Below are 56,916 nucleotides of genomic sequence, written 5' to 3' on the forward strand. Positions count from 1 at the left end.
GTTCAGCGCGGACCGGGCCGGCTCCGGCACGCCGAACGCACGCTCGGCCGTCGTCGTCACCCATACCGGGAGCTGCTCCACCGCCAGCGGAGGCGAGGCGGGGTAGTCCGGGGTCACCGACCCCTTCGGGAAGAACGCCACCCCGCACCGTCGGCACAGCCAGGCCGCCAGCCAAACCCGGTGGCGCCGCTCCCAGAGCGCGTGCAGCGCCTTGGCACCCTCCTCGGCCGCCCGGACCCGCCGCCGCTTCGTCGCCAGCTGCACGACCAAGCCGATCAGCGCCAGGGGCGCGGAGAAGACCAGCGGGCCCATGACGAAGCCCAAGCGGTAGGCAGGATCGGCGTCCTTCACGTCCGGGAGGCTGTGGGCCACGTTGATCAGCCCGAAGACGGTGATCACGCACGCCAGCACGTAGAGCGCGGTGGCCGGCGTACTGCGCCCGACCGCCGGCGGCGCCGGCGCCGGTGGCGGCAGGAGCGGGCCGTGCTCCGGCGCCCCGAGCGGGTGGCCGGTATCGGTCAAGGCGTGCGGCACGCTCACCGTCCGGTCGGACTCGGTGCATCGGGGGCATTCAGCGTTCATCGGCCGGTACTGCTCCCGGTTCTGAGACTGCACTCGAAGGTTGTGCGTGGACGGTGTGACAGCGCATTGGAGCACAGGTGTCCGACCGGCCGTCAGCTGATTTCGGCACGCGGACCCGGCCGGGGCGCCGGCCCCCACCCTGCTCCGCCCTCCGCGGCAGAACGAGCTGGTCCGAGGCGGCCGGACCGCGCTCGTGGTGCAGTCCCTGGCGGCCAAGCGCAGTGCCTGCTCCGTCTGAGGCCTCCGGCCTGCGTCCCGGTCATCGTCTTCCCAGGGGTGCCCATCACTGCCTGTGCGGGGTGGAAGGCTTGGTGTCCGCGCCGGCCCGAGGCAAGCAGGCCTTACGCGCACAGCACCCCGCGACGAGGGCCGCAACAGCCTCGCAGCTGACGGTGCGGCAGACACCCCCCCAGGGGCCGGCACAGCAGGACGCCTGAGGACCGCCACCACGAACCGGCCCACCGGTAGCAGCCATCGAGGGCACACCCCCGGCCCCCTCGACGAGGCCCGACGGTGCGGCGGCGGTCAGGCGCCGGTCCGGGCGAGGAGGACCGCCGGGCGGGACGAGGGAGCACCGCGCCGTCCCCGGCCAGGAACCCGGGCCAGACGGCGACGGGTGACGGCGAGGGCGATCACCGGTGTCGCAAGTGCCTCGCGCAGGTGCTCCCGCCGCTGAACGTCCGCCGGCTTCTCCTGACCGCCCTTCGGCGCCGACGGCCTGGAAACCGGTGGCGGCAACCCTCCAGAGTCTGGTTACCCGGCGTCAGATCCGGAGCTGCCGCTGCTCCTCGATCAGCCTCGCGGCCCCTGGCTGCGTGTCCAGGCCCGCACGATAGCGGCAGCATTCGTGGCCGGCGGTGCCGTCCTGCCCCGTCCCGGCCTCCAATCTGCGGGGGGGGGAGGCCGGGACGGGCTGCCTGACCTGGTAGTTTGCGCCACCATGCGCACTGTTAAATGGCCTGTGAAGGCCGTCGTTTTTTTCGGGTCCTTCGCCCTGCTCCGCTTCGCGATCGCCAACATGGGCGGTTCCGGGCCCGCCGAGGGCCCCGGGGCGTTCGTCTCCCCGCCGGCTTCGGCTGTCGGCGCCGCCCTGTCGGCGTCACTGGCTGCCGAGGCCGGTGCGGGGTGGGCGTCCGTCCAGGCAGGGGTGGTCGCCCGGCTGGACATCGAGCGACGCGGCGGGCAGCCGTCCGCGGAGGCATGCGCCAAGGAGTGGAGCGCACTGTCCCAGGGCAAGCGGGACGCACTCGACGAGGCAGCCTTCGGCACCGGCTGCGACCTCACCCCCACTCCCCTGCCCTGACCGGGCCACACACCAGCGCCGGGGTGCCGGGCGGGGGCACTGCCCACGGGCGAAGACCGGCGGCTCGACCGCATACCAGCTGGGCTGCTCAGCCTGGCGGCCCCGCCGAGGCAGTCGGACCCGCGCATGACGGGCGGTGGCTCCACAAGGGTCCGGCCGGTCACCGCGCGCCCCCGGCCGGACCGTGAGCGCTACATCATGTCACTCGGGGTGAGCCCTGGTAGCAGCCAGCTCTGGAACGGGGCCAGTACGGCGAGCACCAGGAACGCCACTCCGGCGACCCGGGCCAGCAGCGGTCCGCGCAGCCACAGCTTCTCCAGGAAGATCACCACCGCGATCGCCGCCATCGCCGCCACGTTCATCACTCCGAGCGGCACCAGCACCACCATCAGCGCCCAGCAGCAGCCCAGGCAGTACCCGCCGTGGTGCAGCCCGACCCGCAGGTCACGCAGTGGCGGCCGGTAGCCCGCGTAGTGCATCAGCTGCGCCATCGGGCTGCGGCAGTGCCGCAGGCACACGTACTTCAGCGGCCCCAGCTGGTACAGCCCGGCCAGGGCGAACGCCGCTGCGCCGATCCACTTCCCGGCGTCCGGATCGCGCTCGACCAGGTGGCCGGTGAGCGCCAGGCCGCCGTACGCGAGCAGTCCGAAGGCGGCCCACACCAGCAGGTAGCCGCCGAGGAACTCCGTCGTGCGTACCGCCCGCTCGGCGCCGCCCGACTGCCGGCCGATGGAGCGGGCCCAGGTCACCGCCACCGGAGCCACCGAGGGCAGCATCATCGCGGCCATCATCGCCAGCCACAGCACCAGGAACAGCGGCAGCGCCATCCCCATCGTGCCGGGCTCGATCCCCATGCCCCGGGCCTGCCCGACCGTGAAAAGCCAGGCCAGGGCCGCGATCACCATGATCAGGCCCCAGGCGAGGGCCAGATCCCTGGCAGGCATCAGCACCCCGGTGCGCAGCGGCTGCTTCTCCACGGTGACGGTACGCATGCTGCTCTCCTGCCTGGTCCTTCCAGGACAGCACACGTGCGGCGACGGCAAAACCCGGCGGCGGTGCCCGGTGGTGCACGCCTGCCTCTTGCACGATCCTCGCCTCGGCCGAGCCTCGGCCACGGGCGGCGGGCCGCACAGGGGTGCCGCGTGCCGCCGAATTGGCGCACCATGGAGATGAGGCCGCTCCGCCGACGTGGCCTGCGGGCCTTCGTGCGGACAGCCCCGTCACTCCTGGAACCATGCGACTGGAACCATGCGACAGCGGGGGGTGAGGAGGTCGGAGAGATGACCGAGGCAACCACCAGCCCGGCCTGGCACCTGGTCGGCGACTGGTTCGACACCTGCAAGTGCGCCATACCCTGCCCCTGCACCTTCGCCCAGCCCCCGACCGAGGGCGACTGCGAGGGCGTGCTCGTCTGGCACATCCGCGAGGGGCGGTACGGGGACGTCCCGCTCGACGGGTTGAACTTCGTGATGCTCGGGTCCTTCACGGGCAACATCTGGGCGGGTGCCGCCACGGACTCGCGTGCCGCCTTCTTCATCGACGAGCGCGCCGACGAGCGGCAGCGCACCGCCCTCGGCACGATCTTCAGCGGCCAGGTGGGCGGGTGGCCGAAGCAGTTCGGTGAGCTCACCACCACCGAGGTGCTCGGCATGGATGCCGCCCCCATCACCGTTGAGATCGGTGACGACCTCGGGGCTTGGAGCGTCGAGATCCCCGGCCGGGTCACCGCCCGCGCCGAAGCCCTCACCGGCCCCACTGCCCCCGCGGGAGGACGTGTGCAGCTCCACAACGCCCCCGGCGCCGAGGTAGGACCGGGCCAGATCGCCACCTGGGGCCGCGCCACCACCGATCACGCCGACGCCTTCGGCTTCAGCTGGAACCGCAGCGGCAAATCCAGCAAGCACTTCCCGTTCGACTGGAGCGGGCCGGACTGACGCCGGCGGTGACGGGCATCGGCGACAACGCGCACCTGGACGGCGGCAGGAGCGCATGCCCGGCATCGCCGCCGCCCCCACGGCCTCACAGTCCTCCCGTAACCCGGCCCGGGCGCACTGACGTCACCGGTCGAGTGACCTTCGGTCGGACCTCTCGTTGGGCTGCCTGTGACCCTTGCCTGCCTCTGCCCCGCACCGGACCATGACCGACTGCCCTGCCCCGACGGGCCCGACGCGATCGACGTGCCCGAAGTGCCCGCCCGGGCCGGCAACGGTCAGGACGGCCTGGAACGCGTGATCGCACTGCCTGCCGCCGCCACGATGGGAACGACGCAGCACCTCGACGGGGCGCAGTGGATCTCCCGGCTGGGCGAGGGCAGGGTGTTCATGATGGGCGACAACCCGGCGCTACCGCCGATGCCGGCCAGGCCGACGCTGGCGGACTTCTTCAGGTTACGGCTGGCGCAGGATCCTTTCACCGCCCTGCATCTGATCCACAGTGCCCGCCGGGCCCGCGAGCTCGGCCTCGGCGACGAGGTGGTGGTGGCCTGCCTGCTGCACGACATCGCGGTCGGCGGCCTGCTGCGCAGTCACCATGGTCACTGGGGTGCCCAACTGGTGGCCCCGTACGTCAGCGAGAGCGTGGCGTGGGCGATCCGGCAGCACGAGATCCTGCGGTTCTTCCCGGACCAGTCGGTGGGCTACGACTACCCGCAGGCGTACGGGACGTTCTTCGGGCCCGACTACCGGCCGCCGGAGCACATCCATCGCGCGTACCGCGAGGCGCGCGCCCACCGCTGGTACATGACCGCCCGGCTGATCACCATCAACGACGTCTACACGTTCGCCTTCGATCCGGACGAGGCGATCGACATCAGCGAGTTCGAGGACGAACTCGGCCGCTGCTTCCGCCAGCCCCGCGAGGGGCTCGGCTTCGACGGCTCACCGGTCGCGCACATGTGGCGGACCATGATCTGGCCCAACAACTTCCTGTAGCGAGCCGCTCCGGCGTCGGCATCCGGCGCCGGCAACCGAGCCGGGCCGTGCGGCCGGTTCGCACCGCCTCCTGAAGGGACGGCCGGGGCCGCGGCTCGGGCGTCAGCGTGTCGCGGTGGCGCGGGATGCCGGCTGGTCGGTGTCGCCGTGCCAGGTGGGCCAGCCGAGCAGGCGGGGGCGTTCGGTGACCCAGGCCCGGGTGTCGCTGCCGATCTCGGCGTCGATGAGCTGTTCCAGCCGCGTGCTGCAGCGGGCGACGAGGTCGTCGTTGGCGGGGTCGGCGGCCAGGTTCCGCGTTTCGGCGGGGTCGACCACGCGGTCGTAGAGGACGACGTCGTTGTCGGAACGGAGTTCGGCGAGAGTGGCGGGCCGGTTCGGTCGGAGGGGCGCGAAGTAGCGTCCGAAGGTGTAGCGGTGGTCGGTGTATGCGCGCAGGAAGCCGCGCTTGGACCAGTCGGGGCGCAGCTCGCCGGCGGCGATGCGCTTGGGGGCGTCGGGGTCGGCGAACTCGAACCAGAACGCGGCGTCCAGCATCATGATCGACTCGATCGCGTGCAGGACGCCGTCGCGTACCGACCCGCCGTGCAGCGCGGGCGCCAGGGAACGGCCCTTGAGGAGGGGGTGGCGGGTCGTGACCTCGGCCTGGTCGAGTCCCGCGAAGGCCAGCAGGGTGGGCGCGAGGTCGACGGCGGAGGCGAGGGCGTCCGTGTGCGTGCCGCCGGGGATGTCGGGGTGGGCGATGACGAGCGGGACGTGGAGGTTCTCGTCGTAGACGAGGCTGCCCTTCTGGCGCAGGCCGTGGGAACCGGCCATCTCCCCGTGGTCGGCGGTGAGGACCACGACGGTGTTGTCGGCCTGTCCGGAGGCCTCCAGCGCGTCCAGGACGTGTTCGATGCTGCGGTCGACGTCGCGCAGGGCGTTGAGGTAGAAGTTCAGGCCGTCGTACCAGTGCTGGTCGGAGGCGACGGGACCGAAGACGGTGTCGAGCATCCGCTTGTACTCGGTGATCGCGGGAGCGGCACCGGACAGGTCGTCGTGCAGGCTGGCGGGCAGGTCGAAGTCCCACCTGCGCCGGTAGAGCGGGATGTCGGCGGCGGGCTTCATCCGCACGGCGTGGGCGAGCAGGGGCGGGAGCTGGACCTGGGGCCGGCTGCCGTAGTCGAAGCTCATGATGTCGTGCGGGTTGACGAAGTTGACCGCCATGAACCAGGGCTGGTCGTCGGCGACCACCGGCGCCCGGTCGCGCAGCCAGCGCACGGCCTGGCCGGCGATGACCGGGTCGAGCTTGAGACCGGCCCAGGCGCCGCCGTCGATGTCGCCCCAGTCGTTGAACTCGCTGAACCCGTACGGCTCCAGGGCGTCGGTGGTGGGGGCCGGGTTCTGCGGGGAGACGTAGGCGTTGGAAAGGTGCCACTTGCCCTGGTAGGTGCAGTAGTAGCCGGCGGTGCGCAGCATCGTGCCCAGGGTGCCCAGGGTCGGGTCGAGCGGGCGGATGTAGGGCATGTTGTCGTTGTCGTAGATCTCGGTCAACGGCAGGTGCTGCCCGGTGTAGATGACCGAGCGCGCGGAGCTGCACTGAGCGGAGGCCGTGTAGTAGCGGTCGAAGGTGGTGCCGCGGGCGGCGATCCGCTCCCGGGCCGGCAGCGAGTACCCCTGCGGACGGGGAAGGACGGCGCGTTCCTCATCGGTGACGATCAGCAGGATGTTGGGACGACGCGTCATGGCTACCTGTCCTCAGCTTGGTCCGCTCGCGCGAGTGGGCGACCTGCCTCGATATGCGCCTTTCGACTCTAGGTGCGGGGTCGATGCGGTGCTGTTCCGGACGCGGCCGACGGGGACCGTCCGGGTGAGGGTGAGAGTGAGGGTGAGCAGCCGTCGGTCTGCGCCTGTCGCCGCCGCAACCTGGCTAGCCGAGGAGGGTCAGGTGCCGTTGGACGGCAGCGGTGACCCTGGGCCCGTCGTCCGTGGCGAGCAGGTCGAGCAGGGACCCGCGCAGGACGGCCAGCGTCAGGGTGCGGCGGGTGGCGCCGTCCGCGCTGTCGCGTTCCGGCTGCGGCTGGCAGTGGGCCAGGAGGTCGAGCCAGTCGTGCACGGTGGTGCGGGCGAACCCGGCCCAGGGGCCCTCGGGTTCGACGAGGGAGCGGGCGTAGGCCTCGGCCCACAGGCGGAGCAGGGGGCGGTGTTCGTCGGCGGCCAGCCAGGTCCACACCTGGCCGGCTGCCGCAGCCAGGCCGGCGGGGTGCTCGCTCTGCCGGAACCGCGCCAGGAGTGCCAGCTCGTCGGTGCGGGCCCGCTCCAGCAGTGCCCGCAGGAGTCCGTCCTTGTTGCCGAAGAGGAACATCAGCACCCGGGTGCTGGAGCCGACGGCGTCGGCCAGCGGGCGCAGCGACAGGTCGGTCAGGCCGTGGGCGAGCGCGTACCGGTAGGCGGCTTCGAGCAGCTCGGTCTGCCGTGCGGACGGGTTTGCGGTCTTCGGGGACATGGACCTAGCCTAAAGCTACCGACACACTCGTGTCAGTAGCTCATGGTCATCGAACGTCGCGGAGAGTGTGTACATGTCGAGCGGAGCCAGTCTGCGCCAGGTCGAGATCCGCCGTGCCGACCGTCCTGGCGACCTGGGCTGGGTGGTGATGGCCCACGGCGAGCTGTACGACCGGCAGTTCGGCTGGAACACCGACTTCGAGGCCCTGGTAGCCAAGATCGTCGCCAACTTCGCGACCGATCGGGACCCGGCCGGGGAGGCCGCCTGGATCGCCGAGGTCGACGGCGAACGCGCCGGCTGCGTGCTGCTGGTCGCCGGAGACCGGCCGGAGGACGCCAAGCTGCGCGTCCTCCTCGTCACTCCGGCCGCCCGGGGCCTCGGGCTCGGCACCCGTCTCGTCGAGGAGGCCCTCGGATTCGCCCGCGTGGCCGGCTACCGGCGCGTGACCCTGTGGACCAACGACAACCTGGTCTCCGCCCGCAGGATCTACGAGCACTTCGGTTTCGTCCTCACCGAGGAGGAGCCCCATCACAGTTTCGGCCACGACCTCGTCGGCCAGACCTGGGCCCTCGGCCTCGACGGCGGCCCGACGGAGGAATGAACGCGGCGCTCCGCGCCCGACGACGTCCCTCCGCGCCGGACGACGTGCCTCCGCACCGGACGCGCCCGCCGGGTCTGCTCATCCGAGGGCGGCCGCTGCTCTCCGCGCCCGAAACCTAGCCGGGGCCGGCATGGTGCCGGCGCACCGGCGGCGACGCCAGACGGGCAACCGCCCGGCGAGCGGCCTCCCGGTGGTCCGGCCGGGGCGCCGGCACGCGAGGGCCGGCCAGGTCGCGGTGGGTGAGCGAACTGGCTCCGACTGTGGTCCAGTCGCCGCGGTGCAGCACGGCGACGTGCCCCTCCACGTGGGCCTTGCTGTCCTTGTAGTCGTCGGGCGGTGCCATCAGCACACGGAGTTCGTGGTGGTTCAGCCACTCCAGTCCGATGACATGGCGGCCGAGGTGGTGCGCGATGAGTGACAGGACAGTGCCGGTGTCCAGGTCGACGAGCAGGAGCTCCCCCTCGAAGTGGTAGCCGCCGTCGTACTCCCCGGATCCGACGGCGAGCAGCGGGAGCGTCGGATGGAAGGCCATCGCGTTCACGGGGTGTCGCGAACTCAGGAGCCGGCGGCGGCGGGGGCGGTCGGTGATGTGGAAGACACCGACCGTCCGGGCCTCGCCGTCCTCGTGCGCGCCGGCCACTGCGGCCAGGCCCCGCTGCTTGGCGGCGACGAACAGGACGGGGTCGCCGATCCCGTCGAAGGGATCGTCGGAACCGTCACGGCCGACGGGAATCGGGATCATGCAGAGGATCCTCGCAAGGGACCCGGACAGGGTTGTCAGTGGGTGCTCGGTCCGTGGACCGGGTTCAGACCCAGCCGAGAAGGTCCTTGAACAGGCGCCAGGCCTTCTGGCCGGGCGAGGCGGCGGCACGCCAGCGCTTCTCGGCGTCGATGCCGGCGCGGGATACGGCGAGCTGGCCGGGGGTGGTGGTGCGTACGGCGTCGAGCCGACGGTTGGCCACCGACCAGCCCACCCGGACCAGGCCTGTGCCCAGCTGGGCAGCGGCGTCCTCCTGGGTCGTCCACGCGCTTTCGGCCGGCAGAGCACGGTAGGCGAAGGGTATCTGCGGGAGGCGGTCGGCCCAGCTCTTCAACGAGAAACAGCCTTTCGAGGCGGCGCGAACGGGGAGACGGCGGTGCTTCGGCCCGGTGACGTGCTGAGGTCAGCCGACGGAGTGCTACGGGATCAGGCTGTCCGGTCCAGCAGGGGAACCCCCGGTGGCGCATCCCCCTTGCGAGCTACCGAAGCTGTCCCTGTGCGGGTGATCCGTGGGCGCCGGCGAATTCATAGCGTGGTCGTCAGGTCGGCGCGGGTCCGACCACGACACGGGAGAGCACCATGGATACGACGTCCGCCACACCGCACGACACCGACACCGTCCTGGACGAGGAGCGCGGCGGAGACGAGGACCGCGGTGGCCGGGGCGGCCGGTTCGGGCGGTTCGCGCGCCATCCGCTCGGCTGGATGCTGACGGGGATGGTGGCCGTCGGCCTGGTTTCGGGCCTGACGGCGACCGGGCCCGGTCCGGTGCCGGTGCTGGGTGCGGCCGCGGCGGTGGCCGTGTACCGGTTGGTCATGCACCGTGCGGCCCGGCGCTCCACGCCGGAGACCGGCCGGCCCGGGGCCGGGCGGGCGGCGCTTCTCGGCGGCGGAACAGGCCTGGCCTTCGTCCTCGTCTCCACCCTCCTGATCACGGCGTTCGGGAGCTACTCGTTCTCCTGGGCGGGCGGCGACGTGCTGCCGATCGTCCGGACCGCGGTCATGGTGCAGATCGGCGCCGCGGTCACCGAGGAACTGCTCTTCCGCGCCCTTGCCCTGCAGGCCCTGGAACAGCTGTGGGGCAGCCGGGCCGCCCTCGTGATCACCTCGCTGTTCTTCGGTGTCGCCCACCTGGGCGCCCCGGGTGCGAACCCGTGGAGCGGGGTGGCGATCGCCCTGGAGGCGGGGGTCCTGCTCGGGGCCGCGTTCCTGTGGCGGCGTAACATCTGGTTCGTCGCCGGTCTGCACTTCACCTGGAACACCGCGGAACAACTGCTCGGCATCCCGGTCTCCGGACACGCCCCCGAGGGCCTGTTCACCGTCCAGACCCACGGTTCCGCCCTCCTGACCGGCGGCAGCTTCGGCCTGGAGGCGTCGGTGGTGCCCGTCCTCATGGCCTTGGCGCTCGCCGTGCCGATGCTCGTCCTCGCCCACCGCAACGGTGGGATGAAGGGCCGCCGACGCGCGGGCCGCTGAGACAGACCCACTGGACAAGACAGAAGTGAGGGAACAGAAGTGATGTCCCGTCCGGCACCCTGGAGCCTGCCGTTGCTCCGGGCGCCGCTCGGCCGGTGGCGGGAGCGCGATGTCCTCCTCAAGGACGGCGTCGTCGCCCTGGTACTGACCCTGGCGGCCTTCGTACCGACCCTGTCCGGCCTCGGTGCGCAGATCGGCGATCTGCCCGAGCGGCCGGCGAGCGCGCTGAGTGCCGTTCTGGTCCTGGCCCACACCCTGCCGCTGACGGTTCGCCGCAGGTGGCCGGCGGCCTGCCTGGCCGTCGTCGCGGGCGCGTTCGCCGTGTACCAGGCGATGGGCCTCGCGCCGACGTTCGTGAGTGTGGGGCTGTACGTGGCCCTGTACTCCGCCGGGGCCCATCAGGTCCGCTACCGCCGCGGCCTGGCCACCGCGGCGGGAGCGGGTTACGCCGTGCTGGCCGTCGCCCTGGACCGCCTGGGTTCGCCGCAGTCCGTACCGGACTACCTCGCGTTCTTCCTGGTCCTGGCGGCGGTCTGGCTGCTGGGGAGCGCGGTGCGCAGGCGGCGGACGGAGGAGGCCGAGCGGCGGCGGCTGGTCGCCGAGGCGGCCACCGCCGCCGAGCGGGCGCGGATCGCCCGCGAACTGCACGACGTGGTCACCCACCACGTGACCGCCATGGTGATCCAGGCCGACGCGGCGCAGTTCCTGCTCACGTCCGTGCCCGAACGCGCCGCAGCGGGGCTGACGGCCGTCAGCGACACCGGACGCCAGGCACTGACCGAACTGCGCCACCTGCTGGGCGTCCTGGAGGCCACCGGCGAGTCGGCGGCCGCAGACCCGGCGCGCGCGGACCGGTCACCCACCCTGGGACGGGTGGGTGACCTGGTCGAGCGGGCCCGCAGGTCGGGCCAGCCGGTCGAGTTCAGCGAGCAGGGCGAGCGACGGCCGCAGAGCGTGGACGTGGAGCTGGCCGCGTACCGGGTGGTGCAGGAGGCGCTCACCAACGCCCTGAAGTACGCGGCCGGGGAGCCGACCCGGGTCCTGCTCCGGTACGGTGCCGACGCCATCGGGATCGAGGTGGCCACCGACGGACCCGTCGCCGTTCCGGCCGCGCGGAGACCGGGCCCCGCGGGTGGACGAGGACTGGCCGGGCTGCGTGTACGGGTGCGGATGCTCGATGGTGAACTGGAGGCCGGTCCCCGGCCCGAGGGCGGGTTCGAGGTCCGCGCCACGATTCCGTCCGATTCCCCTTCAGGAGCCACCCCGTGAGTGACGCACCGCCACCGATCCGCGTACTCGTCTGCGACGACCAGGTGCTGATACGGACCGGCTACGCCTCCATCTTCGCCGCGCAGCCCGACATGGAGGTTGTCGGGGAGGCCGAGAACGGCCACGAGGCGGTGCAGGCCGCGCGGCGGCTGCGCCCCGACGTGGTCGTGATGGACATTCGGATGCCCCTGCTCGACGGCATCCAGGCGACGCGGCAACTGGCGGGCCCCGAGGCCGAGGACGCGCCGAAGATCCTGGTCGTCACCACGTTCAACGTCGACGCCTACGTCTACGACGCGCTGCGCGCCGGGGCGAGCGGCTTCCTCCTCAAGGACGCGCCCGCGGCCGAACTGGTCAACGGCATCCGGACCGTGGCCCGGGGCGAGGCCCTGCTGGCACCCGCCGTCACCCGCCACCTCATCGGCCACTTCGCCCAGCACCTGCGGCCGTCCGACACCTCCCGGACGGCCGAGCAGGACGTCCTGCGCGTGCTGACCCCCCGTGAGCTCGAAGTGCTCCGGCTGATCGCCGGGGGGCTGTCGAACGCCGAGGTCGCCGCGGCGATGTTCATCACGCTGGAGACCGTCAAGACCTATGTGTCGCGGATCCTGACGAAACTCAGCCTGCGCGACCGGGTCCAGGCGGTCGTCCTCGCCTACCGGGTGGGACTGGTGCCCGGCATGTCGTGAACCGGCTCGACCGTCTCCCCCGCCGAGGCGTCGCCCTCCGCAGTCGTCCCCGTCCGCGCCGCTCGTCCGCCGCTCGCCCCTCGGACCGGTGTCACGGGCGGTTCGGTCGTGTCAGGCTTTACGGGAGGCCCTGTTGCGGACGGGGCGCAGGCCCAGCACGGTGGTGGTGAACGCGGCCAGGGTGAAGGCCGCAGTGGTCAGGAACGCCGCGTGGGTGCCGGGGACGAACGCGCCGGGCACGGCGCCAGCGCCCGCGCCTGCGGCCTCGGCCGAGACGACGACGGCGAGTCCGATCGCGCCGCCGAGCTGCTGGGTGGTCTGGAGCAGCCCGGACGCGGATCCGGCGTGCTCCGGCGCGACACCGCCGACGATCAGGGAGGCCGCGGGCATGAAGACCAGTCCGGCGCAGATGCCGTTCAGCAGCAGGGGGGCGAACACGGCCGGAAAGTAGCTGCTGGTGCTGTCGAGGCCGGCGAGCCAGACGAAGCTGCCGGTCAGGCCGAGGGCGCCGACGAGCAGGAGCGGACGTTGCCCGAAGCGCCCGACCAGCCGGGGGGTCACGCGGGACAGGGCGAAGATGGCCAGGGTCATCGGCAGGAACGCCAGGCCGGCGAGCAGGGCGCTGAAGGCAAGGACCTGGTGGAGGTACTGCACGAGCAGGAAGAGCGTGGAGACCTGTGCGCCGAAGACCAGCGTGACGATCACCAGGCCGGCGATCCGGCGCCGGCTGCGGAGCAGGTCCGGGCGCAGCAGGGGGTGGCTGACGCGGCGTTCGGTACGGGCCAGGACGGTGGCGAGGACCGCGGCCAGGGCTAAGGCACCGACGGTCTGCGGGGACGTCCAGCCCTGGTCCGGTGCCTCGGTCAGCGCCCAGACCACCGCGACGGCCGCCCCGGTGGCGGTGACGGCCCCGACGAAGTCGAAGCGGCCGGGGTGGCGCGGGGTCTCGATGACGAACCGTCGGGCCAGCGCGAGAACCGCGATGCCGAGGGGGACGTTGACGAACAGGGTCCAGCGCCAGGAGCCGTACTCGGTGACCAGGCCGCCCAGGACCAGGCCGAGGGTGCCACCGCCGACACTGACGGCGGAGAACAGGGCCAGGGCCCGGTGCCGGGCCGCCTCGTCGCGGGCACCGGCGGTGACCAGGGCGAGCGCACCCGGTGCCGTCAGGGCCGCGCCGATGCCCTGGGCGGCCCGCGCCGCGATGAGCATCGTCGGGGAGTGGGCGAGACCGCCCAGCAGGGACGAGAGGGCGAAGAGGGCCAGGCCGGCTTCGAAGACCTTCAGCCGGCCGAACGCGTCCCCGAGGCGTCCGCCCAGGAGGAGGAGTCCGCCGAAGGCCAGCGTGTAGGCGTTGAGCACCCACGACAGTGATGCGGGGCCGAGTCCGAGGTCGGTGCTGATCCTGGGGAGGGCGACGTTCACGATGGTGCTGTCGAGCAGCAGCATCAGCTGCGCGACGAGCACCACGGCGATGCCGATCGCGGAGCGGCGGGGATCGACGGCCCGCCCGGCCGGGCCCCGGCCGGTGCGGGGTCGGGGTACGGTCGGCGGCTTGGTGCGTGGGGTACGGGAGACAGTGGGAGGCATGGCACTGGTCCTGTTCTGGTCGGAACCCGGTGGGTGTGGGCGCTCTAGGAGGGTGTTTCGCCGGTGGCGGTCAGGACGGCGCGGCCCAGGATGTGGGCGGCCATGGTGAAGCCGAGCAGGGCCGGGGTGGCGTCGGCCGGAACGCCGATGGACTCGACGTCCAGGGCGTGCACCACGGTGAAGTAGCGGTGGGGGCCGTGGCCGGCCGGCGGGGCGGCGCCGATGTAGCGGACGGCGCGGGCGTCGTTGGGCAGTTGGAAGGCGCCCTCCGGCAGGCCGGATCCGGTGTCGTCGCCGGCGCCCTCGGGCAGGTCGGTGACGGTGGCGGGGATGTCGGCGACCGCCCAGTGCCAGAACCCGGACCCGCTGGGGGCGTCGGCGTCGTAGACGGTGACGGCGTAGCTCCTGGTGCCTTCGGGGGCACCGCTCCAGGACAGCTGCGGGGAGGCGTCCTTGCCGCCGGGGACGCCGAAGATGCCGGAGTACTGCTCGGGCGGCAGGGGGGCGCCGTCGGTGACGGTCGTGCTGGTGACGGTGAAGGACGCCGCCTCGGGGAGGCGGGCGAAGGGGTTGTTGGCGCTCATGGCGTGCTTCCTCTCAAGCGGTGCTGCGGAGTGCCGGCGATGGGGTCGGCGTAGACCCGAGCCCGGGCTCGGGCTCAGGCCCAGGCCCGGTGCGCAAAATCGACAGTACCACTAAGAATCGATTATTCAGGGGTTCGTCTATGATGGGCTCATGACTGGGACGATCCACAACGCCACCTCGCCGGGGAAGCAGATGCTCTCCGAGCAGGTCTACGCACACCTGCGGGACGCGATCATGCGCGGCCAGTACGGCCCCGGCGCCGCCCTGAAGCCGCAGGACCTCGCCCGGGAGCAGGGCGTCAGCCTGGCGGTGGTGCGCGAGGCACTGGTACGGGTGGTCGGTGAGGGCCTGGCCGACCGGCTGCCCAACCGCGGCTTCGCCGTCCCCGCCTTCTCCGACCAGCGCTGGCAGGACATCACCCAGGCCCGCCGCACCGTCGAACCGGTCGTCCTGCGCCTGTCCATCGAACACGGCGACCTCGACTGGGAGAGCCGCGTACGAGCCGCCCACCACCGCCTGGCCCGCACCCCGGAGCATGTGCCGGAGGAGGGCGAGTCCTACAGCAGCGCCTGGGCCGAGGCGCACCGGGTCTTCCACCGCACCCTGCTGGAGGGCTGCGGCAACCCCGTACTGCTGGAGACCTTCGACCGGCTGTGGACCGCCAGCGAACTCGCCCGCCGGTGGGCCGCCCAACGCGCCCCCCGTCGCGACGCCCTGGTCGAGCACGCCCGACTGGAGGAAGCGACCCTGGCCCGCGACGCCGACGCCGCCGCCGAACTCCTCACCCGGCACCTGACCATGACCGGCGCCGCGCTCGCCACCACCGCACACGAATGCGGCGGGGACGGCGGCTGACGACGCCAGTGCGGGAGGGCTCGGGCACGGGGAGGACCGGGACCCTCGGTCCGTGCGACACCGCTCACGATTCGTCGGCGGGCAGGCAGGCGGGCAGGCGGGCAGGCACGCATCGACGGCCGAGTTCGTCACCCTCCCGCAGGCCGGCCGCCGGAAGGCCCCTGCTCAGGCGAGCGCCGACGGCTGCCGCGCGTCCACCTCGATCTCGATCTTCATGCGGGGGTCGGCGAGGCCGCACACCATCATCGTGGCGGCCGGCCGGACCTCGCCGAAGCACCGGCGCAGGACCGGCCAGCAGGGCTCGAAGTCCGCACGGTCGGGCAGCAGGTACCGCACTCGCACGACATCGGCGAAGGTGCACCCCGCCTCGCTCAGCGCGGCCCCGATGTTGCGCAGGCACTGCTCCGCCTGCTCCACCACGTCCTCGGCGATCGTCATGGCGGTGTAGTCGAAGCCGGTCGTTCCGGACACGTGCACCCAGCCGCCGTCGACCACGGCACGGGCATAGCCGATCTGCTCCTCGAAGGTCGAACCACTGAGGACCGCACGTCGCTCTGTCACCCGCCGAACGCTAGGTGACCAGGGAACATACGTCCAATACAGTCAGGAACATGGCCTGATATCTCTATGCGTATGGATCGCCCCGAACTCCCCCTGCCGCAGATGCACGCCTTCGTCGTGCTCGCCGAGGAACTCCACTTCGGCCGCGCGGCCGCACGCCTGGGCATCGCGCAGCCACCGCTGAGCCAGCAGATCCGCCGCCTGGAGGACAAGGTGGGCCACGCGCTGTTCAGCCGCGCCCCGGGGCACGTCACCCTCACTCCGGCCGGCCGGGAACTCCTGCCTGCGGCCCGGCGGGCCCTGACCGGCCTCGCGGACGGCCTGGCCGCCGCCCGGGCCGTCGGCAGCGGCCACGCCGGACGGCTGCGGATCGGCTTCGCCGCCTCCCTCGCCCTGACCGTCCTGCCCGGCCTCCTGCGCACCTTCCGGGAGCAGTTCCCCGGTGCGCAGCTGGACATCCACGAGATGACCACCGCGCCGCAGATCACCGCCCTGCACGACCGGAGCATCGACATCGGCCTGCTCCGCGAACCTCCCGCCGACGAGACACGGCTCGGATTCAGGACCGTACTCACCGAACCCTTCGTGGCGGTCCTGCCGTCCCGGCACCCCCTCGCAGCGCGACGAACCGTTCAGCTGGCGCAGTTGGCCCACTCGCCGTTCGTCCTGCTGCCCCGCGCGGTCGGACCCCGGCTGTACGACCAGATCACCGGGCTCTGCGAGGCGGCGGGCTTCACGCCCCGGGTGGCACAGCACGCGGTGGAATGGCAGACCGTCTGCGCCCTGGTGGAAGCGGGGCTGGGTGTCTCCGTGGCACCGGCGAGCATCCGGCGTCTGCGGCTCAAGGGCGTCGCCTTCCGCCGGACCGATCCGGACACCGCCCGCACCCGAGTTGCTGTCGCCTGGCGCGAGGACGACCCGAATCCTCTGGTCGCGCGGCTTCTGGAGACGGTCAGCCGAGCCACCCGGATCGGCCCCGACGAGACCCGCTCCCCCGGGACGACATCGACGCCATGACCTGCGGGGGATCCGGACACCTCCACCAGCGGTGCCGCAGCACGCCCGTGACCCTTGCCCCGCGCGACCGTGCGAAATGGGGAGAAACCAGATCGTCCTGCGGCGGAACCATCTGGTTCCTGTCGTACTCTGGCGGCATGAGCACACCTCCTCCCGCCCGTGCGGTCCGCGATCTCACCGGCATGCTGGAGCACGCCGCGCACGTGATGAACACCCGTCTGTCGGCCGCCCTGGCGGAGGTGGACAGTGCGCCGCGGGCGCACTGCATCCTGCTCCACGCGATGGAGGGGGAGCAGACGCAGGCGCGGCTGGCGGAGATCGCCGGCCTGGACAAGACCACGATGGTCGTGACCGTCGACGAACTGGAGCGGGAGGGCCTGGCGGAGCGGCACCCGTCCAGTACGGACCGGCGTGCCCGGATCATCAAGGTGACCCCGGCGGGCGCCGAGAAGGTGCGGCGGGGGGCGGAGATCGTCGACCGCGTGCACGCCGAGGTGCTGGACTTCCTGCCCGAGGGCGAACGACAGGCGTTCGTCGGCGCGCTGACCCGGCTGACCGAGGGCGAGCTGGCCAGGGCGGCCGAGTCGGACAAGCCCGTGCGACGGCGCCGCACCACCCAGAAGTAGTCCCAGAATAGATCGTCTATTACAAAACTATCTGCTACGGTCTCTCCTGTCGCCCTCGCACACTCCAGGAGAGACCCGTGCCGCACACGCCCCGCTCACGCCAACTGGCCCTCGCCGTCCTCTGCGCCGGCATGCTGATGATCATCCTCGACGGGTCCATCACCACCGTCGCCCTGCCGTCCATCCAGCGCGACCTCGACTTCACACCCGCCGGCCTCAGCTGGATCGTCAACGCCTACATGATCGCCTTCGGCGGCCTGCTCCTCCTCGCCGGCCGCATCGGCGACCTCATCGGCCGCAAGAAGATGTTCACCGCCGGACTGGCCGTCTTCACCGCCGCCTCCGTCGCCTGCGGCCTCGCCGTCACCCCCGCCGCACTGATAGCGGCCCGCTTCGTCCAGGGCGCCGGCGGCGCCATGGTCGCCTCCGTCAGCCTCGGCATGATCACCGCCCTCTTCCCCGAACCCGCCGAACGGGCCAAGGCCTTCGGCGCGTTCAGCTTCGTCGGCGCCGGCGGTGCCTCCCTCGGACAGGTCCTCGGCGGCACCCTCACCCAGGCCCTGAGCTGGAACTGGATCTTCTACATCAACCTCCCCATCGGCGCCGCCGCCCTCGTCCTCGCGCTGCGGATCCTGACCCGCGAGAACGGACCCGGCCTGCGTACCGGCGTCGACGTCCTCGGCGCGATCCTGGTCACCAGCGGCCTGATGCTCGGCGTCTACACCATCGTCACCGCCACCACCCACTCCTGGACCACCACCCTCACCCTCACCGCCCTCACCGCCGCACTCCTGGCCGGTTTCGTCCTGCGCCAGGCCCGCGCCGCCCAACCCCTGCTGCCGCTGCGCATGTTCACGTCCCGCACCATCGTCGGCGCCAACCTCGTCCAGGCCCTCCTGCTCGCCGGACTCTTCGCCTTCCAGATCCTCATCGCCCTCTACCTGCAGAACGTCCAGCACTACAGCGCCGCCCGCACCGGACTCGCCATGCTCCCCGCCGCCCTCACCATCGGCGTCGTCTCACTGTTCCTCTCCGCCCGCGCCATCGCCCGCCTCGGCGAACGCCTGACCCTCCTGATCGGCCTGGCCCTCCTCGCCACCGGCATCGCCCTGCTCACCCGCCTGCCCGCAGGCCACAGCAACTACGCCACCGACCTGCTGCCCACCATGCTCGCCACCGGCGGCTTCGGACTCGCCATCACCGCCCTCACCACCCTCGCCATGTCCGACGCCCGCCCCGAGGACGCGGGCCTCGCCTCCGGCCTCTTCAACACCACGCAGCAGGCCGGCGCGGCCGTCGGCGTCGCCGCTCTCACCACCCTCGCCACCTCCCGCACCACCGCCCTCACCGCGACCGGCACCGACGCCGCCACCGCCCTCACCGCCGGCTACCACCTCGCCTTCGCCACCGGCGCAGCCCTCATCCTCGCCGCCACCGTCACCGCCGCCACCGTCCTCCGCACCAAGCCCACCACCACACCCGGCACTTACACCGACGCCCCCGAACACCACGTCCACGCCGGCGTCTGACCCACCACGGACCGAAGCCTCACCCACCGACCGGCAACCACCGCAAGCCCGACCGGACACCTCCACCACGGAGCCGCCGGCCGGGCGCCGGCGCGGGCGCAGCACCGCCGGCAACCCTGGTCGACCCGAAGGACTGGCCCGCCGGGTACTCCGGACGGGGCAACTGAGGCGCACGCAACCCTCGGTGACGCACTCGACGGTGACCGCCAGGCTCAGCCTGCAGCCGGTCCTGGCAGCGTTGCGAGTTCTTCGGCGGGGTGCCCGTGGTCCGGCGACCCTGGGCCAAGGGACGCCGAGACTTCACGGAGCCGGGCCCGGAGGCTCACTGCTCGGGGATCCACAGGGGGCCGTAGGTGTCCCGGTAGTACTGGACGAGTTCGAGGACTTCTGGGTTGTCGCTGTCCGCGGTGTGCCGGGCGAGTCGTGCCAGGAGAGGCCAGGCCTCGCAGCGGGCGGCCAACCCGGCCAGGTTCGGGTAGTCGTCGTCCTCGGCCACTTCGAGCTGCTCCAGGAACAGCGGTTCGATGAGCGCCGTCCGCCGGGCACGCGGAATGCGGGAGATGACCTCCTGGGCCGGCACCGCCCAGCGCTCGGACTTGACGGCCCAACGGAACACCTCGGGCAGCAACGGTACGACGTCACCCGGGAATGCCTTGAGGAAGTCGAACGCGGCGCCCTGCTCCCCGATGTCCGCGCCGGGGGTGAGGGCCGCACGCAGAACCGCTTGCCGGTCGCCGGCCTGCTGGTAGAACTCGGCCTGCCGGCGGTGCAGCCGCCGTTTCGCCTCGACGAACGCGTCCCAGATCCTCTGATCGGTCATCGGGCTGTTCACGTCTTCTCCTGCGGCCGGGGGCTGGTCGGTCGGGCAGTCGGTGGTCGTCGACCGAGTGGGCAAGGCAGATCATGACGCCTTCGGGGTCCATACCGGTACCTGCGAAGGCGACGTGCCCTGGGGCCGAGGGTGTTCACCGGTCCGGTGAGCCGGGTGCCCCGCAGGGTCCGGCAGCGCCGGGTACGGACCGACCCGTACGGTGTCACGACTGCTTCGTCAGGATGGCCAGTTCCCGGCCGCGCGGACGCGCCGTCACCCATGACGGCCACCGTGATCCCTCCCGGCGCCGGCCCGTCCGGGCGTGCGTGCGTGCGTGCGGTCCAGGGCGTACCAGCGCCCCCTGCGGGCCCGGTCAGCTGCGCGCCCTGCGCCGTCAGGGGCAGCCCCCTTCCCGCGCCGATGCCGTACAGCTTCCCGGCGACCAGATCCGGTCCGGCGGGGCGGGGGCGGGGCCCTGACAGGTCACCGACCCACGAGAAGCCCAGTTCGCCTGCCTGAAGGTCGAGGTAACAGCGCTGGAGGAACGGCGGGCCCGCTACGCCGGTATCCGGGCTCGCAAGGCCTGGATGAACCAGTCGAGCTCCCGAGCCAGGCTTCTCGGGGCGGACCAGCCGTTGATCACCGCGAGCAACTGAAGGTACCGCTCCCGGCGAGGGTCGTTCGTGGTCTCCAGCCGGGTCAGCAGCCGGCGGCGAAGATGGACATCGTCGGGGCTTCCCACCACGTGCGCGTACTGAGCCATGACCGCCGCGACGACCAAATCGGCTTGGGGTGAGGCCGTGTCGATGCCGGCTGCCAGGGCCGGCCCGACGTGGTCACGGACCACTGCGGCAGGATCGCGGCGCAGGCCCGCGGTGCCGTCCTGGGCACGATCGGCCACAAGGTGCTCAGCCATCCGCCGCATGCCGGCACGAAAATCCGGATCCTGGGACAACTCGGCCAACTCCACCCACGCCTCGACCTGTTCGGCCTCGGGGCTGTCGGGCAGTTCGGGGGTCATCGACCGCATGATCCCCACGAATTCGGGATTGGCGTCCAGGCCGCCGAAGGCGGTGCCGAGGAACTCGCCGATCAGGTGTCGGCGTTCGCCCTCGGAGAGCTTGGCCAGCTTGTGCATGAGATCCATCTCCTCAGGGGTGGAGCCGCGCTTGGCCACCGCCGTCAGCACCGCGCGCCGCAGGCGCAGGGTGCGGATCTGCACCGCCAGCGCTTCGGCGTGCGCGGCGGCGACCTCGGGCAGCGAGATCTCCCGGTCCACGACCTTTCGGATCGTGGGAAGGTCCAGTCCCAGGTCACGCAGCGTCCGCACCAGGTCCAGACGTGCGACGGCGTTGATGCCGTAGAGGCGGTAGCCGGCCGGGCTACGGTCGGTCGGCGGCACGATCCCGCAGTCGGAGTAGAACCGAATGGCCTTGACCGTCAGCCCGGTCCGCCGGGCCAGATCACCGATCGAGTAGAGCGTGTCGCCGTCCATGCCCCCACCCTCTCGTCTCCCCCTACCGGAGACTCAAGTCCATGGGACGAAGGGGCACCGCAGGAAGGTGATGCGAGTCGTGTCGGCGCCCTCACCATGCAACACCGCGTGATCCAAAGGCCGCGAACGCGTCTCCCGGACTCCACCGGCTCAGCGACAACACGGGACCACCTGCACAGGGCCCCTGCGGACAGAGGCCCCCCGGGCACCCAACTCGCCGAAAAGGCATCCGAGTCCAGACGATCATGAAGATCCACGGCCACGACCCGCGACCAACTTCAGACCGCTGGAGAAAGCCGGCCACGACCGCTACCTGCGACCCGTCTCCTGGCCTGCGGCGGTGTCGGCGGACGGGGCCGGAGCTGGTGCAGGGCCGCCTGTCTCGACCGGAGGCTGACCATGACCTCTGCCCCGGGCCGGCGACCCTGCACAGCAACGTATGACCCCGGCCGCCGGGCTCAAACGCCTGCGGCGGCCGGGTCTGAGCCACGGATTTCCCGGACGGCTCAGGGGGTTCGCCATCCGGAACGGGGCGCTGCCCACTGGAACGTCTGACCCCGCATCAAGACGGCAAACCTGGCATACCGACACCTGTCGACCCCAGAGGAGGCCGTGCCCGTACCGTCACGGCCGAGCGGGCGCAACGGGTCACGGTCGACACCGGTGCGGTCCGCCGCTGACCGGCCGCCCCCGGGCTCCGACGGACACGGCTGCCCCAGCCCGAGCGGGGTAGCCGGCCGGCGGCGGGATCGGGCCCAGGCGTCGCCGAAGCTCCGCACCCCCACCCTGGCATCGTCGCGGTTACGCAGGCAGAGCGGCCGATCCACGACCTGTCACCGGGACGAGCTGATCTGCTCGCGCACCCACCGCGGATCCGGGTTGACATGGTCCTGGCCCGCCACCACGACGGTGGGCACGGTCTCGTTGCCGTCGTTGGCCGCTCTCACCTTCGCCGCCCCCTCCGGATCGCTCCAGATGTCGACCCAGTGCACCTGGCGGGCGCTGCGGCCCAACCGGATCCGCAGACGCAGGCAGTACTTGCAGCCCGCCCGCCAGTAGACGATCGGCCGGCCGTCGACCGCGCTCCGGCGCTCTGCCTCAAGGGCACCGATCGACCGGGGGAAGGCCAGCGGCGAGTGCAGCCCGGCGAGCAGGACGAACATCAGAAAGATGGCTCCGGCAACGCCCCAGGACTGCCTGATCGCCACCATGGCCGCGAGGAGTGAGCCGCCGGCGACCAACGATGTGGGCAGGATCCAGGCGCGCGTCATAGTGACGCAGGCTACCGTTTGTGCGGCCCTGCGCGCTCCGGTCCGGAACGGGTGGACTCGCGCGCCTGCACCCCATCACCCGGGCGACAGTGCGGGCGGGTAGAGGTACGGGGCAGGCGTACGGCCAGTGTGATCGCGCTGTCGGTAGTCGTCACGGTGCAGGTCAGCCGCTGGGCGCTCTCGGCTGCGCGGGGCGGGGAGCACGAGGATCCGCCGGCCCGGGCCGGGCGGGCGATGGTGCGGCGGCTGTCTGCGGGGCCCAGCCGTGGCGGGTGAGCCATCGCGTGCAGACGGCCGGCCAGTCGGTGTGGGCATCGCCCGGGTGGGCATCGCCGGGGTGGTCGGTCGGCGTGATGTGGAGCTCGAAGTCGATGACGCAGCGCGCGAGTTCCTGGGCGTAGCGCAGGGAGTGGGCGACCGGGGTGACGGTGGAGTCGGCGGGGTGCCAGAGGAGGGTGGGCGGGGTGCGGTCGTGGACGAGGTTCTCGGCGCTGAGGGCGCGGCGTTCGGCGCCGGACCGGTGACGGCCGAGGATGCGTTCGGCGCGTCCCGGGTCGGGGTGGTGGGTGAGGGAGATCAGCGGGCCGTGCAGGATGCAGAGGTCGGGCGGGCGGGGCCCGGCGGCGAGGAGGGCTGCGAGGTGGCCGCCGTCCCCGAAACCGAGCACGGCGACGCGCGCCGGGTCGACGGGGCCTCCGTGGTGGCCCGCCCTGATGGAGTCCAGGAGGTACTGGGCGTGGTTGAGCAGGTCTGGGTGGCGGCTCGGGGTGCCGGGCGGCTTGAGGGTGAAGGTGTGGAGTCCGTGCCGGGTGAGGGCCTCGACCGCGGGTGCGTGGTCGGTTCGTGCGGTCCCGCCGTGGACGTCACCGGGCAGGACGAGCACGGCGGGCGCAAAAGTGTCGGGGGTACCGGGGTCGTGCCGTGATCGTGTGATCGACAGGGTCGTCTGCACGGACCCCTCCTCCGTCGTGTCGGCCCGGCGCCCGTACTCCGACACCCCGGGTGGCCGGGCCCCGGGGTGTCGGGTGGTGGCGGTGGTTCAGGCGTGGCGGGTGCGGTGGGCGGCGATGGTGTCGCGCAGCCACAGGGCGCTCTGCTTGGGGGTGCGTGCCTGGGTCTCGTAGTCGACGCGGACGATGCCGAACCGCTTGTCGTAGCCGTAGGCCCATTCGAAGTTGTCGAGCAGCGACCAGGCGAAGTAGCCGCGCACGTCGGCGCCGCGTGAGCGGGCCTCGGCGACGGCCGCGAGGTGGGAGGCGAGGTACTCGGTGCGGTCGGCGTCGGCGACGAAGCCGTCGGCGTCGGGCCGGTCGTCGTAGGCGGCGCCGTTCTCGGTGACCACCAGCGGGATGCCCGGGTAGTCGCGGGCGATCCGGGTGAGGAGGTCGGCGAGGTCGTGCGGCATGACCTCCCAGTCGAGGTGGGTGGTGGGCAGGCCGCCGACGGGCAGGCCCCGGGTGACGGGCAGGCCGTCGGGGGTGGTGGTGGAGCCGTCCTCGGCGGTGCCGGAGGCCTTGAAGGAGCGGTAGTAGTTGACGCCGAGGGTGTCGATCGGGGTGGAGATGATCTCCAGGTCGCCGTCCTGCACGGGGATCTCCACGCCACGGGCGGCGAGGTCGGCCACGAGGTCCTCGGGGTAGGAGCCCCGCAGGACCGGGTCGAGGTAGAACCGGAAGCCGAGCGCGTCGGCGCGTCGGGCGGCCTCACGGTCCAGGTCGGATTCGGTCGCCGGGATCGTGTTGCCCAGGATGTGGGTGACGGCGAGGTCGAGCGGCCCCCTGGCGGCGGCGCGCAGGCGCTGCGCGGCGAGGCCGTGTGCCAGGTGCAGGTGGTGCACGGCGGCGACACCGTCGGCGAAGTTCCGCCGGCCCGGCGCGTGCACGCCCTCGACGTAGCCCAGCACCGCCGAGCACCACGGCTCGTTGAAGGTCGTCCAGTGTTCGACGCGGTCGCCGAGGCGGTCGTGCACCAGCTCGGCGTAGTCCGCGAAACGGTAGGCGGTGTCGCGGGCGGGCCAGCCGCCGGCGTCCTCCAGCTCCTGTGGGAGGTCCCAGTGGTAGAGGGTCAGCCAGGGGGTGATGCCCTGGCCGAGGAGCTCGTCGACGAGACGGTCGTAGAAGGCGAGGCCGGCCGGGTTGGCGGGGCCCCGGCCGTGCGGCTGGACGCGCGGCCAGGCGACGGAGAACCGGTAGGTGTCCAGGCCGAGCTCGCGGATCAGGGCAACGTCTGCGGGCATCCGGTGGTAGTGGTCGCAGGCCGCGTCACCGGTGTCCCCGTTGTCGATGGCGCCCGGTACCCGGCACAGGGTGTCCCAGATCGACGGCGTGCGGCCGTCCTCGGCGACGGCGCCCTCGATCTGGTACGCCGAGGTCGCCACCCCCCAGCGGAACCCGGCGGGCAGGCCGGCGATCAGGGCGTCGTGGCGCGCGAGCGCGGGACGGGCGGGTAGGTCCAGTGACATGTCGGAATCTGCTTTCGCGATCAGGGGCCGAGGGTGGGTGTTCAGACGGCGGGATGAAGGTGGCAGGCAACGCTGCGGCCCTGCCTGCCCTGCGGGACGACCAGCTCGGGCGCCACGGTGCAGGCGTCCATGGCGCTCGGGCAGCGCGGGGTGAACGGGCACCCGGCGGGCATCGCCCGCAGGTCGGGCGGCGACCCGGGGATGCCGGTGAGTTCGCGGCGCGGCCCGTGCAGGGCGGGGAAGGAGTGCAGCAGGCCGTCGCTGTAGGGGTGGAGCGCGTCCCGGTACAGGGCCTTGGCGGGGGCCTGCTCGACGATCCTGCCGCCGTACATGATGGCGATCCGGTCGGAGAACTCGACCAGCAGCGAGAGGTCGTGGGTGATGAAGACGACGGAGAAGGCCAGTTCGTCGCGGAGCTTCACCAGTTGGCGCAGGATCTGACGTTGCATCACCACGTCGAGTGCGGTGGTGGGCTCGTCCATGATGACGATCCTGGGGCGCAGGGCGAGCGCCATGGCGATCATGACGCGTTGGCGCATGCCGCCGGAGAGCTGGTGCGGGTAGCTGTCGAGCCGGTCGGCGGCGATGCCGACCAGGCGCAGGAGGTCGCGGGCGCGTCCGAGGCGCCCGGCCCGGGTGGTTCCGGGTTCGTGGGCCCTGATGACGTCGGTGATCTGGGTGGCGACGGTGTGGACGGGGTTGAGGGAGTTCATCGCGCCCTGGAACACGATGGAGGTCTGCGCCCACCGGAAGGCCCGGAGTTCGGCGGGCGTCATGGCGAGGATGTCGGCCGGCGGCCCGGTCTCGGGGTGGTACAGCACCTCGCCGCCGGTGATGACGCCCGGGGACGGCAGCAACCGGGTCAGCCCGTAGGCCAGGGTCGACTTGCCGCTGCCGCTCTCCCCCGCGAGGCCGAGGACTTCACCCGCGTCGAGGGTGAGGTCGACGTCGTGGACGGCGCGGACGGCGCCCGGGCCGTACCCGTAGTCGACGTTGAGGCCCTTGATCTCAAGGATCGGCTTGTTCATCGGTGGGTGCCTTTCATCACGGGCAGGGGCGCGACGAAGCCGCTGCCCGCGGCGGGCGCGGCGCCGGTGGTGTCCGCGGCCACCGGGGTGGTGCCCTCCGTGCCCTGCGGCGGCCGTGGTGTGGGCCCGGTGCGGACGACCGGGGTGAAACCGGGGCGTACCCGGACGCGGCCGTCGGGGGTCCTCAGGTCGCGGCCGGCTGTGCGCAGCCGGGGGTTGACGATCTCGTCGATGCCGAAGTTGACGAGGGACAGGGCGGTGCCGAGGAGGGCGATGGCGAGGCCGGCCGGGACGAACCACCACCAGGCGCCGAGGCCGAGGGCCTGCTGGGTCTGGGCCCAGTAGAGGATGACGCCCCAGTTCCAGGGGGACATGCCGGGGATGCCGATGAAGGCGAGGGAGATCTCGGTCATGACCGCGTACATCATGGTGCTGATGAAGGAGGAGGCGATGATGGCGGTGAGGTTGGGCAGGATCTCGAAGGTGACGATCCGCCAGGTGGACTCGCCGGTGGCCCTGGCGGCGGTGACGAAGTCGCGCCGGCGCAGTGAGAGGGCCTGGGCGCGCAGGATGCGGGCGCCCCAGGCCCAGGAGACGAGGCCGATGACGAGGGCGACGACCCAGTCGCCGGTCTGCGGGAGCACGGAGGCGATGATGATGATCATCGGGAGTGCGGGGATGACCAGGAAGACGTTGGACAGGGCGGAGAGGCCCTCACCCGCCGGGCCGGCCAGGTAGCCGGAGGTGACGCCGACCAGGACGGCGAGCACGGTGGCGATCGTGCCGGCGATGAGGCCGACCAGCATGATGCTGCGGGTGCCGACCAGGAGCTGGCTGAAGACGTCCTGCCCGAGGTGGGTGGTGCCCAGCCAGTGGCTGCCGGACGGGCCCTGGAGGAGGTCGGCGCTGCGGGCGTCCGGGTCGTGGGGGGCGATCCACGGTCCGATGACGGCGACGAGGACGAAGACGCCCAGCAGCGCGGCCCCGAGGCGGGTCTTGGTGTTGGACATGATCAGCCCTCCTTGCGGGTGCGCGGGTCGAGTGCCAGGTAGGCGAGGTCGGCGAGCAGGTTGGCGGCCAGCACGGCGAGGGTGATGACGAGGAACACGCCCTGCATCAGCGGGTAGTCCTTGACGCCGATCGCCTGGACGAGTTCGAGGCCGACGCCGGGGTAGGAGAAGACGACCTCGACGAGGAAGGTGCCGCCGACGACCAGGCCGAGGGCCATGCCGAAGCCCGAGACGCTGGGCAGCAGGGCGTTGCGGGCGGCGTAGGAGAGCATGACGCGGCGCCCGGAGAGGCCCTTGGCGTGGGCGACGGTGATGTAGTCCTCGGCGGTGACGGTGACCATCATGTTGCGCATGCCGAGGATCCAGCCGGCCACCGAGGAGACCAGGATCGTGGCGGCGGGCAGCAGCGAGTGCCCGGCCGCGCTGGCGATGAAGGCACCGCTCCAGCCGGGTACCAGGCCCGGCTCGTAGCCCCCGGAGGACGGCAGGAAGCTGCCCGGCCCGGTGAGGAAGGCGATCGCGACCAGCGCCAGCCAGAAGTACGGGATCGAGGCGAGGAAGGTGGTGGCGGGCAGCAGGGCGTCCGCCCAGGAGCCGCGCCGCCAGCCGGCGAACACCCCGATCAGGGTGCCCGCGAGGAACGCGAGGACGGTGGTGGCGCCGACCAGGCCGATCGTCCAGGGCAGGGTCTGCCCGATCACCTCCGAGACGGGCGTGGGGAACGACTTGAAGGAGATTCCCAGATCACCGTGGGCGAGCTGGCCCCAGTAGGCCAGGTACTGCTCCCACAGGCCCTGGTGCTCGTCCAGGCCGAAGAGCACCGTCAGGGACTGGACGGCCTGCGGGTCCAGCTGCCCCTGGAACTGGTTCATCAGGGACTGCACCGGGTCACCGGGCGTGAGGCGGGGGATGAAGAAGTTGATGGTGATGGCGGCCCAGGCGGTGAAGGCGTAGAAGCCGAGGCGCTGCAGCAGGTACTTCACGACGTGGCCTCCGGCGGGGCGGCGGCGACGGTTCCGGCGTCGTAGAGCCAGCAGGCGGCCCAGTGGCCGGGTGCGTCGGGGAGTTCGATGCGCGGCGGCAGGTCGGTGCGGCAGCGCGCCATGGCGGCGGGGCAACGGGGGCCGAAGCGGCAGCCGGGCGGCGGGGCGACGAGGCTGGGCGGCTCCCCGGTGTCCCCGTCCCCGTCCTCCTCGCCGGCCCCGGCCTCGGCGGCGGTGATGCGCTCGGGGTCGGGAGCGGCCGCGATCAGGAGCCGGGTGTAGGGGTGGGCGGGGCGCTGGGTGACGGACTCGCTGTCGCCGCCCTCGACCATCCGCCCGGCGTACATCACCACCGTCTCGTCGGCGAAGTACCGGGCGGAGGCGATGTCGTGGGTGATGTAGAGGACCGCCAGGTCGAGGCGTTCCTTCAGGTCGCGCAGCAGGTTGAGGATGCCGAGGCGGATGGACACGTCGAGCATCGAGACCGGCTCGTCGGCCAGCAGCACCTTCGGGTCGGCGGCGAGGGCGCGGGCGATGGCCACGCGCTGGCGCTGCCCGCCGGACAGCTCGTGCGGGTACTTGTCGAGGTAGGCGTCGGCGGGGGTGAGGTGCACCCGGCCGAGGAGTTCCTCCAGGGCCCGCCGGAGGCCGTCCTTGCCACGGCCGGCGCGGTGGTGGATGCGCAGCGCGCGGGTGAGGTGGTGGCGGATGGTGTGGACGGGGTTGAGGGAGCCGAACGGGTCCTGGAAGATCATCTGGACGTCGCGGACGTAGCTGCGGAACGGCCGTCCGCCGCGGACGGTGGTGCTGACGCCGTCCAGGCGGATGTCGCCGGCGGTGCGCGGGTGCAGCTGCGCCAGGAGGCGGGCGACCGTGGACTTGCCGGAGCCGGACTCGCCGACCAGGGCGGTGACGGTGCCGCGGCGCAGGGTCAGGTCGACGTCGTCGACGGCGTGGACGGCCTGCGCGGTGCGGGAGAGGATCGCTCGGCCCCGGCGCGGGACGGGGAAGTGTTTGGTGAGGCCTTCGGCCTCCAGCACCACCCCGGCGGGAGGTGCTGTGCTGCTCTGGTTCGACGCCATGGACCGTGCTTTCCGTTCGGGGAGGGGATGTCGGCCTCGCCCCGGCAGGCGGTGGCGGGAAGGCTGCGCGACTGCCGGGACGAGGATGGGCCGGCCGGGTGGCTCAGTGGCCGGCGGGCTTGAGGTGCAGCACGACGTCGAGGGCGGTCGTCTGGGTGGGCTGGACCGGGGCGTAGGGGTTGCTCGCGTCGGGCCAGCCGGTCCAGTGCCTGGTGGAGTACTCGGCGCCGAGGTTGCCGGCCGAGGTGGGGATCATCGGGGTCTGTTCGGCGAAGATCTTCTGCAGGGTGGCCATGGCGGCGGTGCGGGAGGCGTCGTCGGCGGCGTTGGCGTACTCCTCCAGCGCCCTGGTGGCCTCGGGGCTGTCGAAGCGGCCGTAGTTGCCGGTGGCGGCCTGGCCGACGGGCTTGAGGGCGGCGCCGTCCATGACGTCCTTGTAGAAGTCGTACGGGGTGGCACCGCCGTTCGACCAGCGCATCGCGGCCTCGAAGTTTCCGGAGGCGATGTTGGTCTCCCAGGCGTTCTGGTCGGCCTTGTCGATGGTGGCCTTGATGCCGATGGCCTTGAGGTTGTCGGCGATGATGGTGAGCGCGGTCTGGTAGTCGCCCCAGCCGGCCGGGTCGGTCAGGGTGAGGGCGACGGGTTTGCCGGACGGGTCGACGAGGTCGGTGCCGCTGAAGGTGAAGCCGTTGTCGGTGAGGAGCTTCTTGGCGGTGGCGGCGTCGCCGGTGGCCTTGCTGTCCTTGTAGGCGGGGGCGATGAAGGCGTCGCCGGCCGGGGTCGGCAGGCCGGTCACGGAGTCGACCGCGGGCTTGAAGTAGCCGGCCGAGGCGAGGTTGAAGATGTCCTCGCGGTTGATCACCGTCGACATCGCGCGGCGCAGCACGGGGTTGTCGAAGGGCTTGTTGGTGGTGTTGATCCACAGACCGTCGGCGGAGAGGTTCGGCGGGAACCAGAGCTTGTTGTGCTCGGGATCCTTGTCCTGGTACAGCTTCTTCGCGTCGGGCAGGAAGGCGTAGGTCCACTCCAGGGCGCCGCCGGCCAGGGCGCCGGTGATCGCGTCGTTGCCGCTGTAGGTGGTGTAGCGCAGCTCGGTGACCTTGGGCGCGTCCTGCCAGTAGCCGGTGCGGGCGGTCAGGGTGACGGTCTGCGGGGTGAAGGACTTCAGGGTGTAGGGGCCCGTCCCGACCGGCTTCTCGACGGTGTCGGTGGTGGGGTCGGCGAGGGTGGACCACAGGTGCTTGGGCACGACGAGGGTGCTGAGTACGGAGGCCTGGCGGACGTACTGGGAGCTGGTGAAGGTGATGACGGCCTGGTCGCCCTGGACGGTGGCGCTGTCGATCGGCAGGGCGCTGCTGTTGAGGGCCTTGTGGTCCTTCATCAGCTGGAAGGCGTAGGCGAGGTCGTCGGCGGTCATCGGGGTGCCGTCGGAGAACTTCACGCCGGCACGGGCGGTGAGGGTGAGCTTGCGGTAGTTGTCGGACCACTCGATCCTGTCGGCCAGCCAGGGCTTGGGGGTCTCGGCGGGCTTGACCTGGTTCCACATCGCGATCGGCTCGTAGATCATGTAGCGGTAGCCGAGCTGGGCCGCGGAGGAGGTCGGCAGCAGCGGGTTGTTGTTGTTCTTCATGGTGGCGCCCTGCGGCATACCGACGTTGAGGACGGTGGCGGCGGCAGCCTTCGACGAACCGGTGCCGGTGCCGGCGCCGCAGGCGGTCAGCAGTCCGAGCGACAGTGCGGTGATGGTGGCGGCCGCCAGGGCACGGTGTCTTCTGGAGGGGGTCAGGAAGGGCATCGCTTCTCCTCGGGGTTCCGCAGGACGCGGAGTGGGTGCAGGAAGGCAGTCGGTTCAGGAAGTGCAGGGGGTGCAGGGGGTGCAGGGGGTGCAGGGAGGTTCGGGGGCGCGGTGGCCGGCCGTGGACCGGCCACCGCGCGCGTCCACGGACCAGCCGTACGGGGGCCGGCTCAGCCGGTGGCGGTGAGGCGGAAGGACTGGGCGGGGCCGCCGGTGCAGGACCACTGCTGGAGGCGTGCGCCGTCGGCCGTGGACACGTCGGTCACGTCGAGGCACTTGCCGCTGTTGCGGGCGACCAGGGTGTAGCTGCCGTCGGCCCGCTGCGTGGGCTTGAACTGCTGGTTGGCACCGCCGCCGTACTGCCAGGTCTGGATCTTGGCACCGTCGGCGGTCGAGACACCGGTGACGTCGAGGGCCTGGGCGGAGGAGCCCCGGTTGGTGACGCGGTAGTAGCCGCTGTCGGTGGCGGTGAACTGCCACTGCTGGTTGGCGCCCGAGCCGCAGGCCCACTGCTGGACGGCACTGCCGTTGGCGGTGCCGGCGTCGTCCACGCACTTGCCGGAGTTCACGTTGGCGAGGGTGTACCAGGCGGAGGTGCTGATCGGGCCGCTGCCGGTGGGGCTCGCCGACGGACTCGGGCTGGCGCTGGGACTGACGCTGGGGCTCGCGGTCGGGCTGGGGGTGCTGGTGGGGGTGCCGGGCCAGGTGAAGGTGGCGACGGCGCCGGCCGGGAGGTCGTAGGCCAGGGAGCGGCCGTTCTCGCTGACCGAGAAGTGCTGGCCGGACGAGGTGGCGTTCAGCACGACGTCTCCGCGCGAGCCGTCCGGGTTGAGGAAGGCGACGTTCTGCAGGCCGCCGGTGCCCTGGCTGGTGGAGCCGATGCGGCGCGCGCCGGGCTGGGCGAACTTGGCGATGTGGCCGAGGAGGTAGTACTCGGCGTTCTTGCTGTAGGTGCCGTTCGCGATCTCGACGACGCCGTTGCAGTTCGTGGCGCAACCGCCGTACTGCGGGCCGCCGTTGGCGTCGAGCGCCATGTTCCACAGGACGACGCTCTGGCCGCCGGAGCGCAGGTTGCGGATGACCAGGTTCTCGGTCTGCCACTTGAGGGTGTCGGCGAAGGTGTTGGCCTTGTTCGCCGAGTCGGTGCCGGAGCACTCGGTGAACAGGACGGCCTTGCCGGTGCTCGCGACCTGCTGCTCGGCCTCGGGCTGGCCGCCGTAGCAGTGGAAGGCCGCGCCCTTGAGGCGGGCTACGCCGCTGTCCTGGGCGAGGACGGTGAGCGGGAAGTTGGGGTGGTCCCAGTTGTGGTCGTACGCGAAGACGTTGGTGGGCAGGCCGGCGGCGGTCAGCCTGCCGTCGAGGACCTTGATGAAGTCGGCCTGCTGGGTGGCGGTCATCCCCATCGAGGGGTAACTCGTCTGGAACTCGGGCTCGTTCGCGACCGTGAGGTCGGTGATGGGTGCGCCGGCGCTCTGGTAGGCCTGGATGGCCTTGACCAGGTAGTCGGCGTAGGCGCCGTAGTTCTCCGCCTTGAGGCTGCCGCCGTTGAGGGAGTTGCTGTCCTTCATCCAGGCGGGCGCGGACCACGGGGTGCCCATGATGCGGATGGCGGGGTTGATCGCCCGGGCCTGGTTGATCGCGGGCAGGATCTCCTGCTGGTCGCGGGCGATGCCGAAGGAGCCCTTGGTGTCCTCGTAGGAGTAGAAGGGCAGCTGGGCGACGAAGTCGGAGGCGCCGAGCGGCTGGCGCAGGTAGTCCAGGCCGATGCCGCTGCCGGTGTTGAACAGGTCGTTCATCAGGTTGGTGCGGGTGGCCTGGGGCAGGCCGGCGACGAGGTGGGCGGCGGACTCGGTGAATGAGGCGCCGAAGCCGACCAGGGGCTGCTGGACGTCGCCGGCGTTGACCGCGATGTCGGTGCTCTGCGGGCTGGTGAAGGAGAACGCGGCGTCACCGCCCCGGGCGAGCCTGCTGGACCCGTCGGCGGTGGTGATCCACACCTGGGCGGTGGTGTCGGCGGCGTGCGCGGTGGTGCCGACGGTGACCAGCCCGGCGCCGGCGAGAGCGAGGGCGGCCGTGGCGGCGGCAAGCCTGGTGCGGGTGGTGCGGGTGGTGCGGGAGCGGTGCGTGGCGTGCATGCTGCGGCTCCTGACGGGGTGGGGGCGGTCGGATCCGGGCATGCCGAAGCGGCCCGGCGGGTGGGGAGCGGGTGCGATCGGGGTGCGATGGGGGTGGTTCGGGGGTGCGCTGAGGGTGCTTCTGGGGTGTGATCGGGCCCGGGACGGGGCGCCGTACGGGGCGACGCCCCGTCCCGGGACACGGCGCGGCGGCCACGCGCCGTACGGGGGCCGGTCGGTCAGCGGGTGCGGTAGAGCCGGATGTCGGCGAGGCTCCACCAGGCGCCGGTGCTCGCCGTGCTGGTCACGCGCAGGTAGCGGGCGCGGGTGCCGGGAACGCTGACGGTGGTGAGCTGTCCGGTGCCGGCGCCGCTGCGGAGGTCGTGCCAGGTGGTGCCGTCCTCGCTGGCGGAGAGCTTCCAGCCGCGGGCGAAGTCGCCGAGGTTGTCGCCGCTGTCGACGGCGACCTCGTCGAAGCGGGTGGTGCGGCCGAGGTCGACCTGGAGGTACTGGCCGGGCACCTGCGCCGCGCCGCTGGACCACCGGGTGGAGGCGTCGGCGTCGACGGCCAGGCTCGCACCGGCAGCGCCGGGCTGCGCCGTGGCGGTGGCGCCGTCGAGCGGGATCTCGCGCCCCGGGGTCTTCAGGGCGCCGGACTTCGGCCAGGTGAAGGTGGCGAGCGCGCCGCCGGGCAGCGAGTACTCGAAGGTCTGGTCGCCGACGGCGACGGCGAAGGTACGGGGGTTGTCGTTCTCGTTGTGGACGACGAGGGCGGTGGAGCCGTCCGGGTTGCGGAAGGCGACGTCGGTGAGCTGCCCGTTCCAGCCGGTGGTGCCGAAGTTGGTGCTGGCGACACGCACCGCGCCGGGCTTCACGAACTTGGACAGGTGGCCGATGGTGTAGTACTCGGCGTCGGTGGTGACGGTTCCGTCCGCCTGCACGGTCACGAGGCCGGTGCAGGTGTCGCAGCCGCCGTTGTGGGGGCCGCCGGCGGAGTCCAGTGCGATGTTCCAGTTGGCGACGGACTTGGCCCAGTTGCGGGTGGTGCCCACCGTGATGGTGCGGGCGTGCCAGGTGAGGGTGCCGCGGAAGACCTGTTCGGGGGTGTCGCTCGCGCCGTGGGAGCCGGAGCACTCGGTGAACCAGATGCCCTTGTCGGGGTGGGCGTTGTGCAGGGCGCTCTGGGCGCTCGGGTCGCCCGAGTAGCAGTGGTAAGCGGTGCCGGCGACCCACTTCGCGGCGTCGCTGTCGAGGATCTCGTACGGGTAGTCGGTCTCGGGGCTCTGGCCGGGCGGGGTCGTGGCGACGTCGTCCGGGTGGGTGGACCAGTTGTGGTCGTAGCCGAGGATCTTGGTGCGGGGGCTGGCCTTCTTCAGCAGGGGGCCGAGCGCCGCGATGACCTTGGCCTCCTGTCCGGCCGTCAGGTCGGTGCCGGGGTAGCCGCCGGGCTTTCGGTTCTGCGGCTCGTTCTGGACGGTCAGGTAGTCGACGGGCACGCCGGCGGCGGCGTAGGCCTGGACGAACTTCACCAGGTAGCGGGCGTAGGCCTGGTAGACGGCGGGGTCGTCCTTGAGGCGGCCGCCGACCAGCGAGTCACCGGTCTTCATCCACGCGGGCGGGCTCCACGGCGTCGCCATCACCGTGAGGTCCGGGTTGAGGCGCTTGGCCTGGCGCAGCAGCGGGAGGATCAGCAACTCGTCGTGGGCGATGCTGAAGTGCCGGAGTTCGAAGTCGGTCTGCCCGGCCGGGACGTCGTCGTAGGTGTAGTGCTCCGCCTCCGCCGTGAAGTCGGACGATCCGACGGGCTGGCGCAGGAAGCTGACGCCGATGCCCTGCCGGGGGTCGAACAGCTTGCGCATGGCGTCGTTACGGGCCTGGGTGGGCAGGCCGGCGAGCACGGCCGCCGAGGAGTCGGTGAGCGCGGCGCCGAAGCCGTCCATGCTCTGGTACGTCCGGTCCGGATCGACCGTGATCGTGGTCAGGTCGGAGGCGCCACTGTGGAAGGCCACCGGCTCTCGCTGGTGCAGCAGTTCGGAGCGGTCGGGCGTGGTCACCCACACGTCGGCGCGGGGGACGCTCCGATGTCCGGGGCCTTGGCCGGGTGCTGCGAAGGCGACCTGGACGCCGGTGGTGCAGGCCAGGCTCAGGGCGACGGTGGAGGCTATCGCCGCGCCGAGGGCACGTCTGTTCATGGCTTCCTCGAAGATGGAGTGCCGAATTGGATTGGCCACGCGAATGGGTCTGGGACAGAACCCGATGAAACAATATGTAACAAATGCGTGTGCTTTTTCTCGGTGGGTCATAGGAAACGACCTGACTGCCGTAGTGTCAAGCGATCGAACGCTTGAGTTACACGGAGATTGCCGAACGATGGCGTTGCCGTCCTGAAACAAAAGGATGAAACAAATGGGTAGGCCGAGGTCATCGAAGGTGACGGTGCGGGACATCGCCACGGCGGCGGGCGTTTCGATCGCGACCGTTTCCCGGGTGATGAACGGGCAGACGACCGTGAGCACGGAGACCCGCGAGGCCGTGGAGGGGGCGATGGCGCGGCTCGGCACGCCGCAGGCGCGCGCCCGGCACTCCGGGCGGCCCGGCCGGGACGTGCTGGTGCGCTGCCCCTACCTGCTCACCGACTACTTCGGGATCATCGTCTCCGCGGTCGCCGAAACCCTGGAGCTGCACGAGCGGCAGGTGATCCTCAACGCCGGGGACGCGATACGGCCCTCGGAGGTCCTGGCCGGGCTGCCGGACCGGGCGCAGCTGGGGGGCGCGATCCTAATCCTTCCGCCCGAGCCGGCGCGCGATCTCAAGGCCCTCCGGCAGCAGGACTTCCCGTTCGTGGTGATCGACCCCCGCACCCCGCTGCCGCGCGACATCGCCGCCGTGTCCGCCGCGCACTTCTCCGGCGCGCGAAGCGTCACCGCCCACCTGGTCTCCCTCGGGCACCGGCGCATCGGGATGATCGGGGGCCCCGAGGACTGGCTGGCCAGCCAGTCGCGCCTGGCCGGCCACGCCTCCGCCCTCGCGGAGGTGGGTGTCCTGCCCTCGCCGGAGCTGTGCAGCAGCATCGAGCCGACCTCCGACTGGGGGCACAGCACCGCAGCCCACCTGCTCGACCTGCCCGATCGGCCCACCGCCCTGGTCACGTTCAACGACAAGGCCGCCGTGGGCGCGCTCCGCGCGGCGTACGAACGAGGACTGCGGGTCCCCGAGGACCTGTCGATCGCGGGGTTCGACGACGTCTACCTCAGCAGCAGCACCGTGCCGATGCTCACCACCGTCCGCCAGCCACTGGGAGAACTCGGCCGGATGGCCGTCAGCCTGCTGATGCGCCTGATGGACGGCCACGCGGTCGAGACCCTGCACGTCGAACTCGCCACCGAACTCATCGTCCGCGGCTCGACGGGCCCGGTGCCGACGCCCTGAAGTCCCGGACGCCGCCCGCCCGATGAGCGACTGCAGCCACTGCCGTGGCTTCAAGCTCTTGAAGCCACGGCAGTGGCCGCGCCGCGTCCACACCCCAAAACGGTCACGTCAACCCTCTTGACGCGGCCACCTCCATCCCCCTTCAATCATCATCTGAAGACAAGAACGGGCCAGCCGGGACACTCCGGCAGGGTAGGCACCACGTAGTCATGCGGGGACTGCGGCAACGAGCTTCGGGCCCGTCGCGACGACGAGGTCGAGCAGGCGAGTGCAGCGGGCCTCACGTCCTGGCAGCTTTCTGGCGCCACCATGAGCCGTCCCGTGCAAGCTCTCCCAGAGTCTGCAGTCGCTGCTCGATATGGTCGAGGAACTCGGCCGGCAGCCTGACGCCATGGTCGAGACTTTCGCGCCGAGGATCGATGCGTCACCCCGGCATCAAGTTCCGTTACTACCGATCAGCACGAGTTCCGTGAACGGCCGCCAGTCAGGGGAACGGCCCCAGGGCCGTCATCGCCAGGCGCGATACTTGCCTGGTGGACGTATCGAGGACTTCGCGGGTGAACACGACACACGATTGGTCCGGCGTCGTTGATGAGGATCATCTGACGCGTATCGGGCAGAGTCCCGCGGAGTTCGCTCCGGATGGACCCTGACACCTCGTCCTCGAGGTCCTTGCCCATGCCGCCGACGAAGCGTTGGGCAACGGCGGAGGACGCTGCGTCGTCGTTCTCCATCCCGACGGGACGCCTCTCGCGCCTGGCCACGGCCTGGCCGCATCTGGCGGTCCAGGTCGTCCACCCACAATGACCGACGGATGCGGTGGCCGGGCTCGCCCTCTCATCACAGTGATCAGCTCCCCGGTCAGAGCCTGCCGACGGGCGCCCACGTGACGGTGGGCCAGAAGCTCGATGGCCTACTGATACGAACGCGCGTATCAGTGATGTCCCGCTGAAACGGGAGGCCTATGCCGTACATCTGCGGTGTCGGACGTGGCTGTCACCGCGCGCCTACCGGCGAATGCCTGCGCGCCCGCGACGCCGATCGGAGGTCCTCCTACCGCGACTTTGTCGCCGTGCGCCGGCGACCTCGCGCCGGTTGCGCCGCCCTCCAACGGCCGCTGCTGTTCCTTGTCGTCATGGTCGTACGGCTCACCGGGTGGAGACCTTGTGGACCACGGTGTCGTCGGGATTCAGCCGTCGCCCGTCCGCAGAGAGCACTTCCAGTGGGCGGAGGCGGTGCTCCTGTCGGCGGTCGACCAACTGGGAGTGAGGTTCGCCGGGGGCGAAGAAGTTCTCTTCGCCCCACTGCCGCAGGGCCACGATGACGGGGAAGAGCGCCTTGCCCTTGGGGGTCAGTACGTACTCGCGGTAGGCGCTGCCGTCCGAGGCGGGGACGGCTTCGAGGATGCCGCCGGCGACCAGGGTGCGCAGGCGCGCGGTGAGGATGTTCTTCGCGACGCCGAGGCTGCGCTGGAACTCCCCGAAGCGCCGGCTGCCGTCGAAGGCGTCCCGGACGATCAGCAGGGACCACCAGTCGCCGATCGCGTCCACCGACCGGGCGACGGGGCATTCGCTGTCGTCGAAGCGCGTCCTGGTCACCATGGCATGCCTCACTCTCATAGCGGTTGCAACATGCTACCAAAAGGCTTACCGTCACCACTGGTAGCAAGATGAAACCAGATAGGCGGAGGAGTGCCGATGCCCGGCCATGGTGAGGCTTTGACACGACGGACCGAGCCCCGGGGCGGCGAAGGTCTTGCGCTCGTCCCATCCCGTGGCGTCGTCATGCTGTTCGCCGTCGCCTGTGGGGCCGCGGTCGCCAACGTCTACTTCTCCCAGCCGCTCCTGGTGACCATGGGCCACGACCTCGCCATGAGCCCGGCACTCGTCGGCAGCGTGGTCACCCTCACGCATGTCGGATACGGACTGGGGCTCTTCCTCCTCGTGCCACTCGGCGACACGGCCGACCGCAGACGGCTCATCGTGGCCCAGTTGCTGCTCCTGGTGCTGGCGCTGGCCGTGGTCGCCACCGCTCGAACGGCGGCGATCCTCCTCGCGGGCATCGCCGCGACAGGGCTTCTCGCAGTCGTCACGCAAACGCTGGTGGCCTTCGCGGCGTCACTGGCCCCTCCCGCCGAACGCGGGCGGGTGGTCGGCCTGGTCACCAGCGGAGTGGTGGTCGGCATCCTGCTCGCCCGCACCGCGTCCGGCCTCGTGGCCGACCTCGCGGGCTGGCGCTGCGTCTACCTCGCCTCGGCGTCACTCACCGCCCTGCTGGCCCTGGTCATGTACCGAGTGCTGCCTCGCCACAGCAGTGCTCCGCCGACGACCCTGCCCTACGGCCGGCTCCTCCGCTCCACGGTCACCCTCTTCGCACAGGAACGACTTCTGCGGCTCCGGGGCCTGCTCGGTCTGCTGATCTTCGCAGCCTTCAGCACCCTCTGGAGCAGCATCGCGCTGCCGCTCAGCGAGGCCCCGTACTTCTGGTCCCACAGCGCGATCGGGGCGCTGGGGCTGGCGGGTGCCGCCGGCGCCCTGGCCGCGTCCGCGGCCGGCCGTCTCAACGACCGCGGACTCTCCCGCCAAACCACCGGCATCGCCCTGGCACTGCTCGCCGTCTCCTGGCTGCCGTTGGCCTTCATCCGCAACTCGCTCTGGGCCCTGCTCGTCGGGGTGATCCTTCTCGACCTCGCCGTACAGGCGGTCCACGTCACCAACCAGACCCTGATCTACGGGCTGCACCCGGACGCGGGCAGCCGGCTGATCGGCGGATACATGGTCTTCTACTCGATCGGCAGCGGCACCGGCGCCATCACCGCCACCTCCCTCTACGCAGCGGCCGGCTGGGGCGCCGTCTGCGCGCTGGGGGCCGCGTTCAGCTGCCTCGGGCTCCTCCTGTGGGCGTTCACGCGACACAGCACCCCGGACCCCGCCGCCGAAGTGGCCTCTCACAGCTCCGGGGCCTCCACCGGCTCGCCGACGTACGACCACGCGTCGGAGTCGTAGCCGCTCTCCCGCTGCGGCCGGCCGTCCCCTGCACTTCGCCGGCCGCCTCCGGGCGATCGGCGACTGCGAGGTCACCACGACCAAGTCGCCTCCCCACAGGGCGTTCGTCGCAACGTGCCCTTCGGCGTCCCGTCCTGGTCGGCCAGTCGCCGGGCGGGCACACGGTCATGCTCACCGCCGGGACGCCTACCTCGAACATCCGTCGCCCGTGACATCAGACCCTCACGGAACTGCGGGCAGAGCCATGGCGCCTCATCATTCCCACCCGGCTGCCCCGAGGACCCTCAGTCGAGACAGAACTCGTTGCCCTCGATGTCCTGCATCACAATGCAGGACTCGTTCTCACCGTCGGCGCGCATCGTTCGCACATGCACCGCACCAAGCGCGACCAGGCGTGCGCATTCGGCTTCCAGCACGGCCAGGCGCTGCTCGCCCACGAGTCCGGTGCCGGCCCGCACGTCGAGATGCAGCCTGTTCTTGACGACCTTCCCCTCGGGAACGCGCTGGAAGAGCAGGCGAGGTCCCACACCCGAGGGGTCACTGCACGCGAAGTAGACCACCTGGTCCTCGGGCGGCAGTGAGCGATGGTGCTCCTCCCAGGTGGCGAACCCCGTCGGGACCGGAGGGACGACGTACCCCAGCACCTCACACCAGAAGCCGGCGAGACGCGCCGGTTCCGCGCAGTCGAAGGTCACTTGGAACTGCTTGATCGTTGACATCGGCGCACCATAGCAGGCGCGCATTCGTCTCCCCGTGCGATGGTCCGCACACGTTGCCGGGAGGACGGCCCCTGCCGTCCGCTGCCATGTCATGCAGTCCGAGGTTTCCCCGGGATGCAGGGAGAGGTGACGGCAGAACAGATGGGCCCGCCCGAGAAGCCTCCCCATGCCGCCGCACAGGGAAGGTCTCAAGACCTTCTCACTGCTACGGGCGCACAGGCTGTCCAGGATGACCAGCGCGCAGGTCCTCCGGGCCCCCGGGCCTCGGTGGCAGCGAGCTCCTCGGCCCGCCGGGCGGCGCGGTCGGTGACCGCGGCGGGCCCCTCAGGGTTGCAGCGACGGGTCGATGAGCGCCGGAAAGGTGTACTCCGTCTTGCCGATGTCGGAGATCAGGTAGCGGCCATCGGGCTGACGGTGCAGCCGCACACTGGCAGTGAGTGCCTTGGGTCGCTGGAACCAGCCGTCCTCGGCGAGATGGGCGCAGTAGACGGGGACCTCCAACTCGACCACATCGGCGGCGAGGTCGTGCGGATCGGTCTGGTCCTGGGATGGCGTCGCCGTGGCTTGCAGGACCACCGACCAGCCCTGACGCTCAGTCAGTTCGGCTGGCCAGGCCGAGCCGTCCGCCGAGCATGCGTTCAACCCACCGCCGGCTGCGTACAGTTCGGGCGTCAGATACCGACGGACCCGGCCCAGGACGGCAGCCGGACCGGTGTCGCCATGGGATGCGTCGAAGCTGCCCGAGGTGACCGCCCAGGCGATCGCGACGGACTCCGCGTCGTGGTCGTCGACCGTCAACGGCGGCGTGGTCGCCGACGGTCGCTCCTTGGAAGGGGCCGGGAACTCCCCCAGTTCGGCTCCCGGTGCGGAGGTGAAGGTGTAGCCGGTCGGTGCGGCGGCGACGGAGGTGCCCGGGATCTCCTGCTCGTCCTGGTCGAAGCAGGGATTGCACCGGATGCGTTCGCCGGAGCCCGTGCCGTAGGTGGTCTGCCAGCCGTTCCCCTGCGTGGCCAGCTCGGTGCCGCGTTCCGGTCGCACCCCGGAGACGTGGAACGGGCGGTCACCGTCCTTCAGCGTCCAGGTGCGGTGCTTGCCGTCGACCGAACCCTCGACCGTGAGCACGTAGTCGTAGCTGCGCCGGGTCGCGAGGACGGTGAGGCTGAGGAGTTCGGGCTTCTGGTTCTCCAGGTAGACGTACTTGTCAGTGAAGTACGGGGCGAACGACACCGGTCCGGCAGCCCCGATCAGCGCGATCGGGTCGGTGGAGTCGAGGTCGACGCCCATGTCGATCCTCTTGCCCACCCCCTGCCCGGCGCAGCTCACGACCGTGCCGGGCAGCGGGTCGCGGGGCTCGCCCACGACCGTCGCCCGCACCTGTTCGACCACCACGGTGTGGCCGTTGCCGACCATCGAGACCGAGAGCGGCGACGCTCCGACATCTGTGCCACCCTGCGTGTGCGACCATGTCCGGACGGCACTGCAGCCGTCGACAGCGGGAAGATCCGCCGGTTTGACGGCCCTGGGGATGACCGCGGTGGCGCCCGGATCTCCACGCTCGGGGTCGTAGCGGGCGCTGAGTTCCGGCCCGATGCCCCCCTCCGTCGACTGCAGTGCCCAGTACGTGGCACCGGCGCCCACCAGGGCCATCACGCATACCACGGCCACCAGCAGGCGCAGGGTCCGTTTCGGCCCCGCCAGCAGCGAGACGACGCCCCCCATGATCACGTTGCCGTGGATCGTGCTGTCGATGATCTTGTTATGCGTGTCGCGCTGATTGTCCAAACCACCCACCCCGCCTGACAGATCCGCGCCGACCACAGTGCAGCCCTCCATCCGAAAAGGGAAGCCCCCCAGCCGCCCTCCAGCCGCCCTCCGGGTGGCCGGTAGCCGCGGAACACGGCCGGCTCGGTACTTCTCCCCGTGACATACTGACTGACTGTCAGCACACCTGAGGCTGCCGTAGTGTGTCTGCCACTGGTGCTTTCATCCATGGGGGTACGAAGTGGATCCGGTTTCGGTGGGGCTTCTGGCAGCGCTGGCGGGGGGCGCCGGCGGCGAGATAGGCCGACAGGCCTGGAGCGGGCTGAGCGCGCTGGTCCACCGGCCGTTCAGGCGCGGGTCGGCCACTGCCGATGATGCAGGAACACCGGCGGTCAGTTCCGGGGAGGCGGAGCTGGTGGCCCTGGAGCAGGCGCCGGCCGATCCAGCACGGGGGCAGTTGCTGAGCACCGTCCTGGCAGTGCGCGCCGCCCTGGACGCGGACTTCCGCACGGGACTCCAGCAGTGGCACGAGCGGGCGAAGCTGGTGCGCACCGGCGACGGTGACGTGCACAACAGCATCAGTGGTGGTCACCAGTACGGCACGGTGGTCCAGGGGAGGGACCTCACCTTCAATTCACCTCTGCCGCCGCCGGGTGGCCAGGCACGCCATGAGGACGTACCGCCCAAGCCGTGGTGAGCGGCGTGTCCGTCCTCCTCAGAACCAGGGTGTGACGGCCGGCGGCATGGCTGAGGTCCGGGAGGGCCTGGTGACGTTCACGGCCGAGCCGGCCGACGCGCTCCGACCGGCGGCTCGGTACAGTGTGGAGCCATGCGGCAGCGAGAGCGCGAACGGGCACTGTGGGACGCCTTCTTCCACATGGACGTCGAGCTGTGGCAGGTACTGACCCGCAGGCTCCAGCAGGACACCGGGCTGTCCGAGCCGGACTGGCAGGTTCTGGACGCACTGGGCAACGCCGAGGGCCACACGCTGCGCGCGTTCGAACTGGCGAAGACGCTGATGTTCGGCAAGAGCCGGCTCCACCAGCACGTCGGACGCATGGAGCAGCGCGATCTGGTGGCGCGGGGGCCGGTGCCCGGCGACGCCCGCGCCACGGCGGTGTCCCTCACCCCGCACGGCCTGTCGGTGTTCCGCCGGGCGCAGGCGTACCGGGCCCGGCACATCCGGGAGGAGCTGGTCGGTGCTCTCAGCGCGGACGAGGTGGAGGGGCTCATCACCATCTCCGACAAGATCCGCGCCCATGTGCGCCGCGCCCCGCCGGGCTGAGGATCACTCCCAGACGGTGGTGGGGATCTCGGCCCGCAGGACGGGGGCGACGTCGGCGAAGAACCGTTCGAGGTAGCCGCGGGTGACGGCCAGTTCGGTCGTGTAGGTCGAGAAGAACCCCTCCACCCCGACGCCGAACACCTGGTTGCCGAACTTCCGTTGCAGGCCGAGGAGCTTCTCGGTGACCTGCTCGGCGGTACCGACGAGTGCGGATCCGTTCTCCACGAAGTCCTCCAGGGACTCGAACGGGAACCGGGCGCGGACGCGGTAGTGCTCGGCGACCGAGGCCTCGAACATCGGCCGCGCGATCGCCAGGGCGTCCTGCGAGCGGTCGGTGATGACGGGTGAGTGCACGCCCACGGCGACCAGCGCGGTGTCGGGATCGTGGCCGTGGAAGGCGAGCCGCTCGCGGTAGTGGGCGACCAGGTCCAGGTAGTGGTCGACCCGGTCCATGCCGTTGGCCGAGTACAGCGGGTCCCCCCAGCGGGCCGCCAGCTCGGTGGAACGCCTGTCGGTGGCCGAACCGTGCCACACCCGGGGTGCCGGCTGCTGGAGCGGCCGGGGTTCGAGGGACGCCTCGGTCAGCTTCGGACGGTAGCGGCCCTCCCAGGTGACCGTCTCCTCCCGCCACAGCCGCCGGAGCAGCTCGTAGCCCTCCTCCAGCCGGTCCCACAGGTCGGCCGGGTCGACGCCGAAGACGCTCGGCGCGACCGCGTCGCCGCCCTTGCCGATGATCAGGTCGAGCCGTCCGCCGCTGAGATGGTCGAGCGTGGCGTAGTCCTCGGCGGAGCGGACGGGATCGGTGAGCGACAGCACCGCGACGGTGGTGACGAGGCGGATCCGAGTCGTCCGGGCGGCGATGTTCGACAGGATCACCGCAGGTGACGCCGACAGCAGCTCCGGGTTGTGCCGCTCGCCGACCCCGAACGCGTCGTACCCCACCCGCTCGGCCCACAGCGCGAGATCGATCAGCTCCGCGAACCGCTCCGTCCGACTGAGCGGCGGGCTTGCCAGCCCCCTGCTCTTCTTGGGAACCAACGTACTGGCCAGGAATTTCACGACCGCACCCCTCCCCTTGGGTTCACATGTGAACTCTGAATGAGATGGTCCCCCACGTCAAGACGCCGCCCGGTCAGAACCGCGCCCCGTCCCGTTCGTGCGACTCCCCCGGCGGGTACGACACGGGGCCGTGCCCGCCAGGCGCCCGGGAGAGACCGGGAGTCAGTGATGTCGCACTCGCACCGATCACGGATCGACTCGCGGTGAAGCCGTTCACCCACCGCCTGCGCCCCATCGATGCCCGGAGCAACGTGCTCTCCGCCAGTCCGGAAGATCACACAGCAGCGTTCACGCAGATCCCCGGCAGTCAGAGCCACGGCTCCAGGGCCACGGACACCCGGGGCCGCATTCAGCCCGCCGGCCTCCTCGTCAGCCCTCCGTGACTCAGGCAGAATGCGCCTGGCCGGCCGCCCGGGACAGCCAGTCCAGGTACCAGCTGCGAAAGTCCACGCGGTGCGGTCCGGCCGAGAGCGGTTCAAGGGTGCCGTTGGCTGCCCGGAGGTCGGTCCAGAGAGTGCCGCGCTCCGGCCCGGTGACAACAAGCCAGACGAAGTAGCCGCATCCCTTGTGGCTGAGACAGACCGCGCCTGCGGTCATCGAGTCCTGCAGCTTCTCCCACTCGTCGTCCCAGGCGCGGAACGCGGCGCGATAGGACTGATCATCTGGAAAATCCTGCTCGGCAGGCTCGCGTGCGTTCAGCTCCTCCTCCCATCGGGCGCGCTCCGCCGCCGTCGGGAACACCTCCCCCAGAAGGGCGTTGTCACTGCGGATTCCCTTGCCCTCGGCCCAGTGCCACCCCTGAGCGTCACGCCGGAGGGGAAAGATCCCGTAGTGCGGTCCGGCTCCGCCCGCACCCACCTCCAACAGGAAGGTGCGATAGACGGAAGGCAGGGCGCAGCCGAGTTCCCTCTCGGCGTCGGCCACCTCGGCCTCGCTCAGCGTGGGTTCCAGCAGGAACTCGTGCCCCGACCCCTGCCGACGGACACCGAAGACCTTCTCCGGGAACGGCGCCCCCCGCAGAGCGAGGACCTGTTCACGCACCCCCTGCCAGCTCACCTCCGACCCCGACACCTACGGCCTCCACCCATTGCGGGCCCGACCACAGGCCGGAGTCCGGTCGACAGGAAGACCGAGCAGCATCACAGCCGACAGGTCTGCACTGCCAGGATTGGTCACCGGTCGATCGTGCCAGGACCCGATGGACAGGATCAACAGAGTTCGACACCCCGCAGCGTCGGTCGACCACCATGAGCAGGCGGACGACGGGTCCGGGCCTTCGGCGCGGATGCGGCCGCAGCGTCCCCGGAAATCGAAAAGGGCTGGGCTCGCCGGGAACCGCCAGATTACCGGTCGGCTTGATCGCTCCATTCGAACAGGGGCAGGATCCTCACTCATGGAAGAGACCTGGGAGCTCGTCAACTCCCTTGCTGTCAAGCTCGATACCCACTTCGACCGCAGCGATGAGCTGCGCTGGACCGTACAGGCCCTCAAGCTCCAGGAGGAGGCCGGAGAAGTCGCGGAAGCCGTCATCGGGGCGCTCGGTGCCAACCCCCGCAAGGGCTTCTCCCACGACTGGGACGACGTGCGCAAGGAGACCTGCGACGTAGCACTGTCCGCCCTGGTGATGCTCGCCCGGATGGGCGGCGACCCCCGCCGGTTCTTCGAGGAGCACCTGCGCTCGGTCGCCGCCCGCGACACGAAGGACAGCAGCACCGCCTGAGCAACCGGACGCAGATCCGAGGTGAACATCCGCCGCCGGGCACCGTACACCGCCCGGCCCGCAGCGTCCGCACAGTCGAGGAGAGCGCTTGAAGACCCGCCCGAGCGAGCCCGTGACCGACGAACCCGTGACCGACGAGAGCGTCTCCGACAGCGAGCAGTTCCTGTTCGGCGGCCGGCTGCGCTACGACTACGCCTTCACCTCCCACGAGCAGACCATGCTCAGGATCAGCTTCCTCGCGGTCGCCCGTCAGATCCCGGGCATGCTCCGCACCGCCCTGCACCTCGCCTGGCACGCCGACCGCACCGCCCTGGTCGTCATCGCCGTCGCCGAGATCGGCCGCGCCCTGGCCGCCGCGTTCGGGCTACTGGCCACCAACCGTGCCCTCGCCTCCCTGTTCGCCTCCGGCAGCACGGACCAACTGCTGCGTGCGGCCCTGCCCGCCGCGCTCGCCGTCGGCGGCGCCTCCGCCCTCTCCGCCCTGCTGGGCGTCGCCTCCGCCTGGGCGGGCGGCAGGCTGGAACCGAAGACCGAACGGGCGGCCACCGTCGCCTTCCTGCGCCGAGCGGCCAGGGTGGAGCTGGCCTCCCTGGAGGACCCGGACTTCAGCCGACTGCTGGAGTCCGCCCGGTTCGGCACCGCGGCGGTGCGGCGCCTCATCAGCCAGAGCATCGCCGTCCTCACCGCCCTGCTCGGCCTGGTCGCCGCCGGCGGCGTCCTGCTCACCCTCGACCCGGTGCTGATGCCGATGCTGGTGCTGATCGCGGCCCCGAAGGGCTGGGGCGCGGTGCGCTCCGCCCGGCGCCGCTACGGCTCGATGATGGCCTGGCTCCAGCACCACCGGGCCTCCGCACTCCTCGCCCAGCTGATCACCCAGCCGCACTCCGCGCCCGAGGTCCGCGTCCACGCCATCGGCCCGTTCATCCTCGGCCACTACACCGCGATGGCCGAAGCCTCCGAACAGGAGCAGAACCGCCTCGCCCGCGCCGCCGCCACCACCTCCCTGCTCGCCTCCGCCCTGTCCGGGCTGGCCGCCGCCGCGACCTTCGCCGTCCTCGGCTGGCTCGTCCACGACGGGCAGATGGCCCTCGCCGTCGCCGGAACGGCAGTCGTCGGCATCCGCACCGGAGCCACCGACGTCACCTCCCTCGTCCGCACCGCCAACGGCCTGTACGAGGAGGCCCTGTTCGTCGCCGACCTGGAACGCCTCCAGCGGGAGGCCGAGCGCCGCGCCATCCCCACCGGCGGCGCCACCCTCCCGCACCGCCCGGACACCATCACCCTCGAAGGCGTCGGCTTCACCTACCCCGGCCGCACCACCCCGGCCCTGACCGACATCACCCTCACGATCCCCCGGGGGAAGGTCGTCGCCCTGGTCGGCGACAACGGCTCCGGCAAGTCCACCCTCGTCAAGGTCCTCTGCGGCCTCTACCTCCCCGACGCCGGCCGCATCCTGTGGGACGGCGCCGACACCGCCGGCGCCGACCGGGACCAGCTGTTCTCCTCCGTCGCCGTCCTCGAACAGGACTTCCAACGCTGGCCGTTCACCCTGCGCGCCAACGTCCTGGTCGGCCGACCCGAACACGGCGACGACCCCGACCTGCTCAGGGGCGCCGCCGACTACGCCGACCTGCACCCCGTCGTCGAGGCCCAGGACAACGGCTGGGACACCCTCGCTGCCCGCGGTTTCCAGGGCGGCGTCCAACTGTCCGGCGGCCAGTGGCAGCGCGTCGGCGCGGCGCGCACCCACGTCCGGGCCCTCACCCACGGACCCGGCGGACGCCCCACCCACCTCGTGATCGCCGACGAGCCCACCTCCGCGCTCGACGCCCAGTCGGAAGTGGCTGCGTTCGCCCGTATCCGCGAACTCGCCGACCAGGGCCTCACCGTCATCCTGATCACCCACCGCCTCGGAGCCACGGCCGACGCCGACCTCATCCACGTCCTGCACGAAGGACGCCTCTCCGAAAGCGGAACGCACTCCGAACTCATGGCCGACCCCGACGGCGGCTACCGGGCCGCATACCTGCTCCAGGCCGCCCAGTTCACCGCCCAGGTCCCCGGACAGCGGGACCCCGCCAACGAGACGGCCCCGGACCAAACCTGAACCGCCCATTGCCCACCCGGCGCCCGCCTGCCCGCACCAGGACCGGAGGAAGCCGATGCCGACCTGGGAAGAACTGTGCACCGCCGCAGACGAAGTACGCGGCCTCTATGGGGACCTCCGCCGACCGGATCGCCGGCTCTCCGTCAGCGGACGCGGACGGCAGCCAGCACGTCGACGCGGGCCCCCACCTCACCTGGAGGCCGCCCACCAGCCGGATTGGCCGGCTCCGCACCTCCCGGAGGTGTCCGCTTGACTGCGGCCGCAAGGCCCGGTCCCGACCAAGAGCCCATCGCCCGGTCCCGCTCTCCCCAAGCACCGAGGAGCACCTCCAGTGATCGACTTCGACGTACTCACCGCACAGGCCGCCCGCGAGGGCATCGAACGGATCGGCGTCGGCGTCGTGGTCCGCGACGCCTCCGGCCGGGTCCTGGTGATCAGCCGGGCCCCGCACGACGTCCTGCCCGGGTTGTGGGAGTACCCGGGCGGCAGCCACGAGGCGGTCGAGGACGTGCCGGCCGGAGCGGCACGCGAACTGGCCGAGGAGACCGGGCTCGCGGGCCTTCCGCTGGAGTATGCCCGGAGTCTGGACTTCACCAACCAGCACGGCCGCCGCGCATGGCAGTTCGTCTTCACCACCGTCGTACCGGACGGCACCCCCGTAGCCCTGTCTCCGGAGCACGACGGCCACCAGTGGGCGAGCCCGGACGCCCTGCCACCGACCGCCGACGGGCAGCGGGACGTCATCCGGTGGCTCACCCGGCGCCTGGCACTCCCGAACTGGCGGCCGGTCGGCGGCTACCTGACCACCGTCGCCCGGCCCACGAGCTACGGCAGCTTCCTGGTCACCGACCCGGCCGGCCGCGTCCTAGGGATGCGCTCGGCCGTCAACCCGGACGTCTGGAACTTCCCCGGCGGCAACGTCGAGCACGGCGAGTCCCCGTTCACCACTGCACTGCGCGAAGCCCAGGAAGAACTGGGCCTCGACCTCACCGCCGAGAACCCCGAGGTGATCGCCCCGCGACGCCTGGTCGCCGTCGTCCACGAACAGGCCGGCACCGAGTACCCCGTACCGGTCTGCGGCTACGTCTTCGACGGCGGCGTCCTCGACGCCGAGCAGCAGGCCCGGATCCGCCTGGATGCGGACGAGCACACCGAGTGGCGCTTCGAGACCGCCCACGACTGGCACGCCCTGATGTCCCCGCCCCGCTACCAGCGCCTCCTGCAGGTCCTGCGCGCCCACCGCTCCGGTATCCCCCTGTACCTGGAACGCCCCGCCCCGGAGGGCGAGTTCGAAGGAATCATGGCCTTCGTCACCGACCGGCACGGCCGGCTGCTGATGCACCACCGCGACGACAAGCCGGGCATCGCCTGGCCGGGGCACTGGACCCCGATCGGTGGCTGGCGCGAGGGCCAGGAGAGCGCGGAGGAGAACGCGGCCCGGGAAGTCCTGGAGGAAGCCGGGATCCAGATCACCGGGCTGCGGGTCGTCCCCGGCCCGCACCACGAGCTGGTCTCCCCGCTCACCCGCGTCCTGCACGCCGTCTGGGACGGCCCCGAGAGCGACCTGCGCCTCGGCGACGAGGGGCTCGCCGTGCGGATGGTCCCCCTCGACGAGGTGCTCGGCCTCAAGGTCCCGCCCTATCTGCAGCACTACCTCCCCCTGCTGGCCGAAGCCGCCCGGAGGTCCTCGTGAACCGCGCGGACACCCACCGCACTCCGGTGCCCGGGGCGCCGGCGGGCCCGCCCACCCTGGTCATCGGAGTGCACCTCGTCCTGGTCGAGGACGGCAGGGTACTGCTCGGCCGCCGCAGGAACACCTCCTACGCCGAGAACCACTGGCACACCCCCGCCGGCCACATGGAACCGAACGAATCCGTGCTGCGCTCGATGGCCCGCGAGGCCGAGGAGGAACTGGGCATCACCATCGCCGAGGACGACCTCGTCCTCCTCCACGCCCTCCACCACCTGGACGCCGACGACGGCCGCAGCCGGCTCCAACTGTTCTTCCGGCCCGCCCACTACCAGGGCCAGGTCGCCAACCGCGAACCGGACAAGTGCCACGAACTGCGCTGGTGGCCGCTCGACGACGCCCTTCCCGACGACACCGTCCCCTACACCGTGCACGCCCTCGCCAAGATCGCCGCGGGCCGGGCGGTCTCCGCCGTCGGATGGCCGGCTTGAACACCACCCCGGCGCACCCCGCCGTGCCGCCAACCCAGGAAGCCACCGCAAAGGCCCCCGTCCGGGAGAGCGTCGGGTCGCCGGCGACGCGGCTGTGCGTACTGCGGGGCAACTCCGGCTCCGGCAAGACCTCGATCGCCACCGGGATCCGCCGCCGGTACGGGCGAGGAATCGCGCTCGTCGGCCAGGACACCATGCGCCGCTCGGTACTGCGGGAACGCGATGTCCCCGGAGCGGCGAACATCGACCTGATCTCCACCGTGGCCCGCTACGCGCTCGATGCCGGCTACCACGTGATCGTCGAAGGGATCCTGTACGCGGACCACTACGGCGACATGCTCGAAGCCCTGGCCCGCGACCACCGGGGCCGCTCCCGCTGCTACTACCTCGACGTCGACTTCGCCGAGACCCTTCGCCGCCACGCCACCAAGCCCCAGGCCGACGAGTACGGCGAGACCCAGCTGCGCGACTGGTACCGGCCCGGTGACCTCCTGCCCGGCGGCATCGAGCAGGTCATCCCTGCGGGCAGCACGTTGGCTTCGAGCGTCGAACGGATCATGAAAGACCTGGACCTCCCTGACACCCACCGCCACGCGCCGGGACAGCCGCCGACGCCGACCGGCCCGTGACCTCGCATCACCACCGGCGCCGACCGCGCGACCCCGGCACCCGGTCCGACCGACGTCCCCGCGCGCACCGTCCTGACCGCCGCCACCCGTGCAGAAGAGGAGCAAGATCGTGGGCCATGTACCGCAGGAGCAGTGGGAGCAGCACTACGCCGACGGCCTGGGGTTCCAGCCGTTGGGCGACGGAGAGCGGCAGGTGCTCGCCGAGCACGCTCCCGCTCCGCAGGGTGGTGGTCGGGCGTTGGAGGTGGGGTGCGGCACGGGTGAGCTGGCCGTCCACCTCGCAGCCACCGGTTACACGGTCGATGCCGTCGATCTCGCCGGCGCCGCGCTGGAGCGGGCCCGCGCCGAGCACACCGACGCCGTGCGGGTCCGCTGGCGGCGCCTCGACGTCGAACACGGCGATCCGGGCGAGATCGGCGAACTCGGTGACGGCGGGTACGACCTGATCACCCTGCGCCTGGCGATCGCGTTCATCCACGACCGGCCCCGTGTGCTGCGTTCCCTCGGGGAGCGGCTGCGGCCCGGCGGCGCGATCGTGGTGATCACGCCGCCGGCCGGGGACACCCCGGCCGAGCGGCGGAGTGTCGCGCTGGACGAGGACGAGATCGGCCTGCTGACCGTCGGCTGGGAGACGGCTGAGCGGCTGGTGGCGGACGGCCTCGCGGTCGTGGTCCTGCGCGGCCCGTGCCACACCGCGACGAGGGCGGTGGAGAAGAAGGGGCCCGCCACCGGCCACGCCCCGAGCTGATCGCCCACGTCGCCGGCGAGGGCGGGCGGGTGGTCACCGTGGACATCGACCGCTACGTCGTGCACCGCACCCGCGGGTCGAGGTCATCCTGCCGACCGCAGTACGTCCCTGTCGGTCAGGCGTGGCAGCGGCCTGGACCGGGCAGCCTCCCGTGGGCCGCTTCCACCTCCGACGGAATGGCCCGGCTACCTCGGTACGGGCGCCCCGCGGATCTCGGCCCTTCACACGGCTGCCCTCCCGCCGACCACTGAACGGAGAAGGCCGACCATGGAGAGGTTCGTCCCGAAGTTCCAGGGCCGCCCGTGGCCCGACGGCGCCCGCGCCCTGCACGTCTACGCCCTGCCGGACCTGGACTCCGACCGGGAGTTGGCACGGCTGGCCGACACCTGCCGGGAGGCGATGCGCGCCTTTCCGATCTCCGTCCTCGCCGACGGCCTTCTTCACAGCACCGTCGAGATGATCGCCGACACCACGGCGGACAGGATCAGCGCCGCTGAGCGCGACGAGCTGACTGCCGCGCTGCGGGAGCAACTGGCGGGCACCGGACCCCTGCTGGTCACCGCCGGCTCGCCGATCGCCAACCGCTTCGGCGCCTTCCTGGACCTGCACCCCGACGAGGGCCTGGTGGCGTTGCGAGAGCGGGTGCGTGAAACAGTACGGGCGGTCCGGGGGCCGACCGCGCTCCAACACGACGGCGGCCGGCCGCACATGTCCCTCGGCTACGCCCGTGGAGAGGGCGATTCCGATCGGCTCCAGACCGCCCTGCGCCAGATCTCGCCCAGCCACGCCCCACTCCATGTCGCGAATCTGCACGTCGTGGACGTCCGGTTCCGCGAACTCCCCTGCGGTGACGGTGAAACCGGCTGGGACATCTCGTGGGAGCCGGTGGCCGTCATCCCACTCGCAAGCTAGAGCAGCCCGAGCGACGTCCTTCTGTGCCACTGCCCGGCTGCTCGCGGCGGGCGAGGGCCTGCTCGCGGCTGCGGCGGGGAGATGCCACCCGTGGACGGGGAAGCCGGTCAACTCGACGGCGGCGCCGGTGCCGAACCGGGCTCGACGAATACCGGGAAGACCGGCAGGTCGACCGGGGCCTCGTCGCCCAGCATCGGCCCGACAGCGGGTGGAGTGGGTGCGAGGGCCGTGATGGCTGCACGGCCCTCGCGTAGGGTGTGGGGCGCCCCGTTCCCGCCCTCGTCGTCCGGATCTGCACATGGTGGTGAGCTGTGCTGTGTGCCCTGTCACCTGTACGCGATGCTGAGCTGCACTGTTGGTGGGGAATCGAACCCCTGCGTTGCTCTTCACGCGCCAAGGGCCGGATAGACCGCCGACCCGCGGTGTGTGCACGCCTCCGTGACGACTACCTGCTTCCCACACCCAGCTCGGGGGTCAGTCCTCGATCAGGTCGATCTCCCAGTTGGTGCGCTGGACCAGGGTGTCCACCTCGCGAAGCTCCTTGGCCAGGACGTCCGCCCGGGCGCGGAGCTCCGCGACCGGCAGGGCGGAGAGGATCCTGAGCTCGGACCGCAGCTGCCGTACGGCTCCGCGCTGGTCGCGTCCGGAGGCGGCGTCGGCGGCCGCTGTGATCACCGAGTGGCGCAGCCGCAGGACGTCCCGGCGGGCCAGGGCGTCGGTGAGAGTGCCGCCGCCCTCGATGAGCGCGGTGGAGTTGGTCCGGTTGATCTGACGGATCAGCCGCTCCAGCTCGTCCAGCACCTCTCCGGCCTGGACCAGGACCTCCCCAGCGTTCTCGGCCGGTTCCTCGCCCTCCTGGTAGCGGGCGCTGCCGACGACACGCGCCCGCAACTGCTCCACCCGCCGCACCGCGGCTGCGCGCTGCGCGAGCGCTTCGGCCAGTTTCACCGCGTCATCACCTCTGCTTCCCACTGATCGTCCGGTAAGTATGCACGTCAGTACCTGACGGCGGGTGGGAGCAGGGGGCGACGGAGAGTCCGCCGCCCGGGGCAAGGGTGACGTCCGTCAGGGTTCCGCCGAGGACGGGCGGGCGGGCAGGCAGGCGTCGGCGTTACGGAAGCCGCAGGGGCATCAGGTCGCACTCACCCGCCCGCACCCTCTCCGTGGGCGGCCTGCCGTGCCAGCCCCTATAGATGGACTCATGAGCGCAGGCAGCGAGAGACGCGCCGAGGCGCGTCCGGCGCAGGCGGCTGGAAGGCCGCGCGCTCTCCGTCTTCACCCCTGACCGGGTTGGGACCGGAGCCGGCGCCGCACCGGGTTGTCCCGGGCGCAGTACGCCGTGCCGCCTTCGAGCAGGTCACCGACCACACGGGCCGTGCCGGGTACCGGCACGGCCCGCCCGAGAAGAACCATGAGAACAAGGAGTTCTGATATGACAGCCGAGGCTGTGGCGACCGAGAGTCCCTGTGCCATGATGCGCCGCGAGGCCAAGAGCTCCCGCGAGGACATCGAGCGCCGGAGGAAGGCAATCTCCCACCTCCGCAGTGAAATCATTCGCCTCCAAGGCCAGGCCGACCCGGACCAGAAGGCGATCGCAGCCCTCCAGCAGAGACTGGCGAGCCTGGAGGAGCAGCTCCAGCAGGAGGAGCTGTCCCTCGACACCCTGGAGCAGGTGATCAGCGAGAACTGCTGATCGGCAGGAGCGCGCCCCGGGTGTGGCGTTCCCCGGCCGAGCTCGGTCACGGGGAGTCCTGGGCGTGGGCGCATGGGGCAGCGGGCCGGTCGCCGGGCCCGCCGTCCGCGTGTGTGCTGCCGGTGCGGGCGGGGCGGGGTACCGGCGCGCGGCCATGGGCGGTGGACTACGGCTCGGTGAGAGCGCCGTCGCCACCGGCCCGGACGGCCGCGGGGAATCGCCAGGCCTCGATGTCGCGATAGCGGATCGGTCCGGGGCCTCGGCCGGTGTTGCTGCCGACAAGGTGGAGGCGTTCGGTCCGCCACGGCCTGCCCACGAACCCGGTGAGCCCGGCTGCGGCCTGCGGCACGCTGGTGGGATCGTCGCGGCGGGAGCGTGCCAGGGTCAGATGGGGGTGCAGTGGGCGGTCCCTGGCCTCGATCCCACACGACCTGACCAGGCCCCGGACGTCGTCGGCGAGCCGGTGCAAGCCCTCCAGGTCCCCGTCGATCCCGCTCCACAGCAACCGCTCGTCGAAGTGGCCGCCACCCCGGAGGCCCAGGTGCAGGGCGGCGTGCGACGCGGTCGCACCGGCCAGCGCCGTCCGCAGCAGCGGCACCGCCGTGGAGGGCAGTTCACCGAGGAAGGCCAGGGTGATGTGCCAGTCCTCGATCCGGTTCCAGCGCAGCTGCGGGTACAGGGCGTAGGCGGGCTGCAGGGCCCGGGCCAGTTCGTTCTTGGCGTCGTCGGGGGGAGCCAGTGCCACGAAGACGCGAAGGGTCGAGGGCTCGGGGGGAACGTCCACAAGGGGCGAGGGTAGTCGAGGGCAGGCCGCCCGCGCTCACCGGTGCCGGCGGGGTGGGGACGGGGTCAGCGGTCTGACGGTCGACTGCCACCCCGCTCCGGCCGAGGCGCCGCTCTGGGACGGAACCCGGTGGTACGGGGGTGGGCGGCAGGCCGGCGAACGTGACGCCGGGCCCGCCCCCGTCGGACCGGGCCGGCCGGGGCGTCCCGGCCGGCCGTAGCGGCCTCCTACATCGGCGTCGGGTGGGGCAGCCCTGTCGGGGCTGTCCCACCCGACGTCCTTGTCCGGGAGGAGCACTTCGCAGAAGGGGCGCTCCTGCGGTTGCGGCCGGGGCGAGCGGCAGCGGCTCAGCGGTGCCAGCCCGGGTGGGGGGAGGGTTCGGGGCAGGGCTCGGTGGTGACGGTGGCCCGGGCAGGGTCGCTGTGGATGACGGCGGCGTGATCGTCGGTGGCGCCGGCCCGTGCGGTGTTGGTGATCTGTCCGGCTGCCGCGTCCGCGTCGGTGACCTGGTAGGTGCCGTGGCAGAGGGTGCTGTCGCCGGGGGCGAGACTGGTGGCCCGGCAGGCGACGGTGGCCACCTTGTCGTCGGTCACCGCGACGTCGTGGAGCGCGGCGGTGCCGGTGTTGGTGACGCGGTAGGTGTAGCGGACGGTGTCGCCGGGGTGGACCGGGCCGGCGGTGTCGGCGTGCTTGTCCAGGGTGAGGTGTCCGGTGCCGATCGTCTGGACGGTGGCGTCGGCGGGCGGCGAGGTGACGGGTCGGCCCCCTGCTGTTCCGGCGGCGGTCGCGGTGTTGGTCACGTTCCCGGCGGCGGCGTCCGCGGCGGTCACGGTGTAGGTGCCGTGACAGCGGGTGTGGTCGTCCGGGGTGCCGGCGGGGCTGAGGACGGTGGCCTCGCAGGTCACGGGAGCAACCTTGTCGTCCGTGACGGTGACGGCGTCGATCGGGTGGCCGCCGGTGTTGGTGACCAGGTAGGAGTAAGGCACGGTGTCGCCCGCCCTGAAGGGTCCGGCGGTGTCGGTGTGCTTCTCGACGGTGATGCCGGGCGGGGTGGCGATCGGGATGGTGGCCCGGGCCGGGGGTGAGGTGATGGTGGTGCCGGCCGCGGTGGCGGTGGCCGTGGCGGTGTTGGTGACGTGGCCGCGGGCGACGTCCTCGGCGGTGACGGTGTAGGTGGCGGTGCAGGTGATGCTCGCGCCCCCGGCCAGGGTCGTGGCCGGGCAGGTGACCGGTCCGGTCAGCGGGTCGGTCACCTGGAGGGCGGTGACCGGGGTGGTGCCGCCGTTGGTGACGACGAATTCGTAGTCGACCGGCGTACCGGCGCTCAGCAGGCCGGGCAGCGGCTCGTGGGGCTGCTTGACGAGGTTCAGGGTGGGCAGCGGCTGCTCGGTGGCGATGGCCACGTTGCGGATCAGGTGCACGTCGGTGAACAGGCCGGTGGACGCGGCGAACCCGAACTTGTACGTCGCCGGCGCCGGCTGCGGAGCCGGCGTGGAGAGCACCTGGCGCTGCCCGGCGCCGTCGTTGAAGTCGACGCTCACCGTCAGCACCGCATCCGGCGCCGGCGTCAGGTGGACGTTCACCCGCCGCCGGGACGGCTCCAGCGCGGTCTGCGCCTGCTCGGCGGTCGCGCCCGGAGGCAGGGCGGTCAGCGGCCCCTGCAGCTGCCCCGGCAAGGTGGAGGGCCACGGCCCCGTGGTCGTCAGGTTGCTCGTGGTCGCCGCCAGGAAGCAGTACCCCTGCACCCCGTCACCGGGCCCCCGCACGGTGACCATGTTGGCCCCCGGCCCCGGCACCCGGAACGCCGTGCCGGCCGGCGAGCGCCGTGCGCAGCCGTTGCCCCGTTGCTCCCAGTCGCCGAAGTAGTTGCCGAGCACGTCCAGGCCGACGCCGAGGTAGCCGCGGTCGGCGCCGGGCAGGAAGGCGCGGCTGGGATCGTCGTCGGGCAGCTTCTGGGCGTAGCCGAGGCTTCCGCCGAA

General features: G+C 71.6%; 52 protein-coding genes (1 of these 52 only partly in view). 23 read left to right on the forward strand and 29 right to left on the reverse strand.

The genetic code is table 11. The features are described 5' to 3' along the window. Positions 1-522, reverse strand: a 522-nt coding sequence (locus ACFUK0_RS09415; protein ID WP_380247887.1) for a hypothetical protein, incomplete at its 3' end; no start/stop codon positions are given. A 1,000-nt stretch (positions 523-1,522) separates the two neighbouring features. On the opposite strand from ACFUK0_RS09415, the gene ACFUK0_RS09420 reads away from it, so the two are divergent. Then, entirely contained in the window at positions 1,523-1,885 is a 363-nt protein-coding gene (locus ACFUK0_RS09420; protein ID WP_380247889.1) for a hypothetical protein, read from the forward strand. Positions 1,886-2,076: 191 nt separating this feature from the next. Here the strand turns inward: ACFUK0_RS09420 and ACFUK0_RS09425 are convergent, their stop codons facing one another. After that, a complete protein-coding gene (locus ACFUK0_RS09425; protein WP_380247891.1) occupies positions 2,077-2,877 on the reverse strand; it encodes a DUF2182 domain-containing protein in 801 nt (266 codons plus the stop codon). Positions 2,878-3,165: 288 nt separating this feature from the next. On the opposite strand from ACFUK0_RS09425, the gene ACFUK0_RS09430 reads away from it, so the two are divergent. Together ACFUK0_RS09430 and ACFUK0_RS09435 are read left to right on the forward strand one after the other, a co-directional pair. Next, positions 3,166-3,819, forward strand: coding sequence for a DUF1326 domain-containing protein (locus tag ACFUK0_RS09430; RefSeq protein WP_380247893.1), 654 nt, complete (start codon positions 3,166-3,168; stop codon positions 3,817-3,819). 243 nt (positions 3,820-4,062) lie between these two features. Then, a complete protein-coding gene (locus ACFUK0_RS09435) occupies positions 4,063-4,815 on the forward strand; it encodes a hypothetical protein (RefSeq protein WP_380247894.1) in 753 nt (250 codons plus the stop codon). 102 nt (positions 4,816-4,917) lie between these two features. Here ACFUK0_RS09435 and ACFUK0_RS09440 read toward each other — a convergent pair whose 3' ends face one another. Together ACFUK0_RS09440 and ACFUK0_RS09445 are read right to left on the reverse strand one after the other, a co-directional pair. Then, positions 4,918-6,537 (reverse strand): sulfatase-like hydrolase/transferase, encoded by a 1,620-nt coding sequence (locus ACFUK0_RS09440; RefSeq protein ID WP_380247896.1) that lies wholly within the window; start codon positions 6,535-6,537, stop codon positions 4,918-4,920. 184 nt (positions 6,538-6,721) lie between these two features. Continuing rightward, positions 6,722-7,297, reverse strand: a complete 576-nt coding sequence (locus ACFUK0_RS09445; RefSeq protein WP_380247898.1) for a TetR/AcrR family transcriptional regulator — start codon at positions 7,295-7,297, stop codon at positions 6,722-6,724. A 73-nt stretch (positions 7,298-7,370) separates the two neighbouring features. Here ACFUK0_RS09445 and ACFUK0_RS09450 point away from each other — a divergent pair, with 73 nt between their 5' ends. After that, complete coding sequence (locus ACFUK0_RS09450; protein WP_380247900.1) at positions 7,371-7,898, forward strand: GNAT family N-acetyltransferase; 528 nt, start codon at positions 7,371-7,373, stop codon at positions 7,896-7,898. A 115-nt stretch (positions 7,899-8,013) separates the two neighbouring features. Here the strand turns inward: ACFUK0_RS09450 and ACFUK0_RS09455 are convergent, their stop codons facing one another. Together ACFUK0_RS09455 and ACFUK0_RS09460 are read right to left on the reverse strand one after the other, a co-directional pair. Continuing rightward, complete coding sequence (locus ACFUK0_RS09455; RefSeq protein WP_380247902.1) at positions 8,014-8,640, reverse strand: hypothetical protein; 627 nt, start codon at positions 8,638-8,640, stop codon at positions 8,014-8,016. A 64-nt stretch (positions 8,641-8,704) separates the two neighbouring features. Continuing rightward, a complete protein-coding gene (locus ACFUK0_RS09460) occupies positions 8,705-8,992 on the reverse strand; it encodes a hypothetical protein (protein ID WP_380247904.1) in 288 nt (95 codons plus the stop codon). Between the two features lie 245 nt (positions 8,993-9,237). Here ACFUK0_RS09460 and ACFUK0_RS09465 point away from each other — a divergent pair, with 245 nt between their 5' ends. From ACFUK0_RS09465 to ACFUK0_RS09475, 3 genes are read left to right on the forward strand one after another with little or no spacing between them, the layout of a single operon-like run. Beyond that, positions 9,238-10,134, forward strand: a complete 897-nt coding sequence (locus ACFUK0_RS09465) for a CPBP family intramembrane glutamic endopeptidase (RefSeq protein WP_380247905.1) — start codon at positions 9,238-9,240, stop codon at positions 10,132-10,134. 42 nt (positions 10,135-10,176) lie between these two features. Then, a complete protein-coding gene (locus ACFUK0_RS09470) occupies positions 10,177-11,403 on the forward strand; it encodes a sensor histidine kinase (RefSeq protein ID WP_380247907.1) in 1,227 nt (408 codons plus the stop codon). Further along, entirely contained in the window at positions 11,400-12,092 is a 693-nt protein-coding gene (locus ACFUK0_RS09475) for a response regulator (RefSeq protein WP_380247909.1), read from the forward strand. Before ACFUK0_RS09470 ends, ACFUK0_RS09475 begins: the two co-directional genes overlap by 4 nt. A gap of 111 nt (positions 12,093-12,203) precedes the next feature. Here ACFUK0_RS09475 and ACFUK0_RS09480 read toward each other — a convergent pair whose 3' ends face one another. Then, entirely contained in the window at positions 12,204-13,682 is a 1,479-nt protein-coding gene (locus ACFUK0_RS09480) for an MFS transporter (RefSeq protein WP_380247911.1), read from the reverse strand. Between the two features lie 44 nt (positions 13,683-13,726). Continuing rightward, positions 13,727-14,266 (reverse strand): YbhB/YbcL family Raf kinase inhibitor-like protein, encoded by a 540-nt coding sequence (locus ACFUK0_RS09485; protein WP_380247913.1) that lies wholly within the window; start codon positions 14,264-14,266, stop codon positions 13,727-13,729. Between the two features lie 151 nt (positions 14,267-14,417). On the opposite strand from ACFUK0_RS09485, the gene ACFUK0_RS09490 reads away from it, so the two are divergent. After that, positions 14,418-15,122 carry a GntR family transcriptional regulator gene (locus tag ACFUK0_RS09490; protein WP_380247915.1) on the forward strand — a complete coding sequence of 235 codons (705 nt, stop codon included), beginning with the start codon at positions 14,418-14,420 and terminating at the stop codon, positions 15,120-15,122. A gap of 165 nt (positions 15,123-15,287) precedes the next feature. On the opposite strand, the gene ACFUK0_RS09495 is transcribed toward ACFUK0_RS09490, so the two are convergent. Further along, positions 15,288-15,683, reverse strand: a complete 396-nt coding sequence (locus ACFUK0_RS09495) for a RidA family protein (RefSeq protein ID WP_380247917.1) — start codon at positions 15,681-15,683, stop codon at positions 15,288-15,290. A 72-nt stretch (positions 15,684-15,755) separates the two neighbouring features. Here ACFUK0_RS09495 and ACFUK0_RS09500 point away from each other — a divergent pair, with 72 nt between their 5' ends. The 3 genes from ACFUK0_RS09500 to ACFUK0_RS09510 all read left to right on the forward strand — a co-directional run bounded on the left by ACFUK0_RS09500 (position 15,756) and on the right by ACFUK0_RS09510 (position 18,855). After that, positions 15,756-16,700, forward strand: a complete 945-nt coding sequence (locus tag ACFUK0_RS09500; protein ID WP_380248029.1) for a LysR family transcriptional regulator — start codon at positions 15,756-15,758, stop codon at positions 16,698-16,700. Between the two features lie 137 nt (positions 16,701-16,837). Next, positions 16,838-17,326: a MarR family winged helix-turn-helix transcriptional regulator gene (locus ACFUK0_RS09505; protein ID WP_380247918.1), complete on the forward strand. Its 489-nt coding sequence runs from the start codon at positions 16,838-16,840 to the stop codon at positions 17,324-17,326. Between the two features lie 131 nt (positions 17,327-17,457). Then, positions 17,458-18,855, forward strand: coding sequence for an MFS transporter (locus ACFUK0_RS09510; protein WP_380248031.1), 1,398 nt, complete (start codon positions 17,458-17,460; stop codon positions 18,853-18,855). Positions 18,856-19,177: 322 nt separating this feature from the next. Here the strand turns inward: ACFUK0_RS09510 and ACFUK0_RS09515 are convergent, their stop codons facing one another. The 12 genes from ACFUK0_RS09515 to ACFUK0_RS09570 form a co-directional block, all read right to left on the reverse strand. Continuing rightward, a complete protein-coding gene (locus ACFUK0_RS09515; protein WP_380247920.1) occupies positions 19,178-19,687 on the reverse strand; it encodes a hypothetical protein in 510 nt (169 codons plus the stop codon). A gap of 535 nt (positions 19,688-20,222) precedes the next feature. After that, positions 20,223-21,161 carry a MerR family transcriptional regulator gene (locus tag ACFUK0_RS09520; RefSeq protein ID WP_380247922.1) on the reverse strand — a complete coding sequence of 313 codons (939 nt, stop codon included), beginning with the start codon at positions 21,159-21,161 and terminating at the stop codon, positions 20,223-20,225. A gap of 833 nt (positions 21,162-21,994) precedes the next feature. Beyond that, the gene (locus ACFUK0_RS09525; RefSeq protein ID WP_380247924.1) at positions 21,995-22,432 is read right to left on the reverse strand and encodes a glutaredoxin domain-containing protein; all 438 of its coding nucleotides are present in this window, start codon (positions 22,430-22,432) and stop codon (positions 21,995-21,997) included. 163 nt (positions 22,433-22,595) lie between these two features. Further along, positions 22,596-23,384, reverse strand: coding sequence for an alpha/beta hydrolase family protein (locus ACFUK0_RS09530; RefSeq protein WP_380247925.1), 789 nt, complete (start codon positions 23,382-23,384; stop codon positions 22,596-22,598). Positions 23,385-23,471: 87 nt separating this feature from the next. Continuing rightward, positions 23,472-24,893 carry a GH1 family beta-glucosidase gene (locus ACFUK0_RS09535; RefSeq protein ID WP_380247927.1) on the reverse strand — a complete coding sequence of 474 codons (1,422 nt, stop codon included), beginning with the start codon at positions 24,891-24,893 and terminating at the stop codon, positions 23,472-23,474. 41 nt (positions 24,894-24,934) lie between these two features. Continuing rightward, the gene (locus ACFUK0_RS09540; protein ID WP_380247929.1) at positions 24,935-25,921 is read right to left on the reverse strand and encodes an ABC transporter ATP-binding protein; all 987 of its coding nucleotides are present in this window, start codon (positions 25,919-25,921) and stop codon (positions 24,935-24,937) included. Next, positions 25,918-26,931 (reverse strand): ABC transporter permease, encoded by a 1,014-nt coding sequence (locus ACFUK0_RS09545; RefSeq protein ID WP_380247931.1) that lies wholly within the window; start codon positions 26,929-26,931, stop codon positions 25,918-25,920. Before ACFUK0_RS09545 ends, ACFUK0_RS09540 begins: the two co-directional genes overlap by 4 nt. A 2-nt stretch (positions 26,932-26,933) precedes the next feature. Continuing rightward, a complete protein-coding gene (locus ACFUK0_RS09550; RefSeq protein WP_380247933.1) occupies positions 26,934-27,914 on the reverse strand; it encodes an ABC transporter permease in 981 nt (326 codons plus the stop codon). Then, entirely contained in the window at positions 27,911-28,996 is a 1,086-nt protein-coding gene (locus ACFUK0_RS09555) for an ABC transporter ATP-binding protein (protein WP_380247935.1), read from the reverse strand. The genes ACFUK0_RS09550 and ACFUK0_RS09555 overlap by 4 nt, the downstream gene beginning before the upstream one ends. Before the next feature lie 103 nt (positions 28,997-29,099). After that, complete coding sequence (locus ACFUK0_RS09560; protein WP_380247936.1) at positions 29,100-30,791, reverse strand: ABC transporter substrate-binding protein; 1,692 nt, start codon at positions 30,789-30,791, stop codon at positions 29,100-29,102. Between the two features lie 170 nt (positions 30,792-30,961). Continuing rightward, positions 30,962-32,926: an RICIN domain-containing protein gene (locus ACFUK0_RS09565; protein ID WP_380247938.1), complete on the reverse strand. Its 1,965-nt coding sequence runs from the start codon at positions 32,924-32,926 to the stop codon at positions 30,962-30,964. Between the two features lie 218 nt (positions 32,927-33,144). Beyond that, a complete protein-coding gene (locus ACFUK0_RS09570; protein WP_380247940.1) occupies positions 33,145-35,097 on the reverse strand; it encodes a discoidin domain-containing protein in 1,953 nt (650 codons plus the stop codon). A gap of 214 nt (positions 35,098-35,311) precedes the next feature. Here ACFUK0_RS09570 and ACFUK0_RS09575 point away from each other — a divergent pair, with 214 nt between their 5' ends. Further along, positions 35,312-36,334 (forward strand): LacI family DNA-binding transcriptional regulator, encoded by a 1,023-nt coding sequence (locus ACFUK0_RS09575; RefSeq protein WP_380247942.1) that lies wholly within the window; start codon positions 35,312-35,314, stop codon positions 36,332-36,334. Between the two features lie 1,148 nt (positions 36,335-37,482). On the opposite strand, the gene ACFUK0_RS09580 is transcribed toward ACFUK0_RS09575, so the two are convergent. Further along, positions 37,483-37,935: a winged helix-turn-helix transcriptional regulator gene (locus tag ACFUK0_RS09580; protein ID WP_380247943.1), complete on the reverse strand. Its 453-nt coding sequence runs from the start codon at positions 37,933-37,935 to the stop codon at positions 37,483-37,485. Between the two features lie 96 nt (positions 37,936-38,031). Here ACFUK0_RS09580 and ACFUK0_RS09585 point away from each other — a divergent pair, with 96 nt between their 5' ends. Next, positions 38,032-39,339, forward strand: coding sequence for an MFS transporter (locus ACFUK0_RS09585; RefSeq protein ID WP_380247945.1), 1,308 nt, complete (start codon positions 38,032-38,034; stop codon positions 39,337-39,339). Between the two features lie 284 nt (positions 39,340-39,623). Here the strand turns inward: ACFUK0_RS09585 and ACFUK0_RS09590 are convergent, their stop codons facing one another. Together ACFUK0_RS09590 and ACFUK0_RS09595 are read right to left on the reverse strand one after the other, a co-directional pair. Beyond that, positions 39,624-40,058, reverse strand: coding sequence for a VOC family protein (locus ACFUK0_RS09590; RefSeq protein ID WP_380247947.1), 435 nt, complete (start codon positions 40,056-40,058; stop codon positions 39,624-39,626). 324 nt (positions 40,059-40,382) lie between these two features. Beyond that, on the reverse strand, positions 40,383-41,840 hold the full coding sequence (locus ACFUK0_RS09595; protein ID WP_380247949.1) for a hypothetical protein: 1,458 nt from the start codon (positions 41,838-41,840) through the stop codon (positions 40,383-40,385). A gap of 394 nt (positions 41,841-42,234) precedes the next feature. Here ACFUK0_RS09595 and ACFUK0_RS09600 point away from each other — a divergent pair, with 394 nt between their 5' ends. Both ACFUK0_RS09600 and ACFUK0_RS09605 read left to right on the forward strand, forming a co-directional pair. Further along, positions 42,235-42,516, forward strand: coding sequence for a hypothetical protein (locus ACFUK0_RS09600; protein ID WP_380247951.1), 282 nt, complete (start codon positions 42,235-42,237; stop codon positions 42,514-42,516). 132 nt (positions 42,517-42,648) lie between these two features. Beyond that, positions 42,649-43,104 (forward strand): MarR family winged helix-turn-helix transcriptional regulator, encoded by a 456-nt coding sequence (locus tag ACFUK0_RS09605; RefSeq protein ID WP_380247952.1) that lies wholly within the window; start codon positions 42,649-42,651, stop codon positions 43,102-43,104. Positions 43,105-43,107: 3 nt separating this feature from the next. Here the strand turns inward: ACFUK0_RS09605 and ACFUK0_RS09610 are convergent, their stop codons facing one another. Continuing rightward, positions 43,108-44,163, reverse strand: a complete 1,056-nt coding sequence (locus tag ACFUK0_RS09610; protein WP_380247954.1) for an LLM class flavin-dependent oxidoreductase — start codon at positions 44,161-44,163, stop codon at positions 43,108-43,110. Positions 44,164-44,547: 384 nt separating this feature from the next. Beyond that, on the reverse strand, positions 44,548-45,204 hold the full coding sequence (locus tag ACFUK0_RS09615; RefSeq protein WP_380247956.1) for an SMI1/KNR4 family protein: 657 nt from the start codon (positions 45,202-45,204) through the stop codon (positions 44,548-44,550). Between the two features lie 352 nt (positions 45,205-45,556). Here ACFUK0_RS09615 and ACFUK0_RS09620 point away from each other — a divergent pair, with 352 nt between their 5' ends. The 7 genes from ACFUK0_RS09620 to ACFUK0_RS09650 all read left to right on the forward strand — a co-directional run bounded on the left by ACFUK0_RS09620 (position 45,557) and on the right by ACFUK0_RS09650 (position 52,460). Next, entirely contained in the window at positions 45,557-45,883 is a 327-nt protein-coding gene (locus ACFUK0_RS09620) for a MazG-like family protein (protein ID WP_380247957.1), read from the forward strand. An 88-nt stretch (positions 45,884-45,971) separates the two neighbouring features. Then, positions 45,972-47,990 carry an ABC transporter ATP-binding protein gene (locus ACFUK0_RS09625; RefSeq protein ID WP_380247959.1) on the forward strand — a complete coding sequence of 673 codons (2,019 nt, stop codon included), beginning with the start codon at positions 45,972-45,974 and terminating at the stop codon, positions 47,988-47,990. A 331-nt stretch (positions 47,991-48,321) separates the two neighbouring features. Then, on the forward strand, positions 48,322-49,683 hold the full coding sequence (locus ACFUK0_RS09630) for an NUDIX domain-containing protein (RefSeq protein ID WP_380247961.1): 1,362 nt from the start codon (positions 48,322-48,324) through the stop codon (positions 49,681-49,683). Then, positions 49,680-50,171: an NUDIX domain-containing protein gene (locus tag ACFUK0_RS09635; protein WP_380247962.1), complete on the forward strand. Its 492-nt coding sequence runs from the start codon at positions 49,680-49,682 to the stop codon at positions 50,169-50,171. The genes ACFUK0_RS09630 and ACFUK0_RS09635 overlap by 4 nt, the downstream gene beginning before the upstream one ends. A 23-nt stretch (positions 50,172-50,194) precedes the next feature. Then, a complete protein-coding gene (locus tag ACFUK0_RS09640; protein ID WP_380248033.1) occupies positions 50,195-50,800 on the forward strand; it encodes an AAA family ATPase in 606 nt (201 codons plus the stop codon). 109 nt (positions 50,801-50,909) lie between these two features. Further along, positions 50,910-51,548 carry a class I SAM-dependent methyltransferase gene (locus ACFUK0_RS09645; protein WP_380247964.1) on the forward strand — a complete coding sequence of 213 codons (639 nt, stop codon included), beginning with the start codon at positions 50,910-50,912 and terminating at the stop codon, positions 51,546-51,548. A 267-nt stretch (positions 51,549-51,815) separates the two neighbouring features. Then, entirely contained in the window at positions 51,816-52,460 is a 645-nt protein-coding gene (locus ACFUK0_RS09650) for a 2'-5' RNA ligase family protein (RefSeq protein ID WP_380247966.1), read from the forward strand. Positions 52,461-52,934: 474 nt separating this feature from the next. Here the strand turns inward: ACFUK0_RS09650 and ACFUK0_RS09655 are convergent, their stop codons facing one another. Beyond that, on the reverse strand, positions 52,935-53,408 hold the full coding sequence (locus tag ACFUK0_RS09655) for a DIP1984 family protein (RefSeq protein WP_380247968.1): 474 nt from the start codon (positions 53,406-53,408) through the stop codon (positions 52,935-52,937). Between the two features lie 484 nt (positions 53,409-53,892). On the opposite strand from ACFUK0_RS09655, the gene ACFUK0_RS09660 reads away from it, so the two are divergent. Beyond that, complete coding sequence (locus ACFUK0_RS09660) at positions 53,893-54,153, forward strand: hypothetical protein (protein ID WP_380247970.1); 261 nt, start codon at positions 53,893-53,895, stop codon at positions 54,151-54,153. Positions 54,154-54,319: 166 nt separating this feature from the next. On the opposite strand, the gene thpR is transcribed toward ACFUK0_RS09660, so the two are convergent. Continuing rightward, a complete protein-coding gene (gene thpR / locus ACFUK0_RS09665) occupies positions 54,320-54,937 on the reverse strand; it encodes an RNA 2',3'-cyclic phosphodiesterase (RefSeq protein WP_380247972.1) in 618 nt (205 codons plus the stop codon). Positions 54,938-55,284: 347 nt separating this feature from the next. Then, positions 55,285-56,916 carry the 3' portion of a hypothetical protein gene (locus tag ACFUK0_RS09670; protein ID WP_380247974.1) on the reverse strand. It continues 540 nt past the right edge of the window, so 1,632 of the gene's 2,172 nt are visible here — the last part of the coding sequence; its start codon lies off the right edge, out of view; it ends in the stop codon at positions 55,285-55,287.

It is taken from the genome of Kitasatospora sp. NPDC057223, assembly GCF_042669755.1.
Taxonomy (GTDB): Bacteria; Actinomycetota; Actinomycetes; order Streptomycetales; family Streptomycetaceae; genus Kitasatospora.

Bases quoted from the DNA above. Each gene is read 5' to 3' on its own strand.
- ACFUK0_RS09510 (WP_380248031.1), top strand. From the start codon at position 17,458: ATGCTGATGATCATCCTCGACGGGTCCATCACCACCGTCGCCCTGCCG.
- ACFUK0_RS09585 (WP_380247945.1), top strand. From the start codon at position 38,032: ATGCCCGGCCATGGTGAGGCTTTGACACGACGGACCGAGCCCCGGGGC.
- ACFUK0_RS09540 (WP_380247929.1), bottom strand. From the start codon at position 25,921: ATGAACAAGCCGATCCTTGAGATCAAGGGCCTCAACGTCGACTACGGG.
- ACFUK0_RS09525 (WP_380247924.1), bottom strand. From the start codon at position 22,432: ATGACGCGCGCCTGGATCCTGCCCACATCGTTGGTCGCCGGCGGCTCA.
- ACFUK0_RS09555 (WP_380247935.1), bottom strand. From the start codon at position 28,996: ATGGCGTCGAACCAGAGCAGCACAGCACCTCCCGCCGGGGTGGTGCTG.
- ACFUK0_RS09605 (WP_380247952.1), top strand. From the start codon at position 42,649: ATGCGGCAGCGAGAGCGCGAACGGGCACTGTGGGACGCCTTCTTCCAC.
- ACFUK0_RS09560 (WP_380247936.1), bottom strand. From the start codon at position 30,791: ATGCCCTTCCTGACCCCCTCCAGAAGACACCGTGCCCTGGCGGCCGCC.
- ACFUK0_RS09620 (WP_380247957.1), top strand. From the start codon at position 45,557: ATGGAAGAGACCTGGGAGCTCGTCAACTCCCTTGCTGTCAAGCTCGAT.
- ACFUK0_RS09455 (WP_380247902.1), bottom strand. From the start codon at position 8,640: ATGATCCCGATTCCCGTCGGCCGTGACGGTTCCGACGATCCCTTCGAC.
- ACFUK0_RS09590 (WP_380247947.1), bottom strand. From the start codon at position 40,058: ATGTCAACGATCAAGCAGTTCCAAGTGACCTTCGACTGCGCGGAACCG.
- ACFUK0_RS09445 (WP_380247898.1), bottom strand. From the start codon at position 7,297: ATGTCCCCGAAGACCGCAAACCCGTCCGCACGGCAGACCGAGCTGCTC.
- ACFUK0_RS09450 (WP_380247900.1), top strand. From the start codon at position 7,371: ATGTCGAGCGGAGCCAGTCTGCGCCAGGTCGAGATCCGCCGTGCCGAC.
- ACFUK0_RS09535 (WP_380247927.1), bottom strand. From the start codon at position 24,893: ATGTCACTGGACCTACCCGCCCGTCCCGCGCTCGCGCGCCACGACGCC.
- ACFUK0_RS09440 (WP_380247896.1), bottom strand. From the start codon at position 6,537: ATGACGCGTCGTCCCAACATCCTGCTGATCGTCACCGATGAGGAACGC.
- ACFUK0_RS09500 (WP_380248029.1), top strand. From the start codon at position 15,756: ATGGATCGCCCCGAACTCCCCCTGCCGCAGATGCACGCCTTCGTCGTG.
- ACFUK0_RS09490 (WP_380247915.1), top strand. From the start codon at position 14,418: ATGACTGGGACGATCCACAACGCCACCTCGCCGGGGAAGCAGATGCTC.
- ACFUK0_RS09660 (WP_380247970.1), top strand. From the start codon at position 53,893: ATGACAGCCGAGGCTGTGGCGACCGAGAGTCCCTGTGCCATGATGCGC.
- ACFUK0_RS09485 (WP_380247913.1), bottom strand. From the start codon at position 14,266: ATGAGCGCCAACAACCCCTTCGCCCGCCTCCCCGAGGCGGCGTCCTTC.
- ACFUK0_RS09505 (WP_380247918.1), top strand. From the start codon at position 16,838: ATGAGCACACCTCCTCCCGCCCGTGCGGTCCGCGATCTCACCGGCATG.
- ACFUK0_RS09430 (WP_380247893.1), top strand. From the start codon at position 3,166: ATGACCGAGGCAACCACCAGCCCGGCCTGGCACCTGGTCGGCGACTGG.
- ACFUK0_RS09465 (WP_380247905.1), top strand. From the start codon at position 9,238: ATGGATACGACGTCCGCCACACCGCACGACACCGACACCGTCCTGGAC.
- ACFUK0_RS09545 (WP_380247931.1), bottom strand. From the start codon at position 26,931: ATGTCCAACACCAAGACCCGCCTCGGGGCCGCGCTGCTGGGCGTCTTC.
- ACFUK0_RS09580 (WP_380247943.1), bottom strand. From the start codon at position 37,935: ATGGTGACCAGGACGCGCTTCGACGACAGCGAATGCCCCGTCGCCCGG.
- ACFUK0_RS09420 (WP_380247889.1), top strand. From the start codon at position 1,523: ATGCGCACTGTTAAATGGCCTGTGAAGGCCGTCGTTTTTTTCGGGTCC.
- ACFUK0_RS09425 (WP_380247891.1), bottom strand. From the start codon at position 2,877: ATGCGTACCGTCACCGTGGAGAAGCAGCCGCTGCGCACCGGGGTGCTG.
- ACFUK0_RS09480 (WP_380247911.1), bottom strand. From the start codon at position 13,682: ATGCCTCCCACTGTCTCCCGTACCCCACGCACCAAGCCGCCGACCGTA.
- ACFUK0_RS09575 (WP_380247942.1), top strand. From the start codon at position 35,312: ATGGGTAGGCCGAGGTCATCGAAGGTGACGGTGCGGGACATCGCCACG.
- ACFUK0_RS09520 (WP_380247922.1), bottom strand. From the start codon at position 21,161: ATGGACGGCGACACGCTCTACTCGATCGGTGATCTGGCCCGGCGGACC.
- ACFUK0_RS09650 (WP_380247966.1), top strand. From the start codon at position 51,816: ATGGAGAGGTTCGTCCCGAAGTTCCAGGGCCGCCCGTGGCCCGACGGC.
- ACFUK0_RS09570 (WP_380247940.1), bottom strand. From the start codon at position 35,097: ATGAACAGACGTGCCCTCGGCGCGGCGATAGCCTCCACCGTCGCCCTG.
- ACFUK0_RS09470 (WP_380247907.1), top strand. From the start codon at position 10,177: ATGTCCCGTCCGGCACCCTGGAGCCTGCCGTTGCTCCGGGCGCCGCTC.
- ACFUK0_RS09565 (WP_380247938.1), bottom strand. From the start codon at position 32,926: ATGCACGCCACGCACCGCTCCCGCACCACCCGCACCACCCGCACCAGG.